Raw genomic sequence first — 55,133 nt, 5'->3', positions numbered from 1 at the left:
TGTTTCAAACTCTCAAAATTTTAAAGAGGTAAATGAAGCGGGAACTCGAATTGTAAATGCATACAATAGTTTAATGCTTATCGATAACTATTGAATATAATGAAACTACAGATCATTATTCTGTCGTAAAAACAATACACAGCACGAACTTTTTAAAGGCATACATATATACGGTATGTCTTAATTTTATAGTAAGAGGAAGATTCATATATGGCTAAATCAAAAACAAAATTCATCTGCCACTCATGCGGTTATGAATCCGCAAAGTGGATGGGAAAGTGCCCGGGCTGCGGGGCTTGGAATACAATGGTGGAAGAAACCATAAAAAAAGCGCCGGCGAATCGGCGGGCGGCTTTCTCCCACTCCGTTCAAACCGTCCAGAAACCATCACCCATTACATCAATTGAAACATCGGAAGAACCCCGCGTTCACACAAAGCTCGAAGAATTCAACAGAGTGCTTGGCGGCGGCGTTGTGAAGGGCTCGTTAGTATTAATCGGCGGCGATCCCGGGATCGGAAAATCAACGCTCCTTCTCCAAGTATCCGCACAATTAGCAGATACGGCCGGCAGCGTGCTTTACATTTCAGGGGAAGAATCCGTGAAGCAAACGAAGCTGCGTGCCGACAGACTTGGAATCAACAGCCAAATGTTACATGTTTTATCTGAAACCGATATGGAGTATATTTCGTCTGCTATACAAGAGATGAAACCCGCATTTGTTGTCGTAGACTCCATTCAGACCGTGTACCAAAGTGATATCACCTCAGCTCCCGGCAGTGTATCACAAGTAAGAGAGTGTACGGCCGAATTGATGAAAATCGCGAAAACAAACGGCATACCTATTTTTATCGTCGGACACGTCACAAAAGAAGGATCGATCGCAGGGCCGAGATTGCTTGAGCACATGGTCGATACCGTTCTATACTTTGAAGGAGAGCGGCACCATACATTCCGTATTTTGCGGGCCGTAAAAAACCGTTTCGGCTCCACAAATGAAATGGGCATCTTTGAAATGCGGGAAGAGGGGCTTACGGAGGTGCTGAACCCTTCTGAAATATTCTTGGAAGAGCGTTCTGCCGGGGCATCAGGTTCGAGTATCGTTGCGTCAATGGAAGGAACGAGACCGATCCTGGTTGAAATTCAGGCGCTCATATCACCGACCAGTTTTGGAAACCCGCGCCGCATGGCTACAGGCATTGACCACAACAGAGTGTCGTTAATTATGGCTGTGCTTGAGAAGCGGGTGGGTCTTTTGCTTCAAAATCAAGATGCGTATTTAAAGGTCGCCGGCGGGGTCAAACTGGATGAACCGGCGATTGATTTGGCTGTAGCCGTCAGCATTGCCTCAAGCTTCAGAGATACACCGCCGAATCCCGCAGATTGCTTTATCGGTGAAGTGGGTCTGACAGGAGAAGTCCGCAGGGTGTCAAGAATCGAACAGCGCGTAAAAGAAGCGGCGAAACTCGGCTTCAAGCGCATGATCATACCTGAGGCGAATGCAGACGGGTGGACAATACCAAAAGGGATTGAGGTTGTCGGAGTAGCAAATGTTGCAGAAGCGCTTCGTACTTCATTAGGAGGATCATAATAGATGGAAAAAGAGAAAAAAGGGGCGAAACAAGAGCTTGACCTGTCTGCAATTCTGCAGTTCGTTGCACCGGGCACCCCGCTCAGAGCCGGGATAGAGAATGTACTTCGGGCAAATACAGGCGGCCTGATTGTTGTCGGATACAATGATAAGGTAAAGCAAGTCGTCGATGGCGGTTTTCATATTAATACATCATTTGCGCCCGCTCACTTATACGAGCTGGCCAAAATGGACGGTGCCATTATTTTAAGTGATTCCGGCCAGAAAATTCTTTATGCGAATACGCAGCTTATGCCGGAGGCGACCATTTCTTCTTCAGAAACGGGAATGAGGCACCGTACGGCGGAACGGGTGGCGAAGCAGACCGGCTGTCTCGTCATTGCCATTTCTGAGCGCAGAAATGTCATTACGTTATATCAGGACAGCATGAAGTACACACTAAAGGACATAGGATTTATTTTAACAAAGGCAAATCAGGCCATTCAAACGCTTGAGAAGTATAAAACCATTTTAGACAAAACGATTACGGCTTTAAACGCATTAGAGTTTGAGGAGCTTGTGACATTCAGTGACGTGCTGTCCGTCATGCATCGGTATGAAATGGTGCTCCGAATAAAAAATGAAATCAATATGTATATTAAAGAACTCGGAACGGAAGGCCACTTAATCCGTCTGCAGGTGATTGAACTGATTACGGACATGGAAGAAGAGGCGGCACTTTTCATCAAAGACTATGTCAAAGAAAAAATCAAAGATCCGTTCGTGCTGTTAAAAGAGCTTCAGGATATGTCCAGCTATGATCTGCTTGATGATTCCATTCTGTTTAAGCTGCTTGGATATCCGGCTTCTACGAATCTTGATGATTATGTGCTCCCGAGAGGATACAGGCTGCTGAACAAAATTCCGCGTCTGCCGATGCCGATTGTTGAAAATGTGGTTGAGGCGTTCGGATTTTTGCCAAGCATAACGGAAGCCACTGTGGAAGAGCTTGATGATGTCGAGGGTATCGGAGAAGTGCGCGCCCAAAAAATCAAAAAAGGCTTAAAACGCCTTCAGGAAAAACACTATATAGATAGACAGCTTTAAGAATCGCTTAAACCTGTCGGAATCCGGGTATATTATTGTTAGTTTTTGTTTATTCTGAATTTGTAGGCTCTGACAGTCTGCTGAAAAAATGCTACTTAAAAGGAGGTGGAGGTATGTTAAAACGAATAGTTCAGGCGTTCTTCATTATTGTGGGCGGCGTTGTCGGTATCTTTTTAATACCTGAATTGTTTGTGCTGTCAAATATACAGGACATACCTTTAATAACAAACGCATATACGTCTGCTGCAATTGGTGCTATTATCTTTTTTCTCATCAGTATATGGACGACAGAATATGTGATTAATTGGGTAAAATGGATTGAAGATTCTTTGCTGAGAGCTCCGGTGCCGGATCTGTTATTCGGGAGTCTCGGATTGGTTTTTGGACTTATCATCGCATATCTCATTGTAAACGTGATTCCGCTGGACAATATTCCGTACCGTATATTCAGCACCATCATTCCGGTCTTTCTGGCTTTCTTTCTCGGTTACCTGGGCTTCCAAGTCGGATTTAAGAAAAAGGATGAACTGATCAGTCTTTTCTCCATTTCTGCAAGAATGCAGAAGAAAAAGGGAAGTGCTGATGAGGAGCAGGAGGAACAGGATAAAAGGCTGAAAATCTTGGATACAAGTGTTATTATTGATGGGAGAATTGCAGATATTTGTCAGACGGGCTTTTTAGAAGGCGTCATTGTCATTCCTCAATTTGTGCTGGAGGAATTACAGCATATCGCTGATTCTTCAGATGTTTTAAAACGTAACAGAGGACGCCGCGGACTGGATATCTTGAATCGCATTCAAAAGGAACTGGATATTACGGTTGAAATTTATGAAGGCGACTTCGAAGACATTCAGGAGGTTGACAGCAAGCTTGTCAAACTTGCGAAGCTGACATCCGGCGTCGTTGTGACGAATGATTTTAATTTAAATAAAGTATGTGAGCTTCAGAAGGTTGCGGTACTGAATATTAATGACCTTGCAAACGCGGTGAAGCCGGTTGTGCTTCCGGGCGAAGAGATGAATGTGCAGGTGATTAAGGACGGGAAAGAGCATAATCAAGGTGTGGCTTACTTGGATGACGGGACGATGATTGTTGTGGAAGAAGGCCGCAATTATATAGGGAAACATATTGATGTGCTCGTAACCAGCGTACTGCAGACAGCGGCGGGACGAATGATTTTTGCCAAGCCCAAGCTGCTTGAGAAAGCTCTTTAAGAGGGAGTTAATATGGAGTATGTTGTCGTTATTCCGGCTGCCGGACAAGGAAAACGGATGAAGGCCGGGAAAAATAAGCTGTTCATCAGCTTAAAAGGTGCGCCTGTAATTATACACACACTGCGGGTTTTTGAAAGCCACGCACCCTGTCAGAAAATAATCCTGGTGATAAACGAGAGTGAACGGGAAGATTTTCGCCAGCTGCTGGCCCAATTTCCGATTCAGACGGAAATTGAGCTTGTTACCGGAGGTGCGGAGCGTCAGCACAGTGTATACGAAGGACTGAAAGTGATTGATAAGGAATCGGTCGTCCTTGTTCATGACGGAGCGCGCCCGTTTGTCACACATCAGCATATCGATAAGCTCGTTGAAACAGCAGAGGAGGCGGGAGCGGCTGTCCTGGCTGTTCCTGTGAAAGACACGATAAAACGGGCGGAAGGCTCCCGGGTTGCGGAGACCTTTGATCGTTCAAGCTTGTGGGCCGTTCAAACGCCGCAGGCTTTTCGTCTTTCTTTATTGAAGACGGCGCATATGGAAGCGGAAAACAAAGGCTTCTTAGGGACGGATGACGCCAGCCTCGTCGAGCGTCTTGATGGATATCAGGTGAGTATCGTTGAAGGCAGCTATACCAATATTAAGCTGACAACGCCGGATGATCTGATATCCGCGGAAGCAATCATGAAAGCGGAAAGTGGGAATCATAATGTTTAGAATCGGACAAGGATTTGATGTGCATCAATTAACGGAAGGCCGTCCTCTCATCATCGGCGGAATTGAAATTCCTTATGAAAAAGGGCTGCTCGGACATTCAGATGCTGATGTATTGCTGCATACAGTCGCAGACGCGTGTCTCGGAGCGGCAGGTGAAGGAGATATCGGCAAGCATTTCCCGGATACTGATCCGGAATTCAAAGATGCGGATTCTTTTAAGCTGCTTCAGCATGTTTGGAACATTGTTAAAGAAAAAGGATACGTACTCGGAAATATAGACTGCACGATTATTGCGCAAAAGCCGAAAATGGCGCCGCATATTGATGCTATGAGAAAACGGATAGCAGAAGGCCTTGAGGCGGACGTTTCTCAAGTAAACGTAAAAGCGACGACGACAGAAAAGCTCGGGTTTACCGGAAGAGCCGAAGGAATTGCCGCTCAGGCAACCGTTCTGATCCAAAAAGCCTGATCATTGTTTTGATGCCCGGTCTATTTGGTGGTAGAATAGATACATATATTCGGCTAGAGGCTACAGACGAGATGAAAGGAAGTATTTGAACATGGGAAATGAAGTACGCGTTCGTTATGCACCGAGTCCGACCGGACATTTGCATATCGGTAACGCCAGAACGGCGCTTTTTAACTATTTATTTGCCCGCAGCCAAGGCGGAAAGTTTATTATCCGGATTGAGGATACGGACAAAAAGCGAAATATTGAAGGCGGAGAGCAAAGCCAGCTCAACTATTTGAAATGGCTCGGCATGGACTGGGATGAAAGTGTGGATGTCGGTGGAGAATACGGCCCGTACCGCCAGTCTGAGCGTAACGACATTTACAAAGAGTACTATGAAGAGCTTCTTGAAAAAGGGCTAGCTTATAAATGTTTCTGTACGGAAGAAGAACTTGAGAAAGAACGTGAAGAGCAAATCGCCCGCGGGGAAATGCCGCGCTATTCCGGCAAACACAGAAACCTGACTCAGGAAGAGCAGGAGCAGTTTTTAGCCGAAGGCAGACAGCCGAGCATCCGTTTCCGCGTGCCGGAAGGGAAAATCATCGCATTTAACGATATCGTAAAAGGCGAGATTTCTTTTGAATCAGACGGCATCGGCGACTTTGTCATCGTCAAAAAAGACGGAACACCGACGTATAACTTTGCCGTCGCGATTGACGATTACTTAATGAAAATGACGCACGTGCTCCGCGGTGAGGATCACATTTCAAATACACCGAAACAGATCATGATTTTCCAGGCATTCGGCTGGGATGTTCCTGTCTTCGGACATATGACGCTTATCGTGAACGAAAGCCGCAAAAAATTAAGTAAACGTGATGAATCAATTATCCAGTTTATTGAGCAGTATGATGAGCTGGGTTACCTGCCTGAAGCGCTGTTTAACTTTATCGGACTTCTCGGCTGGTCTCCCGTCGGTGAAGAAGAGCTTTTCACAAGAGAACAATTCATTGACATTTTTGATGTAAATCGTTTGTCTAAGTCACCGGCTCTGTTTGATATGCATAAACTGAAATGGGTCAACAACCAATACGTCAAAGCGCTGGATCTTGATCAAGTTGTTGAGCTGACCCTGCCGCACCTGCAAAAAGCAGGAAAAGTCGGCACTGAGCTTTCTGCCGAAGAGCAGGAATGGGTTCGTAAATTAATCTCTCTTTACCATGAGCAATTGAGCTACGGCGCTGAAATTGTCGAGCTGACTGATTTGTTCTTTAAAGATGAGATCGAGTATAATCAAGAGGCAAAAGCCGTTCTGGAAGAAGAACAGGTGACTGAAGTGCTCAGCGTATTTGCTGCGAAGCTTGAAGAGCTTGAAGAATTTACGCCTGAGCTGATCAAAGCCTCAATCAAAGCTGTTCAGAAAGAAACAGGCCATAAAGGCAAAAAGCTGTTCATGCCGATTCGTGTAGCGGTTACCGGTCAGACACACGGTCCGGAGCTTCCGCAGGCCATTGAGCTGATCGGCAGAGAAACAGCCGTAAGACGCCTGAAAAGCATTTAAATATACGATTGTTGACAGGGAAGAGTATAAAACAATGACCATTACAGAAAGAATCTTCATCGGCTGAGAGAGATTCATGCGTCATGTTTTAGAAGTGCGCCCTTAAGACCTTTGAAGAACATTTCTGCGGAAATCAGTATTTAAAGGCGGCCGCCGCCGTTACCGGCTTTTAAGTTGGGAAAACAGTGACTTGTTTTTCAAACAGAGTGGAACCGCGCGGTAAAAGCGTCTCTGTCATGTTTACATGCAGAGGCGCTTTTTTTATAGGCGGAAAAACAGACTGGAGCGGGGAGAGAATGGGGGGAAGCATGTGTTTTTTAAAATGCTAAAAGAAGACATAGATACAGTGTTCGATCAAGATCCGGCAGCAAGAAGCTATTTCGAAGTTGTTTTAACTTATTCTGGTTTACATGCTATATGGGCGCATCGGATTGCACATGCTTTATATAAACGGAGATTTTTCTTCCTGGCGCGCCTGATATCACAGATTGCCCGTTTCTTTACCGGAATTGAAATCCATCCCGGCGCGACCATCGGGAGAAGGTTTTTCATTGACCACGGTATGGGGGTCGTCATAGGGGAAACATGTGAAATCGGCAATAACGTGACGGTATTCCAAGGCGTCACTCTCGGGGGAACGGGAAAAGAAAAGGGGAAGCGGCATCCGACCATAAAAGATGATGCTTTAATTGCAACCGGAGCGAAGGTGCTCGGCTCTATTACGGTCGGGCAGGGTTCTAAAGTAGGGGCCGGCTCCGTTGTGCTTCGTGATGTTCCCGACTTTTCGACCGTTGTCGGCATACCGGGGAAAGTCGTCATTCAGAACGGAAGAAAAATCAAACGCGATCTCAATCACCAAGACTTGCCCGATCCGGTTGCTGACCGGTTTAGAGCATTGGAGCAGCAGATTTTTGAACTGCAGGCTGAACTGGAAGATAAAAAAGAAAGGATCAACCAAAAATGACCATTACACTTTATAATACATTGACACGGAAAAAGGAAACATTCGTTCCTCTTGAGGAAGGCAAAGTAAAAATGTACGTATGCGGACCGACTGTATACAACTATATTCATATCGGAAACGCCCGTCCGGCGATTGTGTATGATACCGTACGCAACTATTTGGAGTATAAAGGATACGATGTTCAATACGTATCGAATTTCACCGATGTTGACGACAAACTGATTAAGGCGGCCAACGAGCTCGGCGAGGACGTCCCGAGCGTTTCTGAACGGTTCATTAAAGCGTATTTTGAAGACGTGGGCGCCCTCGGATGCCGGAAAGCGGATCTTCACCCCCGGGTCATGGAAAACATGGACGCCATTATTGAATTTGTCAGCGAGCTGATTAAAAAAGGCTACGCTTATGAATCAGAAGGCGACGTCTATTTCAAAACAAGGGCCTTCGAAGGCTACGGCAAGCTATCTCAGCAATCAATTGATGAACTCAGATCAGGCGCGCGTATCCGTGTCGGCGAGAAGAAAGATGATGCGCTGGACTTTGCTCTTTGGAAAGCTGCTAAGGACGGAGAAATTTCATGGGATAGCCCTTGGGGAAAAGGCCGTCCGGGCTGGCATATTGAATGCTCCGCAATGGTGAAAAAGTATTTGGGTGACGAAATCGATATTCATGCCGGCGGTCAGGACCTGACATTCCCGCACCATGAAAACGAAATTGCCCAATCTGAAGCATTAACAGGCAAGACATTCGCAAAATACTGGCTTCACAACGGATATATCAATATCGATAATGAGAAAATGTCAAAATCTCTCGGCAACTTTGTTTTGGTGCACGATATCATTAAGCAATATGACCCGCAGCTTTTGAGATTTTTCATGCTGTCCGTTCATTACCGCCACCCGATCAACTATTCGGAAGAGCTGCTTGAGAAAACAAAAAACGCGTTTAACCGCCTGAAGACGGCCTACAGTAATTTAAACCATCGTTTGATTAGCAGCACGAATCTGACTGACAATGATGAGGAATGGCTCGCTAAAATCGAAGAGCACCGCACTGCGTTTGAAGAAGCAATGGATGATGATTTTAATACGGCGAATGCGATTTCCGTTTGGTTTGATCTGGCGAAGCTCGCCAATTACTACATGCAGGAAGACAATACGGCGGATCACGTCATTAAAGCCTTTATCAGCATGTTTGACAGAATCGGATCTGTTCTCGGACTTACGCTCGGCGAAGAAGAGCTTGTCGACGAAGAGATTGAAGAGTTGATTGAGAAGAGAAATGAAGCCCGCCGCAATCGCGATTTTGCTTTGTCAGACCAGATTCGCGATCAGCTGAAAAGCATGAATATCATTCTTGAAGATACGGCCCAGGGAACTCGCTGGAAGCGGGGAGAGTAAGCGGATGCTTCAATTTGAACAAATCAAAGATTCAAAGCAGTTAAACGGTCTTGCGCTTGCTTATATGGGTGATGCCATTTTTGAAATATACGTCCGGCATCACCTGCTTAAGCAGGGCTTTACGAAACCGAATGACCTTCATAAGAAGGCGAGCCGGATTGTATCGGCAAAATCACAGGCAGACATATTGTTCCGCCTTCAGGACGAATCCTTTTTCACGGAGGAAGAGGAAGCCGTGCTGAGAAGAGGCAGAAACGCGAAATCAGGGACGACGCCTAAAAACACAGATGTACAGACGTACCGCCATAGTACAGCTTTTGAGGCTTTACTCGGATACCTTTTTCTTGAGAAAAGAGAAGAAAGACTGAATCAGCTGATTGCTGAGGCTATACAAGTCGGGACGTCAGGGAGGAAAACAAATGAGTCAGCAACATGATTACGTCATAGGAAAAAACGCTGTGATTGAGACGTTAAAGTCAGATCGCAAGCTGTATAAGTTATGGATGGCGGAAAACACAGTAAAAGGACAGGCGCAGCAAGTTATGGAGCTTGCTAAAAAGCGCGGCGTCACCATTCAATTTGTACCGAGGAAAAAACTCGATCAGATGGTGGAGGGGCAGCATCAGGGTGTTGTCGCCCAGGTGGCGGCATATGAATATGCACAATTAGACGAATTATATAAAAGAGCGGAAGAGAGAAACGAACAGCCTTTCTTTCTCATACTGGACGAGCTGGAAGACCCTCATAATCTCGGTTCCATCATGAGAACGGCTGACGCTGTCGGTGCACACGGCATCGTGATTCCGAAACGCAGAGCGGTCGGACTGACTTCGACGGTCGCAAAAGCTTCGACCGGTGCGATTGAACACATTCCCGTCGTGAAGGTGACCAATCTTGCCCGGACACTTGATGAAATGAAGGAGCGGGGGATTTGGGTCGTCGGAACGGATGCATCCGCCCGGGAAGACTACCGCTCTATGGACGGCAAGATGCCTTTGGCGCTCGTTATCGGAAGCGAAGGCAGAGGAATGGGCCGGCTTGTGAAAGAGAAATGTGATTTTCTCATTAAGCTTCCGATGGCCGGAAAAGTCACGTCTCTGAATGCGTCGGTAGCGGCCGGCCTTCTCATGTATGAAGTCTACCGGAAGCGCAATCCTTTAGGGGAATGAAGACAGATGGACATCCTGTTAGTAGACGGATACAACATGATTGGAGCTTGGCCGCAGCTAAAGGATTTAAAAGCGAACAGTTTTGAAGAAGCGAGAGATGTACTGATCCAGAAGATGGCGGAATATCAGTCCTACACGGGAATCAGAGTCATTGTGGTGTTTGACGCACACCTGGTAAAAGGCATAGAGAAAAAACAAACGAATCACAGAGTCGAAGTGATTTTCACACGGGAGAATGAGACGGCGGATGAGCGGATCGAGAAGCTTGCCCAGGCGCTGAATAATATTGCGACACAGATTCATGTCGCAACCTCCGATTATACGGAGCAGTGGGCGATTTTCGGACAAGGGGCTCTCCGCAAATCCGCCCGGGAGCTCCTGAGGGAAGTGGATACGATAGAACGCCGGATTCAAAGGCGGGTTTCAAAGATCACTTCTGAAAAACCACCGGGTAAAATCGAGCTGTCCGAAGAGGTTTTGAAAACGTTTGAAAAGTGGCGCCGAGGCGGTCTGGATTAGGTTGACGCTTTTTCGCCCATTAATGTATAATATTTCTATCTACGTGCGCCGGGGGGATCGCAGTGAATCTACAGAACAGCAAGGGAAAGTTCAACAAAGTGCAATTTTGCCAGTTGGAGGACGAGCAGGTCATTGAAAAGGTTCATGTTGGGGATAGTGATGCGTTAGATTACTTGATTACGAAGTACCGTAATTTTGTACGGGCGAAAGCAAGGTCTTATTTTTTAATAGGGGCCGACAGAGAAGATATTGTACAGGAAGGGATGATAGGCTTATATAAGTCTATCCGAGACTTTAGAGAGGACAAGCTCACTTCATTTAAAGCTTTTGCAGAATTATGCATTACCCGCCAGATTATTACCGCAATAAAGACAGCTACCCGTCAGAAACACATTCCTTTAAATTCCTATGTTTCTTTAGACAAACCTATTTTTGATGAAGAATCTGACAGAACACTGCTTGATGTCATTTCAGGCGCTAAAACGTTAAATCCTGAAGAGATGATTATTAATCAGGAAGAATTTGATGATATCGAAATGAAAATGGGAGAACTGCTGAGCGATCTGGAGAGAAAGGTGCTTGTTCTGTACTTGGACGGAAGAAGTTACCAAGAGATTTCAGATGACTTAAACCGACACGTAAAATCAATCGATAATGCCCTGCAGCGCGTGAAGCGCAAGCTTGAAAAGTATTTAGAAATAAGAGAGATCAGCCTGTAGCAGGTTTCTGTGTCATATTGACAGAATTTTTCTGACTGTGCTATTTTATTAAGATAAATGAATGTTTAGGAAAAGGTGTAACGACATGAGAAAAAAGATTACGCTGGCATGCAAAACATGCGGAAATCGTAATTATACGACAATGAAAAGCTCTGCATCAGCGGCTGAGCGGTTAGAAGTTAAGAAGTACTGCAGCACTTGCAATTCACATACAGCTCATTTAGAAACAAAATAGTGTTCGCTTTTTAAATTGTGGAGGTCTTTTACATGCGCATGATGAGTTTCTTTAAAGATGTTGGGAAAGAAATGAAAAAGGTTAGCTGGCCTAAAGGCAAAGAGTTAACGCGCTATACGATCACGGTGATTTCAACGGTTATCTTTTTTGTTATCTTTTTTGCCCTCCTTGATACAGGAATTTCTCAATTAATTCGTTTAATAGTTGAATAATGATCAGCAATACGTGCTATAATAGATCATAATATCGTTTGCCAAAACCCGTTCAGCGGGTTTTTTATTGTGTTGTTGAAAAAAGGATTCATAGGCCCTGAGCCTATTTTTTGTTTTACACTTCATTTTTAAATGCGGGGAGGGAAGGACTGCAGAGTCCTGATAGAATGGAAAAGAATTGGTATGTTGTTCATACGTATTCCGGTTATGAAAACAAAGTAAAAGCGAACCTTGAAAAACGTGTGGAATCAATGGGAATGCAGGATAAAATTTTCCGCGTTGTCGTCCCTGAAGAAGAAGAGACTGATATTAAGAACGGCAAGAAAAAAGTAGTCAAAAAGAAAGTGTTCCCGGGTTATGTGCTTGTTGAAATCGTCATGACTGATGATTCCTGGTATGTGGTCCGCAACACGCCGGGCGTTACCGGATTCGTCGGATCAGCCGGTTCAGGCTCAAAGCCGACTCCGCTTCTTCCTGGCGAAGCGGAAACCATCTTAAAACGCATGGGCATGGATGAGCGGAAAACCGACATTGATTTTGAATTGAATGAGACAGTCAAAGTCATAGACGGACCTTTCGCCAACTTTACAGGATCAATTGAAGAGATTGATTATGATAAGAGCAAAGTGAAAGTATTCGTTAACATGTTCGGCCGTGAAACGCCGGTTGAACTGGAATTTACCCAGATCGACAAATTGTAATGTGAAAAAACTTGAAATTGCTATATATTAATGATAATATAGCAAAGGTACGTCTTGGACTAATCCAAGGCAGCTAGCTTGATATTTCGTCATTCATATAAAGAATGAAACCTTGAGTGGGAGGGTTTACCCTATTACCACATCACGGACTTAAGGAGGTGTGTCTCGTGGCTAAAAAAGTAGTAAAAGTTGTAAAATTGCAAATTCCTGCTGGAAAAGCTAACCCAGCGCCGCCAGTTGGACCTGCACTAGGTCAAGCCGGTGTAAATATCATGGGATTCTGTAAGGAGTTTAACGCTCGTACAGCTGACCAAGCTGGTTTAATCATTCCTGTTGAAATTTCGGTTTACGAAGACCGTTCATTTACATTTATTACAAAAACTCCGCCTGCTGCAGTATTGCTTAAAAAAGCAGCTGGAATTGAGTCTGGTTCTGGTGAACCAAACCGTAATAAAGTGGCAACCGTTAAGCGCGATAAGGTTCGCGAAATCGCTGAAACGAAAATGCCTGACTTAAACGCAGCAGACGTTGAAGCGGCAATGCGCATGGTTGAAGGTACTGCCCGCAGTATGGGTATCGTTATCGAGGATTAATTTGTTTCTTGTCGGGTTGCGAGTTTTCACAAGTTCGCAACCCTTATTCGTGGGAGGTTATTCCGCTATAACCACATAAGGAGGAAATTTTAAAATGGCTAAAAAAGGTAAAAAGTACGTTGAAGCTGCGAAGCTTGTAGACCGTGCGAAAGCTTACGACGTCGCTGAAGCAGTGGCGCTTACTAAAAAAACAAACACAGCTAAATTCGACGCTACAGTTGAAGTTGCTTTTCGTTTAGGGGTTGACCCTCGTAAAAACGATCAGCAAATCCGCGGTGCAGTTGTACTTCCTAACGGAACTGGTAAAACTCAGCGCGTGCTTGTATTCGCTAAAGGCGAAAAAGCAAAAGAAGCTGAAGCTGCCGGTGCAGACTACGTTGGCGATTCTGATTACATCGCGAAAATCCAGCAAGGCTGGTTCGAATTCGATGTAATCGTTGCGACTCCTGACATGATGGGTGAAGTCGGTAAAATCGGCCGTGTGCTTGGACCAAAAGGTCTTATGCCAAACCCTAAAACAGGAACTGTTACATTCGAAGTAGAAAAAGCAATCGGCGAAATCAAAGCTGGTAAAGTAGAATACCGCGTTGACAAAGCTGGTAACATCCATGTTCCGATCGGAAAAGTTTCTTTCGAGGATGAAAAACTTGTTGAGAACTTCACAACAATGTATGATACAATCCTGAAAGCAAAACCGGCTGCGGCTAAAGGTGTTTACGTGAAAAACGTTGCCGTTACTTCTACTATGGGCCCTGGTGTCAAAGTAGACGCTTCTACTTTCAACGTAAAATAATATTTGACTTTAGATCAGCATTCTGATATGATTCAAAATGTTGTAAAATATAATATGTCATTTATACCGTAGACAGCAGGGGCCGTTGAGGCTTAATATCCTGCCGAGGTGTATATATATCACAGCTATTACGTTACGTATGCTTGTATATACAGCCTCCATGTCCACATGGAGGCTTTTTATATGAAATCGTCGTCACAGTCGTGATCACCTAGCGGTATAAGTGTTACACAAAATCTACAGGAGGTGTAACCATGAGCAGCGCAATTGATACAAAAAAAGTTGTTGTTGAAGAGATTGCTTCTAAACTGAAAGAAAGCAAATCAACGATCATCGTTGACTACCGCGGACTTAACGTTTCTGAAGTAACTGAACTCCGTAAACAGCTTCGCGAAGCTAACGTAGAGTTCAAAGTGTACAAAAACACAATGACTCGCCGTGCGGTTGAACAAGCTGAACTTGATGGTTTGAATGATGTCTTAACTGGACCGAATGCGATCGCATTCAGTACTGAAGATGTTGTCGCTCCGGCAAAAGTTCTTAACGAGTTCGCGAAAAATCACGAAGCTCTGGAAATCAAAGCGGGCGTTATCGAAGGAAAAGTATCTTCTGTTGAAGAAGTGAAAGCTCTTGCTGAACTTCCTTCACGCGATGGCTTACTTTCTATGTTGCTTAGCGTACTTCAAGCTCCAGTTCGCAACCTTGCACTTGCAGCTAAAGCAGTTGCAGAACAAAAGGAAGAACAAGGCGCTTAATCTGATTTTACCCTAAAATAAAACAAATGGAGGAATTTCAAATGGCTTTAAATATCGAAGAAATCATTGCTTCCGTTAAAGAAGCAACTGTACTTGAATTGAACGACCTAGTAAAAGCAATCGAAGAAGAATTTGGCGTAACTGCTGCTGCTCCTGTAGCTGTAGCTGGCGGAGCTGCTGCTGGCGGCGCTGCTGAAGAGCAAAGCGAATTCGACCTTATCCTTGCTGGTGCAGGTTCTCAGAAAATCAAAGTTATCAAAGTTGTTCGTGAAATCACTGGTCTTGGCTTGAAAGAAGCTAAAGAACTTGTTGACAACACTCCAAAACCACTTAAAGAAGGTATTGCGAAAGAAGAAGCTGAAGAGCTTAAAGCTAAACTTGAAGAAGTTGGCGCTTCTGTAGAAGTTAAGTAATCTTCACTTGCCTGTAGGGGAAGCTCGCTTTTATGAGGCGGGCTTTTTCTTTGCTTTTCTTTAAGTGCCATTATAAAAGGAGGTTCTAATAATGAGTGAACACTATTATTCAGAAAAACCTTCAGTTAAAAGCGATAAACAGACATGGTCATTTACACTGCGGAACAGATCTTATACATTCACAAGTGACAGCGGCGTTTTCTCGAAAAAGGAAGTTGATTTCGGTTCGCGTGTCTTAATTGAAGCGTTTGAAGAGCCGGAGATCGATGGTGACTTCCTGGATGCAGGCTGCGGTTACGGCCCGATCGGTCTGTCACTCGCCGGTGCATTTACGGACCGGACCGTGCACATGATTGACGTGAATGAAAGAGCCGTAGAGCTGTCAAATGAAAATGCAGAAAAAAACGGAATAAAAAACGTTCGGATTTATCAGAGTGATTTATTTTCAAATATTGATTCTGCTCAAACATTTGCTTCTATTATTACAAACCCCCCAATCCGCGCCGGAAAAAAAGTTGTCCATGCCATTTTTGAAAAAAGCGCTGAGCATTTAAGGGCTTCAGGTGAATTGTGGATCGTTATACAGAAAAAACAGGGCGGGCCTTCTGCCATTGAAAAACTGAAGGAGCTTTTTGACGAAGTTTCTGTGGTTCAAAAAAAGAAAGGCTATTATATCATAAAAGCAAAAAAAGTTTGACTTGAATTTTCAGCTATGTTAATATTGTAAAATGCCAATGTATATATTTTGCATGATATGCTGAAATAATCATAGTGCATGTATAAATTATACAAACATGGAAATGCTAATAAAATCGGTATTTGTTTTTGGATGTGGTTTTCTTAATTAGAAACCCTTTTTTCTTTTGTCTTGTAAAAGTATTTCTTTATCGTAAGAGATGCTTATTACACATATAATACGCATGATTTGAGGGGTGAATCAGTTGACAGGTCAACTAGTTCAGTATGGACGACACCGCCAGCGCAGAAGCTATGCTCGCATTAGCGAAGTGTTAGAATTACCAAATCTCATTGAAATTCAAACCTCTTCTTATCAGTGGTTTCTTGATGAGGGTCTTAGAGAGATGTTTCAAGACATATCACCAATTGAGGATTTCACTGGTAACCTCTCTCTTGAGTTCATTGACTACAGTTTAGGAGATCCTAAGTATCCCGTTGAAGAGTCAAAAGAACGTGATGTGACTTACTCAGCTCCGCTGAGAGTGAAGGTTCGTTTAATTAACAAAGAAACTGGAGAGGTAAAAGACCAGGATGTCTTCATGGGTGATTTCCCTATTATGACAGATACCGGTACTTTTATCATCAACGGTGCAGAACGTGTTATCGTATCTCAGCTTGTTCGGTCTCCAAGTGTATATTTCAGTGGTAAAGTAGACAAAAACGGTAAAAAAGGTTTTACCGCGACTGTCATTCCAAACCGTGGCGCATGGTTAGAATACGAAACTGATGCGAAAGATGTTGTGTATGTCCGCATTGATCGCACACGTAAGTTGCCGGTTACGGTTCTTTTGCGTGCTCTCGGCTTCGGTTCCGACCAAGAGATTCTCGATCTCATTGGTGAGAACGAATATCTCCGCAATACACTGGATAAGGACAACACTGAAAACAGTGACAAAGCGCTTCTTGAAATCTATGAGCGCCTTCGTCCCGGAGAGCCGCCTACAGTAGAAAACGCAAAAAGCTTGCTGGATTCCCGTTTCTTCGATCCGAAGCGATACGACCTTGCGAATGTAGGACGCTATAAAATTAATAAAAAGCTTCATATCAAGAACCGCCTGTTTAACCAGCGACTTGCAGAAACACTGGTGGATCCGGAAACCGGTGAAATTCTCGCTGAAAAAGGGCAGATTCTTGACAGAAGAACACTTGATAAAGTACTGCCATACTTAGAAAATGGAATCGGCTTCAGAAAACTTTATCCTAACGGCGGCGTCGTCGAGGATGAAGTGATGCTTCAATCCATTAAAATCTATGCTCCTACCGATGCAGAAGGAGAGCAGACGATCAATGTGATCGGCAATGCTTACATCGAAGAGGCGATTAAAAACATTACGCCTGCTGATATTATTTCTTCTATCAGCTACTTCTTCAACCTCCTGCACGGAGTGGGCGACACTGATGATATCGACCATCTCGGAAACCGCCGTCTGCGTTCTGTAGGTGAGCTCCTGCAAAACCAATTCCGTATCGGTTTAAGCCGGATGGAACGTGTCGTACGTGAAAGAATGTCTATTCAAGACACAAATACAATCACGCCGCAGCAGCTGATTAACATCAGACCTGTTATTGCGTCTATTAAAGAGTTCTTCGGAAGCTCACAGCTTTCTCAATTCATGGATCAGACGAACCCGCTTGCTGAATTGACGCACAAACGCCGTCTGTCAGCTCTCGGACCGGGCGGTTTGACACGTGAGCGCGCAGGTATGGAAGTACGTGACGTTCACTACTCTCACTATGGCCGTATGTGTCCGATTGAAACGCCTGAGGGCCCGAACATCGGTTTGATCAACTCATTGTCATCATTTGCGAAAGTAAACCGCTTTGGTTTCATTGAGACGCCATACCGCCGCGTTGATCCTGAAACAGGAAAAGTAACGCCTAGAATCGACTACCTGACTGCTGATGAAGAGGATAACTATGTCGTAGCCCAAGCGAATGCTAAGCTGAGCGATGACGGTTCTTTCTTGGATGACAGCATCGTAGCGCGTTTCAGAGGGGAAAACACCGTTGTAGCCCGCAACCGCGTGGATTACATGGACGTATCTCCTAAACAGGTTGTTTCTGCTGCGACAGCATGTATTCCGTTCTTGGAAAACGATGACTCGAACCGCGCCCTCATGGGAGCGAACATGCAGCGTCAGGCTGTGCCTTTGATGCAGCCGGAAGCTCCGATCGTCGGAACGGGTATGGAATATGTATCCGGTAAAGACTCCGGTGCAGCCGTTATTTGTAAACACCCTGGTATCGTTGAACGGGTGGAAGCGAAAAACGTATGGGTGCGCCGCTATGAAGAAATTGACGGCCAAAAAGTAAAAGGCAACCTGGATAAGTACAGCTTGCTGAAATTTGTCCGCTCCAACCAAGGTACGTGCTACAACCAGCGTCCGATCGTCAGTGTCGGCGATGAAGTAGTCAAAGGAGAAATCCTTGCTGACGGACCTTCAATGGAGCTTGGTGAACTTGCTCTCGGCCGCAACGTAATGGTCGGCTTCATGACATGGGATGGTTACAACTATGAGGATGCCATCATCATGAGTGAACGCCTTGTGAAAGATGATGTATACACATCTATTCACATTGAAGAATATGAATCAGAAGCACGTGATACAAAGCTTGGGCCGGAAGAGATCACCCGCGATATTCCAAACGTAGGGGAAGACGCGCTCCGCAATCTTGATGACCGCGGAATTATCCGTATCGGTGCGGAAGTCAACGACGGAGACCTTCTCGTAGGTAAAGTAACGCCTAAAGGTGTAACTGAGCTTACGGCTGAAGAACGCCTTCTACATGCGATCTTTGGAGAAAAAGCGCGTGAAGTCCGTGATACTTCTCTCCGTGTGCCTCACGGCGGCGGCGGAATTATCCACGACGTAAAAGTCTTCAACCGTGAAGACGGCGACGAACTTCCTCCGGGAGTGAACCAGCTTGTACGCGTATATATCGTTCAGAAACGTAAGATTTCTGAAGGTGATAAAATGGCCGGACGTCACGGAAACAAAGGGGTTATCTCGAAGATTCTTCCTGAAGAAGATATGCCTTACCTTCCTGACGGCACGCCGATCGATATCATGCTTAACCCGCTGGGTGTACCATCACGTATGAATATCGGTCAGGTATTAGAACTTCACATGGGTATGGCTGCCCGCTACCTCGGCATTCACATCGCGTCACCTGTATTTGACGGCGCGCGTGAAGAAGATGTGTGGGAAACACTTGAAGAAGCAGGCATGTCAAGAGACGCTAAAACAGTTCTTTATGACGGCCGTACGGGAGAACCGTTCGACAACCGTGTATCAGTCGGAATCATGTACATGATCAAACTGGCGCACATGGTTGATGATAAACTTCATGCCCGTTCTACAGGTCCTTACTCACTTGTTACGCAGCAGCCTCTCGGCGGTAAAGCCCAATTCGGCGGACAGCGTTTCGGTGAGATGGAGGTTTGGGCGCTTGAAGCTTACGGCGCAGCTTACACGCTTCAAGAAATCCTGACTGTGAAGTCCGATGACGTGGTCGGACGTGTGAAAACATATGAAGCCATCGTCAAAGGCGACAATGTTCCAGAGCCTGGTGTTCCGGAATCATTCAAAGTATTGATCAAAGAGCTTCAAAGCTTAGGTATGGACGTGAAAATCCTTTCAGGCGATGAAGAAGAAATAGAAATGAGAGATCTAGAAGACGAGGAAGATGCGAAACAGGCTGACGGCCTTGCATTATCAGGTGATGAAGCGCCGGAAGAAACAGCATCTCCAGACGTTGAACGTGACGCAGTAACGAAAGAATAGTCTCTGATTGATAAAGGCAAGTGACATCGGTTAATCCGAAGATAAAAAGGGAGGTAGGCCCCTTGCTAGATGTGAACAATTTTGAGTATATGAACATCGGTCTTGCTTCACCGGATAAAATCCGTTCATGGTCTTTTGGTGAAGTGAAAAAGCCTGAAACGATAAACTATCGTACATTGAAACCTGAAAAGGACGGCCTGTTCTGCGAACGCATTTTCGGACCGACTAAGGACTGGGAATGTCATTGCGGCAAGTACAAGCGGGTTCGTTATAAAGGCGTAGTTTGTGACCGTTGCGGAGTTGAAGTAACGCGGGCTAAAGTCCGTCGTGAGAGAATGGGGCATATTGAACTGGCTGCCCCGGTTTCTCACATTTGGTATTTCAAAGGTATTCCGAGCCGTATGGGTCTTGTATTGGATATGTCACCGCGTGCGCTGGAAGAAGTTATTTACTTTGCTTCTTACGTCGTAACTGACCCGGCCAATACACCGCTCGAAAAGAAACAGCTTTTATCTGAAAAGGAATACCGTGCGTATCTGGATAAGTACGGAAACAAATTCCAAGCCTCTATGGGTGCGGAAGCCATTAATAAACTTCTGCAGGACATCGACCTTGTCAAAGAAGTTGATATGTTAAAAGAAGAGCTGAAGACTTCTCAAGGACAGCGCCGTACACGTGCGATCAAACGCCTTGAAGTGCTTGAAGCCTTCCGTAATTCAGGAAACAAGCCGTCTTGGATGATCCTCGACGTGCTTCCGGTTATTCCGCCTGAATTAAGACCGATGGTTCAGCTTGACGGCGGACGTTTCGCAACGTCTGACCTGAACGACCTTTACCGTCGTGTCATCAACCGTAATAACCGTTTAAAACGTCTGTTAGACCTCGGCGCGCCAAGCATCATCGTTCAGAACGAAAAACGTATGCTTCAGGAAGCAGTCGATGCTCTGATTGACAACGGACGCCGCGGCCGTCCGGTTACCGGACCGGGTAACCGTCCGCTTAAATCTCTTTCTCACATGCTGAAAGGGAAACAAGGGCGTTTCCGTCAGAACCTTCTCGGTAAACGTGTAGACTACTCAGGACGTTCCGTTATCGTCGTAGGTCCGCATCTGAAAATGTATCAGTGCGGTTTGCCGAAGGAAATGGCGCTTGAGCTCTTTAAGCCTTTCGTCATGAAAGAGCTTGTTGAAAAAGGCCTTGCTCACAATATCAAGAGCGCAAAACGCAAAATCGAACGCGTGCAGCCTGAAGTATGGGATGTACTTGAATCTGTCATTAAGGAGCATCCGGTCTTACTGAACCGTGCCCCTACTCTTCACAGATTAGGTATCCAGGCTTTCGAACCGACGCTTGTTGAAGGACGCGCCATCCGTCTTCACCCGTTAGTATGTACAGCTTATAACGCTGACTTTGACGGTGACCAAATGGCGGTTCACGTACCTTTATCAGCTGAGGCTCAAGCTGAAGCACGTATTCTGATGCTTGCAGCCCAAAACATCTTGAACCCTAAAGATGGTAAACCGGTTGTTACGCCGTCTCAGGATATGGTATTAGGAAACTACTACCTGACGCTTGAGCGCGCCGGAGCAGTCGGCGAGGGTATGGTCTTCAAGAATACAGACGAAGCGCTTCTTGCTTATCAAAACGGTTATGTTCACCTTCATACGAGAGTAGCTGTTGCAGCGAACTCCCTTAAGAATGTGACATTTACTGAAGAACAGCGTTCAAAATTGTTAATTACAACTGTCGGTAAGCTCGTCTTCAATGAAATTCTTCCGGAATCATTCCCTTACATGAATGAACCAACGAAGAGCAACATTGAAGAGAAGACACCTGACCGTTTCTTCTTAGATAAAGGTGCTGACGTAAAAGCTGTGATTGCTGAGCAGCCGATCAACGCACCGTTTAAAAAAGGTATTCTCGGTAAAATCATCGCGGAAATCTTTAAACGATTCCATATCACGGAAACGTCTAAAATGCTTGACCGCATGAAAAACCTCGGTTTCAGGTATTCAACGAAAGCCGGCATCACAGTAGGGGTTTCTGATATCGTCGTTCTCGATGACAAACAGGAAATCCTTGAAGAAGCACAAAGCAAAGTTGATAATGTCCTGAAACAGTTCAGACGCGGTTTAATCACCGAAGAAGAACGTTATGAAAGAGTCATTTCAATTTGGAGTTCAGCGAAAGATGTTATCCAAGGCAAACTGATGAAATCATTAGACGAAGTCAACCCGATCTACATGATGAGTGACTCAGGAGCCCGTGGTAATGCATCTAACTTTACACAGCTTGCGGGTATGCGCGGTCTGATGGCCAACCCGGCTGGACGAATCATTGAATTGCCGATTAAATCAAGTTTCCGTGAAGGTCTGACAGTATTGGAGTACTTTATCTCCACTCACGGTGCGCGTAAAGGTCTTGCCGATACCGCCCTGAAAACAGCTGACTCAGGTTACCTTACACGCCGTCTTGTTGATGTTGCGCAGGATGTTATCATTCGTGAAACAGATTGCGGAACAGACCGCGGTATTCTTGCAAAACCGCTCAAAGAAGGCACGGAAATCATCGAGCGTCTGGAAGAGCGTCTGATCGGACGTTTCGCCAGAAAACAGATCAAACATCCTGAAACGGGTGCTGTGCTCATTAACGAAAATGAATTGATCGATGAAGATAAAGCGCTGGAAATCGTTGAAGCCGGAATCGAAGAAGTGTGGATCCGTTCCGCGTTCACATGTAACACTCCTCATGGTGTATGTAAACGATGCTACGGACGTAACCTTGCAACCGGAACTGATGTTGAAGTCGGCGAAGCAGTAGGTATTATCGCCGCTCAATCTATCGGTGAGCCTGGAACACAGTTAACGATGCGTACGTTCCACACAGGCGGGGTTGCCGGAGACGATATCACACAAGGTCTTCCGCGTATCCAAGAGCTTTTCGAAGCGCGTAATCCGAAAGGTCAAGCGACGATTTCTGAAATTGACGGTACAATTGCCGAAATCAATGAAGTACGCGACAAACAGCAGGAGATTGTTGTTCAGGGCGCTGTTGAGACCCGTTCATACACGGCACCTTACAACTCACGCCTGAAAGTGGCTGAGGGTGATCAGATTACCCGCGGTCAAGTGCTGACAGAAGGTTCAATCGATCCGAAAGAACTTCTTAAAGTCACTGACCTGACAACGGTTCAGGAATATCTTCTGCATGAGGTTCAGAAGGTTTACCGTATGCAGGGTGTTGAAATCGGCGATAAACACGTAGAAGTAATGGTTCGCCAGATGCTTCGCAAAGTCCGTGTGATCGATGCCGGAGATACTGATGTTCTCCCTGGCACATTGCTTGATATTCACCAATTCACAGAAGCGAATAAAAAAGTGCTGCTTGAAGGCAATCGACCTGCTACAGGACGTCCTGTCCTTCTCGGTATCACGAAAGCTTCACTCGAGACGGATTCATTCTTGTCTGCCGCATCATTCCAAGAAACAACACGCGTTCTTACTGATGCTGCGATTAAAGGCAAGCGCGATGAACTTCTCGGCCTGAAAGAGAATGTTATCATCGGTAAACTGGTTCCGGCCGGTACCGGTATGATGAATTACAGAAAAGTAAAACCTGTTTCAAACGTTCAGCCTTCGGAAGATATGGTTCCGGCTGAATAACAGAAACTGCTGCAGGAAAGGCTGTTTCGACAGCTTTTCCTCAGTATTACAATTATTCTGGCGGGGGACTGCACTAAAAAATGTCATACGTTGTTGACATCCGTCCCGCAGAGTGATAATATAACCAAGGTGCTCGAAATAAAACCTGTTACTTTGGAGGATATGTTTATGTCTTATGATAAAGTATCACAGGCCAAATCAATTATTATTGGTACGAAGCAAACAGTGAAAGCTCTAAAACGAGGTTCAGTGAAGGAAGTCGTCGTGGCAAAAGACGCGGATTCAGTTCTTACGGCTGGCGTTATCCAGCTTGCAAAGAACCAAAATACCGCTGTCTGTATGGTGGATTCCATGAAAAAGCTCGGCAAAGCCTGCGGAATTGAAGTGGGAGCAGCAGCTGTTGCCATTATGTTATAGCGTACTTTTTGTTTTTATATAAGATATCAATCTTGTGTAAAGACATTGTTTTTTGCCTAATGATGAACCACCTGGGTATGTGGGTTATAAAACGTAATGAAGGGAGGAACACAACATGCCTACAATTAATCAGCTAATTCGCAAGGGACGCGTGAGCAAAGTTGAAAACTCTAAGTCACCTGCACTAAACAAAGGATACAACAGCTTTAAAAAAGAGCACACTAACGTATCTTCTCCACAAAAACGCGGGGTATGTACTCGTGTGGGTACAATGACACCGAAAAAACCGAACTCAGCACTTCGTAAATACGCTCGTGTTCGTTTGACTAACGGAATCGAGGTTACTGCCTACATTCCTGGTATCGGTCACAACCTGCAAGAGCACAGCGTTGTACTGATCCGCGGCGGACGTGTAAAAGACTTACCGGGGGTACGCTACCACATCGTTCGTGGCGCGCTTGATACTGCCGGAGTTGAAAACCGTGCGCAAGGCCGTTCTAAATACGGTACGAAACGTCCTAAAGCAAAGTAATCAAATAAATCATTAAAACTATGAAGGGAGGATATTCAGATGCCACGTAAAGGTCCTGTAGCAAAAAGAGATGTTTTACCTGATCCGCTTTACAACTCTAAGCTGGTATCCCGCCTGATCAACAAAATGATGATCGACGGTAAAAAAGGTAAATCTCAAACAATCCTATACAAGTCATTCGATATCATTAAAGAACGCACTGGCAATGATGCAATGGAGGTTTTCGAACAAGCATTGAAAAACATCATGCCTGTACTTGAAGTAAAAGCACGCCGTGTAGGTGGAGCTAACTACCAAGTGCCTGTAGAAGTTCGTCCTGAACGCCGTACAACTCTTGGTCTTCGCTGGTTGGTTAACTATGCGCGTCTTCGCGGAGAAAAAACAATGGAAGAGCGCCTGGCTAACGAAATTCTTGATGCAGCTAACAACACTGGTGCTGCCGTTAAGAAACGTGAAGACACTCACAAGATGGCAGAAGCGAACAAAGCATTTGCTCACTACCGCTGGTAGGATTCATATAATCAAAATAATAATTCCCTAATAAGGAAGGAGAAATTACCCAATGGCAAGAGAGTTCTCCTTAGAAAAAACTCGTAATATCGGGATCATGGCTCACATCGATGCCGGTAAAACGACTACTACAGAACGGATCTTGTTCTACACAGGCCGTATCCACAAAATTGGCGAAACTCACGAAGGTGCTTCGCAAATGGACTGGATGGAGCAGGAACAAGAACGCGGTATCACAATCACTTCTGCAGCAACGACTGCACAGTGGAAAGGTTACCGTGTAAACATCATCGATACACCGGGACACGTAGACTTCACAGTTGAAGTTGAACGTTCACTCCGTGTACTTGATGGTGCGGTTGCCGTACTTGATGCTCAATCAGGTGTTGAGCCTCAGACAGAAACAGTATGGCGCCAAGCAACAACTTACGGAGTACCGCGTGTTGTATTTGTCAACAAAATGGACAAAATCGGCGCAGACTTCCTTTACTCTGTAGGCACTTTAAGAGACCGTCTTCAAGCTAACGCTCACGCAATTCAATTGCCGATCGGTGCTGAAGACAACTTCGAAGGTATCATCGACTTAGTAGAAAACGTTGCGTATTTCTACGAAGATGACCTTGGAACTCGTTCAGATGCGAAAGAAATCCCTGAAGAGTACAAAGAGCAAGCTGAAGAGCTTCGCAGCAGCCTGATTGAAGCTGTAGCTGAGCTTGATGAAGAGCTTATGGAAAAGTACCTTGAAGGTGAAGAAATCACTATCCCTGAACTGAAAGCTGCTATCCGTAAAGGTACACTGAATGTTGAATTCTACCCTGTACTTGTTGGTTCTGCTTTCAAAAACAAAGGTGTTCAGCTTGTACTTGATGCTGTTCTTGACTACCTTCCTGCGCCAACTGATGTTGCTGCAATCAAAGGTGTACGTCCTGATACAGATGAAGAGATCGTTCGTCATTCTTCTGATGAAGAGCCGTTCTCTGCACTTGCATTTAAAGTTATGACTGACCCTTATGTCGGTAAGCTGACATTCTTCCGCGTATATTCCGGTACACTTGATTCCGGTTCATATGTAAAGAACTCTACAAAAGGCAAGCGTGAGCGCGTAGGACGTATCCTTCAAATGCACGCTAACAGCCGTGAAGAGATCTCTACTGTTTACGCTGGAGACATCGCAGCTGCTGTAGGTCTAAAAGATACTTCTACTGGAGATACTCTATGTGATGAGAAGGATCTTGTAATCCTTGAATCAATGGAATTCCCAGAGCCTGTTATCGACGTAGCGATTGAGCCTAAATCAAAAGCTGACCAAGATAAAATGGGTATCGCTTTAGCGAAACTTGCTGAAGAAGATCCTACATTCCGTACACAAACAAACCCTGAAACGGGTCAAACAATCATCTCTGGTATGGGTGAGCTTCACCTTGATATCATTGTTGATCGTATGAAGCGTGAGTTCAAAGTTGAAGCTAACGTTGGTGCTCCTCAAGTTGCGTACCGTGAGACATTCCGTACCGGTGCAAAAGTTGAAGGTAAATTCGTACGTCAATCAGGCGGACGCGGTCAGTTCGGTCACGTTTGGATCGAATTTGAACCGAACGAAGAAGGCGCTGGCTTTGAATTCGAAAACGCAATCGTCGGTGGTGTTGTTCCTCGTGAATACATCCCAGCCGTACAAGCAGGTCTTGAAGACTCTCTTGAAAATGGTGTCCTAGCCGGATTCCCGCTAATCGACATCAAGGCGAAACTTTTTGATGGATCTTACCATGATGTTGACTCAAACGAAATGGCGTTTAAAGTCGCTGCTTCTATGGCATTGAAAAATGCAGTCAGCAAATGTAACCCAGTTCTTCTTGAACCAATCATGAAAGTTGAAGTTGTTATTCCTGAAGAATACATGGGAGACATCATGGGTGATGTTACTTCTCGTCGCGGACGCGTAGAAGGTATGGAAGCTCGCGGTAACGCTCAAGTTGTGCGTGCGATGGTACCTCTTGCTGAAATGTTCGGTTACGCTACTGCCCTTCGTTCTAACACGCAAGGACGCGGTACGTTCACAATGTTCATGGATCACTACGAAGAAGTGCCGAAGAGCATCGCTGAAGAAATTATCAAAAAAAATAAAGGCGAATAATTGATTTTGCCACTTAACTCAAGTATAACTACTATTGTAAGATGAGGGAGTGAAAGCAAGCTTTCACTTTCTATCACTCTATACATTACTAATTAAAAGCTCTTAAGGAGGATTTTATAATGGCTAAAGAAAAATTCGACCGTTCCAAATCACATGCCAATATCGGTACAATTGGACACGTTGACCATGGTAAAACAACATTAACTGCTGCTATCTCAACAGTACTTCATAAGAAATCTGGTAAAGGTACAGCTATGGCGTACGATCAAATTGATGGTGCTCCAGAAGAACGTGAGCGCGGTATCACAATCTCTACTGCACACGTTGAGTACGAAACTGACACTCGTCACTATGCACACGTTGACTGCCCAGGACACGCTGACTATGTTAAAAACATGATCACTGGTGCTGCGCAAATGGACGGAGCTATCCTTGTAGTATCTGCTGCTGATGGCCCAATGCCACAAACTCGTGAGCACATCCTTCTTTCTAAAAACGTTGGTGTACCATACATCGTAGTATTCCTTAACAAATGCGACATGGTAGACGACGAAGAGCTTCTTGAGCTTGTTGAAATGGAAGTTCGCGATCTTCTTAGCGAATACGACTTCCCTGGTGATGATGTACCAGTTGTTAAAGGTTCTGCTCTTAAAGCTCTTGAAGGTGACGCTGAGTACGAAGAAAAAATTCTTGAACTTATGGCTGCAGTTGATGAGTACATCCCAACTCCAGAACGCGACACTGACAAACCATTCATGATGCCAGTTGAGGACGTATTCTCAATCACTGGTCGTGGTACAGTTGCTACTGGCCGTGTAGAACGCGGACAAGTTAAAGTCGGTGACGAAGTTGAAATCATCGGTCTTCAAGAAGAAAACAGCAAAACAACTGTTACAGGTGTTGAAATGTTCCGTAAGCTTCTTGACTATGCTGAAGCTGGAGACAACATCGGTGCACTTCTTCGCGGTGTAGCTCGTGAAGACATCCAACGTGGACAAGTACTTGCTAAACCAGGTACAATCACTCCACACAGCAAATTCAAAGCTGAAGTTTACGTTCTTTCTAAAGAAGAGGGTGGACGTCATACTCCATTCTTCTCTAACTACCGTCCTCAGTTCTACTTCCGTACAACTGACGTAACTGGTATCATCAATCTTCCAGAAGGCGTAGAAATGGTTATGCCTGGAGATAACACTGAAATGATCGTTGAACTTATCTCTACAATCGCTATCGAAGAAGGAACTCGTTTCTCTATTCGTGAAGGCGGACGTACAGTTGGTTCAGGCGTTGTTTCTACAATCACTGAGTAATCGACTCGTTCATTAATGCGGGGTCCCTTATGGGGCCTCGTTTTTTTGTTTCCCCGCTGATTCCATGTATAATAGAACGTATACAAATTTTAGGAGCAGAGCGATGATCGATAACTTCAAGAAAACCAATCGTATTTCAATGCTTCAGCAATTGCTGATTAATGGCAGTGAACAAACCATTATGATTAATGGTGATGACTGGAGTAATCCGCTGCTTTTATTTTTGCACGGCGGTCCCGGCACGCCTCAAATCGGCTATGCGAGAAAATACCAGAATAAGCTGGAAAAGCATTTCACCGTTGTGAACTGGGATCAGAGAGGGGCGGGTCTCTCTTATTCAAAGGAAATTCCGGGTTCATCTATGACTTTGGATCAGCTGACAGCCGATACCATTCATTTGACCGAACGCTTATGCAAGCAATTCAGCAGGCAAAAAATATATATCGCCGGCTATTCGTGGGGTTCAGTTCTGGCGCTTCATGTTCTTCAAGAAAGGCCTGATTTGTATTATGGGTATATCGGTATCAGTCAGGTGGTTAATATTCAAAAGGAAGAAACGGAAGCTTACCGGCTGATGATGGAATGGAGCAGGCAACGCAAACATTTCCTGCTGGAAAAGACGCTGAGTTTTATCGGAGCGCCTCCATGGGAGAAACAGCTGCAGCGATCGTTATTTCTGCTTTGTATCGAGATGAGGGGAGGGGGCTTTACCCATCATCCGATCGGCGCTCTTAAAGCAGGGGGGCGAATGCTGTTTGGTGAACCGTACGGTGTGAGAGGGAGCTTCTTAGCCGCGCGGGGTCAAATGTTCAGCCTGAAACACCTGTGGGAGGATCTCATTTTCTTTGATGCCGGGGAATCAGTTTCTTCTATTATAATACCGTGCTGTTTTATGTCAGGGAGATACGATTTGACGGTCCCGGGGACGACGTCTTATGAATATTATCAGAAGGTTGATGCGCCGTATAAAGAATGGCATTGGTTTGAGAACTCAGCTCATTCGCCTCACTTGGAGGAACCGGATCGCTTTGCCGAAGTTGTCAGCCGGTTCGCATCGTTCCATCTCTGAAAGAAAACAGGCATATCCTTGATTAATCATGGTATCACCTGTATAATAATCAAAGTGTGAAAACCACAAGGTTCTTTAAATAAACCTTGCAACATACGTCTATTTTCTGTATAATAGTGTATGTTGGTCTTTGACTGCGATGAAGTGAGAGGTTGCTGACACACCCGGCCGCTTTGCCATGGCAAGGTGATCAGGTTTTTCTCACGGAGAACTGTCTAACGTGATGTAGGCGAAAAGGAGGGAAAATAATGGCAAAACAAAAAATTCGTATTCGTTTAAAAGCATATGATCATAGAATCCTTGATCAATCTGCAGAGAAGATTGTTGAAACGGCAAAACGTTCTGGTGCCAGCGTATCTGGTCCGATTCCGTTGCCAACTGAAAAATCAGTTTACACAATCCTTCGTGCGGTGCACAAATACAAAGATTCTCGTGAGCAATTTGAAATGCGTACACATAAACGTTTAATCGACATTGTGAACCCAACACCACAAACTGTTGATGCTCTCATGCGATTAGACTTACCATCTGGTGTCGATATCGAAATCAAACTTTAATTCTAAAATATAGAATGATCTTAATAGGAGGTGTGACGAATGACCAAAGGAATCTTAGGAAGAAAAATTGGTATGACGCAAGTATTCGCAGAGAACGGTGATCTTATCCCGGTAACTGTTATTGAAGCAGCTCCAAACGTTGTTCTTCAAAAGAAAACAGCTGAAAATGATGGCTATGAAGCGATCCAGCTTGGTTTTGACGATAAGCGTGAAAAGCTTTCAAACAAACCGGAAAAAGGACACGTTGCAAAAGCGGAAACTGCTCCTAAGCGCTTCGTTAAAGAATTACGCGGCGTGGATATGGATGCGTATGAAATTGGTCAGGAAGTCAAGGTTGAAATTTTCTCTGCAGGAGAAATCGTAGATGTAACAGGAGTATCTAAAGGTAAAGGTTTCCAAGGTGCAATCAAGCGCCACGGACAATCTCGCGGACCTATGTCTCACGGTTCACGCTACCACCGTCGTCCTGGTTCAATGGGACCTGTAGATCCTAACCGTGTATTCAAAGGTAAACTATTACCTGGACGCATGGGCGGAGATCAAATCACTGTCCAAAACCTTGAAATCGTAAAAGTAGATGCTGAGCGCAATCTTCTTTTGATTAAAGGTAACGTACCTGGTGCGAGAAAAACTTTAATCACTGTTAAAAGTGCTGTTAAATCTAAATAAGTCTCTTAGGAAAGGAGGAAATTGATCATGCCAAAAGTAGCATTATACAACCAAAACGGTTCTACTGCTGGTGATATCGAATTAAACGCGTCTGTATTTGGAATTGAGCCAAATGAGAGCGTAGTATTCGACGCTATTCTTATGCAAAGAGCTTCCTTACGTCAAGGATCTCACAAAGTGAAAAATCGTTCTGAAGTACGCGGCGGAGGTCGCAAACCATGGCGTCAAAAAGGTACAGGTCGTGCCCGTCAAGGTTCAATCCGTTCACCGCAATGGCGCGGAGGTGGTGTCGTATTCGGCCCAACACCACGCAGCTATTCTTACAAATTACCTAAAAAAGTTCGCCGCTTGGCAATCAAATCAGTATTGTCTTCTAAAGTGAACGACAACAACATTATTGTTCTTGAAGATCTTACTCTTGATACGGTTAAAACAAAAGAAATGGCAGCTATCCTTAAAGGATTATCTGTTGAGAAAAAAGCTTTAATCGTAACTGCGGATGCAAACGAAGCAGTATCTCTTTCTGCACGCAACATCCCTGGAGTTACAGTTGTTCAAGCTAACGGAATCAACGTGTTAGACGTTGTCAACCACGAGAAGCTTCTGATTACAAAAGCTGCGGTTGAAAAAGTAGAGGAGGTGCTTGCATAATGAAAGATCCTCGTGATGTTCTTAAGCGCCCCGTCATTACTGAACGTTCTGCTGATTTAATGACTGAAAAAAAATATACTTTTGAAGTTGATGTAAGAGCTAATAAAACAGAAGTGAAAGATGCAGTTGAAAGTATCTTTGGAGTGAAAGTTGACAAAGTCAACATCATGAACTACAAAGGGAAATCAAAACGTGTCGGCCGCTACACTGGTATGACTAGCCGTCGCAGAAAAGCGATCGTAAAACTTACTGCAGACAGCAAAGAAATCGAAATTTTTGAAGCTTAATTATCTGTAAAAAGAAGGAGGGAAATTCAAAATGGCGATTAAAAAGTATAAACCGACCTCTAACGGACGTCGTGGCATGACAACTTCAGATTTTGCTGAAATCACGACTGACCAGCCGGAAAAATCCTTGCTTGCGCCCCTTCACAAAAAAGGCGGACGTAACAACCAAGGTAAATTGACTGTACGTCACCAAGGTGGCGGACACAAACGCCAATACCGTGTTATCGACTTCAAACGCGATAAAGATGGTATACCTGGACGCGTTGCTACAGTTGAGTACGATCCAAACCGTTCAGCTAACATTGCACTAATCAACTATGTAGACGGAGAAAAACGTTACATTCTTGCACCAAAAGGAATTCAAGTAGGTACTGAAATCATGTCCGGCCCTGAAGCTGACATCAAAGTAGGTAACGCACTTCCGCTTATCAACATCCCTGTTGGTACAGTTGTGCATAACATTGAATTAAAACCTGGTAAAGGCGGACAGCTTGTACGTTCAGCTGGTACATCTGCTCAGGTTCTTGGTAAAGAAGGCAAATACGTTCTTGTACGTCTTAACTCTGGTGAAGTTCGCATGATCCTTTCTGCTTGCCGCGCTTCTATCGGTCAAGTAGGTAACGAGCAGCACGAACTGATCAACGTTGGTAAAGCAGGACGCTCTCGCTGGAAAGGCATCCGCCCTACAGTCCGCGGTTCTGTAATGAACCCTAACGATCACCCGCACGGTGGTGGTGAAGGTCGCGCGCCAATCGGACGTAAATCACCAATGTCTCCTTGGGGCAAACCGACTCTTGGATTCAAGACACGTAAGAAAAAGAACAAATCTGATAAATTTATCGTACGTCGTCGTAAAAATAAATAACGGGGTTGTCTACGGTTCATTTCGGACCGTAGTGCAATCACGAAGGGAGGTTCCAAAATGGCTCGCAGCTTGAAAAAAGGACCATTTGTCGATGGACACTTGATGACAAAAATCGAGAAATTAAATGAAACGGACAAGAAACAAGTTGTAAAAACTTGGTCTCGCCGTTCAACTATTTTCCCACAATTTATCGGTCACACTATCGCAGTATATGACGGACGTAAACACGTGCCTGTATTCATTTCTGAAGACATGGTAGGCCACAAGTTGGGCGAATTCGCACCGACTCGTACTTACAAAGGCCACGCCAGTGACGATAAAAAAACAAGACGCTAAGAGAGGAGGCTTTTAAATGCAAGCTAAAGCTGTTGCAAGAACAGTCCGTATTGCTCCTCGTAAAGCACGTCTAGTAATGGACCTGATTCGAGGTAAGCAAGTAGGCGAAGCAGTATCTATCCTGAACTTAACTCCGAGAGCTGCTTCTCCGATCATCGAAAAAGTTTTAAAATCTGCTATCGCAAATGCTGAGCACAACTACGAGATGGACGCTAACAATCTGGTTATTTCTCAGGCATTTGTTGACGAAGGCCCAACGTTAAAAAGATTCCGCCCGCGTGCTATGGGACGTGCGAGCCAAATCAACAAACGTACGAGCCACATTACAATCGTTGTATCAGAAAAGAAGGAGGGATAAGTAGTGGGTCAAAAGGTAAATCCAGTCGGTCTTCGTATCGGAGTCATTCGTGATTGGGAATCTAAGTGGTACGCTGGTAAAGATTACGCTGACTTCCTGCACGAAGATTTAAAAATTCGTGAATTCATTAGCAAACGCCTTTCTGACGCTTCTGTTTCTAAAGTAGAAATCGAGCGCGCAGCAAACCGCGTTAACATTACGATCCACACTGCTAAGCCTGGTATGGTAATCGGTAAAGGCGGATCTGAAGTTGAAGCACTTCGTAAAGCCCTTAACAGCCTTACTGGCAAGCGTGTACACATTAACATTCTTGAAATCAAAAGAGCAGATCTTGATGCTCAGCTTGTAGCTGACAACATCGCTCGTCAACTAGAAAACCGTATTTCTTTCCGCCGTGCGCAAAAACAACAAATCCAACGCACTATGCGTGCTGGAGCACAAGGTGTGAAAACAATGGTTTCCGGCCGTCTTGGCGGAGCTGATATCGCTCGTTCTGAATACTACAGTGAAGGAACTGTTCCATTGCACACTTTACGTGCTGACATCGACTATGCAACATCTGAAGCTGACACAACTTACGGTAAGCTTGGTGTAAAAGTCTGGATCTATCGTGGAGAGGTTCTTCCTACTAAGAAGAAAACTGAGGAAGGAGGAAAATAATATGTTATTACCAAAACGCGTTAAATATCGCAGAGAGCATCGCGGAAAAATGCGCGGTCGCGCTAAAGGCGGTACTGAAGTACATTTTGGTGAGTACGGTATCCAGGCTCTTGAAGCTTCTTGGATCACGAACCGCCAAATCGAAGCTGCACGTATTGCGATGACTCGTTACATGAAACGTGGCGGTAAAGTTTGGATTAAAATTTTCCCTTCAAAACCTTACACTGCTAAACCGCTTGAGGTACGGATGGGTTCCGGTAAAGGGGCTCCTGAAGGCTGGGTAGCTGTTGTAAAACCGGGCAAAGTTTTATTTGAAATTTCTGGTGTGTCTGAAGAGGTAGCTCGTGAAGCTCTTCGTCTTGCATCTCACAAATTGCCAATTAAAACGAAGTTCGTAAAACGTGAAGAAATTGGTGGTGAATCAAATGAAAGCTAATGAAATTCGTGACCTTACCACTGCTGAAATTGAACAAAAAGTAAAGTCTCTTAAAGAAGAACTTTTCAATCTTCGCTTTCAATTAGCGACAGGACAACTTGAAAATACTGCTCGCATTCGTGAAGTGCGCAAAGCTATCGCGCGCATGAAAACTGTGATTCGTGAAAGAGAAATTGCTGCCAACAAATAATCACTGAGGGGAGGTCGTGAGCATGAGCGAACGTAACCAACGCAAAGTTTACCAAGGCCGTGTTGTTTCTGACAAAATGGATAAAACCATCACTGTTGTTGTTGAAACATACAAAAAGGATCCTATTTACGGTAAACGCGTAAAATACTCAAAGAAATTCAAAGCACATGATGAAAATAACCAAGCTAAAATCGGAGACATCGTAAAGATCATGGAAACTCGTCCATTATCTGCAACTAAGCGTTTTCGTCTAGTAGAAGTTGTCGAAGAAGCTGTTATTATCTAATAAAGTTCGGAATTCTTTTTCCGAAGGGAGGTAACAAATAATGATTCAACAAGAGACTCGTTTAAAAGTTGCTGACAACTCCGGTGCGCGTGAGGTACTTACTATTAAAGTTCTTGGCGGTTCTGGACGTAAAACGGCTAACATTGGTGATGTAATTGTTTGCACGGTTAAACAAGCAACACCAGGAGGCGTTGTCAAAAAAGGTGAAGTCGTAAGAGCTGTTATCGTTCGCACAAAAAGCGGAGCACGCAGAACTGACGGATCATACATCAGCTTCGATGAGAATGCATGTGTTATCATCCGTGACGACAAGAGCCCGCGTGGAACTCGTATCTTCGGACCGGTTGCCCGTGAATTACGTGAAAACAACTTCATGAAAATTGTTTCTCTGGCTCCAGAAGTTATCTAATGAAATAAATGCCTTACTCAAGGAGGTGCGATCAGGATGCATGTGAAAAAAGGCGATAAAGTAATGGTTATCTCTGGTAAAGATAAAGGCAAACAAGGTACGATCCTTGCTGCTTTCCCTAAAAAGGACCGCGTTCTAGTTGAGGGCGTAAACATGGTGAAGAAGCACTCTAAACCAACTCAAGCAAACCCTCAAGGCGGTATTTCTAATCAAGAGGCGCCAATTCATGTATCAAACGTTATGCCGCTCGATCCTAAAACAGGTGAAGTGACTCGCGTAGGATACAAAGTGGAAGATGGCAAAAAAGTTCGTGTTGCAAAAAAATCTGGGCAAGTCTTAGATAAATAGTATTTAAAGGAAGGGAGGTCTATCTCATGAACCGCCTTAAAGAAAAGTACAATAAAGAAATTTCACCTGCTTTAATGACGAAGTTCAACTACGACTCTGTTATGCAGGTGCCAAAAATCGAAAAAATCGTAATCAACATGGGTGTTGGTGATGCTGTTCAAAACGCGAAAGCAATCGACAGTGCTGTTGAAGAATTAACGTTTATCGCAGGTCAAAAACCTGTCGTTACTCGTGCGAAGAAATCAATTGCTGGATTCCGTCTTCGTGAGGGAATGCCTATCGGTGCGAAAGTAACTCTTCGCGGAGAGCGCATGTATGATTTCCTTGATAAACTTATTTCTGTATCTTTACCGCGTGTACGTGACTTCCGCGGGATTTCTAAGAAATCTTTCGACGGTCGCGGAAACTACACTCTTGGTATTAAAGAACAGTTAATCTTCCCTGAAATTGACTACGATAAAGTAACAAAGGTTCGCGGAATGGACATCGTTATCGTAACGACTGCTAACTCTGACGAAGAGGCTCGTGAGCTATTAACTCAAGTAGGTATGCCGTTCCAGAAATAATCAATGAAAGGGAGGCGAAATCGTGGCTAAAAAGTCAATGATTGCGAAACAACAACGTACACCAAAGTTTAAAGTGCAAGAGTACACTCGCTGTGAACGCTGCGGACGTCCGCACTCAGTCATTCGTAAATTTAAACTTTGCCGTATTTGTTTCCGTGAGCTTGCATATAAAGGACAAATTCCTGGCGTGAAAAAAGCCAGCTGGTAATCCCCAAGAATGGGAAGGAGGTAATTATATAATGGTTATGACAGATCCAATTGCAGATATGCTGACTCGTATTCGCAATGCAAACATGGTACGTCATGAGAAGCTTGAAATTCCTGCTTCTAAATTGAAAAGAGAAATTGCTGACATTTTAAAGCGTGAAGGTTTCATTCGTGACGTTGAGTTCGTAGAAGACAGCAAACAAGGTATCATCCGCGTTTTCTTGAAATACGGACAAAACAACGAGCGCGTTATCACTGGTCTTAAAAGAATCAGCAAACCAGGTTTGCGTGTATACGCTAAATCAAATGAAGTACCTCGCGTACTTAACGGTCTTGGAATCGCGATTATTTCTACATCACAAGGTGTTTTAACGGACAAAGAAGCCCGTGCAAAACAAGCTGGTGGAGAAGTTCTAGCATACGTTTGGTAAGAAGTTTAACAAGAATGGAGGTGTTTTAGTATGTCTCGTGTAGGTAAAAAACTGCTTGAGATCCCTTCTGGAGTTACAGTAACGCTGAACGAAGGCAACACTGTGGCTGTAAAAGGACCAAAAGGAGAATTAACTCGTACTTTCCATCCTGATATGGAAATCAAAATTGAGGACAACGTGCTTACAGTTACTCGTCCTTCTGATCACAAAGAGCACCGTGCCCTGCATGGTACGACTCGTAGTCTGCTTGGCAACATGGTTGAAGGTGTATCTAAAGGATTTGAAAGAGGTTTGGAATTAGTCGGTGTCGGTTACCGTGCTTCTAAATCCGGAAATAAACTTGTTTTAAACGTTGGATACTCTCATCCTGTTGAGATCGTTCCTGAAGAAGGCATCGAAATCGAAGTTCCTTCTCAAACAAAAGTAGTTGTAAAAGGTACAGACAAAGAACGCGTAGGAGCTATTGCTGCTAACATCCGCGCTGTACGTTCTCCAGAGCCTTACAAAGGTAAAGGAATCCGCTACGAAGGTGAAGTTGTTCGCCGTAAAGAAGGTAAATCTGCTAAGTAAGATCGCTTAAAGTGAAGAAAGGAGTGACCTAGATGATTACGAAAACTAGCAAAAATGCTGCTCGTCTTAAAAGACACGCTCGTGTTCGCGCTAAACTTTCCGGTACTGCTGAAAGACCGCGCCTGAACGTTTTCCGTTCTAACAAGCACATTTACGCTCAAATCATCGATGATGTAAATGGTGTAACACTTGCTAGTGCATCTACTCTCGATAAAGATTTGAACGTGGAAAGCACTGGTGACAGCGCTGCTGCTGCTAAAGTCGGTGAACTCGTTGCGAAACGCGCTTCTGAGAAAGGTGTTTCTGACGTAGTATTTGACCGCGGCGGATACTTATACCATGGACGTGTAAAAGCTCTGGCCGATGCAGCTCGTGAAGCCGGACTGAAATTTTAATAAAAAAAGGAGGGACACATGATTATGCGTCGTATTGACCCAAGCAAATTAGAGTTAGAAGAACGCTTAGTTACGGTTAACCGCGTAGCGAAAGTTGTTAAAGGTGGTCGTCGTTTCCGTTTCGCAGCTCTAGTCGTTGTCGGTGACAAAAACGGTCACGTAGGTTTCGGTACTGGTAAAGCACAAGAAGTACCTGAAGCAATCCGCAAAGCTGTTGAAGATGCGAAAAAGAATTTGATTGAAGTACCAATGGTTGGAACTACGATTCCACACGAAATCATCGGACGTTTCGGTGCAGGCAATATCTTGTTGAAACCTGCTTCTGAAGGTACTGGAGTTATCGCTGGAGGCCCTGTACGTGCGGTACTTGAGCTTGCTGGCGTTGCTGATATCCTTTCTAAGTCTTTAGGTTCTAACACACCGATCAACATGATCCGTGCAACACTTCAAGGTTTAAGTGAGCTTAAACGTGCCGAAGAGGTTGCGAAGCTTCGTGGAAAATCTGTAGAAGAACTGTTAGGATAAGGAGGGAACATTAATGGCTAAATTAGAAATTACCCTCAAACGCAGTGTAATCGGTCGCCCGGAAGATCAGCGCGTTACTGTAAGAACACTTGGTTTAAAGAAAACAAACCAAACTGTCGTTCATGAAGATAACGCTGCGATCCGCGGTATGATTAATAAAGTATCTCATCTAGTTTCTGTTAAAGAACAATAAAAATAAATTATAGGCTAAGGAGGTGTCCTAATGAAACTTCATGAATTAAAGCCTTCAGAAGGTTCACGTAAAGTACGCAATCGCGTAGGTCGTGGTATTGGTTCTGGTAACGGTAAAACAGCTGGTAAAGGTCACAAAGGTCAAAACGCTCGTTCTGGCGGCGGTGTACGCCCTGGATTCGAGGGGGGACAAATGCCTTTATTCCAACGTCTTCCTAAACGCGGTTTTACAAACATCAACCGTAAGGAATACGCTATTGTGAACGTAGACAAATTGAACGGTTTTGCGGAAGGAACGGAAGTCACTCCTGAACTTCTTCTTGAGACTGGTGTTATTAGCAAACTTAATGCAGGAGTAAAGATTCTTGGCAACGGTAAATTAGAGAAAAAATTAACTGTAAAAGCCAATAAATTCTCTGCTTCTGCGAAAGAAGCTGTTGAAGCTGCTGGCGGTACAGCTGAGGTGATCTAACTTGTTTAAGACAATCTCCAACTTTATGCGTGTGAGTGATATTCGGAATAAAATCATTTTTACATTACTCATGCTAATCGTCTTTCGCATAGGTGCGTTTATCCCTGTGCCATATGTAAATGCTCAGGCGTTGCAGACACAAAGTTCGATGGGGGTTTTTGATCTCCTTAATACATTTGGCGGCGGTGCGCTTTATCAGTTCTCCATTTTTGCGATGGGAATTACGCCTTACATCACTGCTTCAATCATCATTCAGCTGCTTCAGATGGATGTTGTGCCGAAGTTTACCGAGTGGTCTAAGCAAGGTGAAGTCGGCCGCCGTAAATTAGCTCAGTTCACGAGATATTTTACGATTGTGCTTGGTTTTATCCAGGCATTAGGTATGTCTTACGGGTTTAATAACCTGGCAAACGGTATGCTGATTGAAAAATCCGGCATATCGACATATCTGATTATTGCTTTAGTACTCACTGGAGGAACTGCTTTTTTAATGTGGCTGGGAGAACAAATTACTTCCAATGGAGTAGGTAACGGAATTTCGATCATCATCTTCGCGGGGATTGTGGCTAGTATTCCGAAAACTGTTGGGCAGATTTATGAGACTCAATTTGTCGGCAGCAGCGATCAGCTGTTTATTCATATTGTAAAAATCGCCTTACTGGTGATTGCGATTTTGGCCGTTATTGTTGGTGTTATTTTCATTCAGCAGGCCGTACGCAAAATCGCGATTCAATATGCAAAAGGGCAAGGTCGTTCACCTGTTGGCGGAGGCCAGTCAACTCACCTTCCGCTTAAAGTGAATCCGGCAGGGGTTATTCCGGTAATCTTTGCGGTTGCGTTTCTTATTACGCCGCGTACTATCGCGTCATTTTTCGGAGAAAACAATGTGACAAAGTGGATTCAAGCCAACTTTGACAATACACATCCGGTGGGCATGGCGGTTTATGTCGCATTAATTATCGCCTTTACGTACTTCTATGCTTTTGTGCAGGTAAACCCTGAACAAATGGCTGATAACCTAAAAAAACAGGGTGGCTATATCCCGGGGGTTCGTCCAGGGAAAATGACTCAAGATAGAATTACGAGCATTTTGTATCGACTTACGTTTGTGGGTTCTATATTCTTAGCCGTGATTTCCATTCTTCCTATCTTTTTCATTCAATTCGCTGGATTGCCTCAAAGTGCACAGATTGGCGGAACATCATTGTTAATTGTCGTCGGGGTAGCCTTGGAGACAATGAAGCAGCTGGAGAGCCAGTTAGTGAAACGTAATTACCGAGGATTTATGAAAAATTAGAGGACTGGTTTTAACCATTCCTCTAAATAAGAGAGGACGGGGGAAATCCGAATGAACTTAGTCTTAATGGGACTTCCTGGAGCCGGTAAAGGCACACAGGGAGAACGAATTGTTGAGGATTATGGGATACCTCATATCTCAACGGGAGATATGTTCCGTGCTGCTATGAAAGAAGAAACACCACTCGGACTCGAAGCAAAGTCTTATATTGATAAAGGCGAGCTCGTACCGGACGAAGTCACAATCGGCATTGTCAAAGAAAGACTCGGCAAAGATGATTGTGAAAGAGGTTTTCTTCTGGACGGATTTCCGCGAACAGTCGCTCAGGCTGAAGCTCTTGAAAACATTCTTGAGGAATACGGCAAGCCGATTGATTATGTCATTAACATTAAAGTAGACAAAGACTCTTTAATGGAACGTTTGACTGGACGCAGAATTTGCAGTGTTTGCGGCACAACCTATCATTTGGTTTTCAATCCGCCGAAAACGCCGGGTGTTTGTGATAAAGACGGAGGAGACCTTTATCAACGGGCAGATGATAATGAGGAAACCGTCTCAAAACGGCTTGAGGTCAACATGAAGCAGACTCAGCCTTTACTCGATTTTTATTCTGAGAAAGGGTATCTTGTCAACGTCAATGGCCAGCAGGACATTAACGACGTGTACAAAGATGTGAAAGAGCTTCTTGGAGGATTGAGCAAATGATTATCTGTAAGACCCCTCGTGAGCTTGGCATCATGCGGGAAGCAGGGCGAATCGTGGCTTTGACTCATGAAGAGATGAAAAAGCACATTAAACCAGGAATCTCGACAAAAGAATTGGATCAAATTGCCGAACGTTTTATTGAGAAGCAGGGTGCAATCCCATCTTTTAAGGGGTATAATGGGTTTCGCGGGAGCATTTGTGTATCAGTTAATGAAGAACTCGTTCACGGAATTCCCGGTAAAAGGGTTTTGCGTGACGGTGACATTATCAGCATTGATATCGGTGCTAAATTAAATGGTTATCATGGTGACTCTGCTTGGACATATCCGGTAGGAAACATCAGTGATGATGATAAACGACTGCTGGAAGTGACAGAGGAGTCTTTATATAAAGGCTTGAAGGAAGCAAAACCAGGTGAACGTTTGTCGAATATTTCCCACGCAATACAAACGTATGTCGAAAATGAGCAGTTTTCAGTTGTTAGGGAGTATGTCGGACATGGTGTTGGTCAAGACTTGCATGAGGATCCGCAAATTCCTCATTACGGTCCGCCAAACAAAGGACCTAGGCTGAAGCCTGGTATGGTTCTCGCTATAGAACCGATGGTTAACGCTGGCAGCCGATATGTGAAAACATTGGCTGATAACTGGACGGTTGTAACGGTAGATGGGAAAAAGTGTGCTCATTTTGAACATACGATTGCGATTACGGAAACGGGTTTTGATATACTGACAAAAGTCTAGATGATGAAATGAATTCCATGACACATGTTTTTCATTCCGCACCTGGGCAGATTGTAGGTTTACAATTGGTCGGAAGAAAAAACGGCTAGCTGCTGTCATCGGAATGAAGATTCATCATCGTGTACTAAAGCAGACGGAGAAAAGCGTACATTTCATTCTCCTTAGAAAAAGAATATCAATCATTCACCCTTTATGATTGCGTATCTCCGGAAGTTCAGAACAGTATAAACGAAACAGGGCGTGTGACAAACGGATAACTGAGATTTTCTCTTTTGAAATTTGTCAGAGAGCAAGTTACTGATTTGAAGAAGGGAGAACACTTGAATGGCGAAAGACGATGTAATTGAAGTGGAAGGTACGATTGTCGAAACACTGCCAAACGCGATGTTCAAAGTTGAACTCGAAAATGGCCATACGGTTTTGGCTCACGTATCTGGTAAAATCCGCATGCACTTCATTCGCATTTTACCTGGAGACAAAGTTACGGTAGAATTATCTCCATATGACTTAACTCGTGGCAGGATTACGTACCGTTACAAATAAAGCACTCCGGAAACTGAAGGAGGTTGGAAACACATGAAAGTGAGACCATCAGTTAAACCAATCTGCGAGAAATGTAAAGTTATTCGCAGAAAAGGAAAAGTAATGGTGATCTGTGAAAATCCAAAGCATAAACAAAAACAAGGATAATTAATAAGGAGGTGCCCAGAGAATGGCTCGTATTGCTGGTGTAGATATCCCACGTGACAAACGTGTTGTTATTTCTTTAACATATGTCTTCGGAATTGGCCGCACAACGGCTCAGCAAGTCTTGAAAGAGGCTGGTGTTTCTGAAGATACTCGTGTGCGTGATCTTACTGAAGAAGAACTTGGTAAAATCCGTGATGTTATTGACAAACTGAAAGTAGAAGGTGACCTTCGCCGTGAAGTTTCTCTTAACATCAAGCGTCTGATCGAAATCGGAAGCTACCGCGGAATCCGCCATCGCAGAGGTTTGCCTGTTCGCGGACAAAACTCTAAAAACAATGCGCGTACTCGTAAAGGTCCGCGTCGTACTGTAGCTAACAAGAAAAAATAAGTAAGGGAGGTACCTAAACAATGGCTGCTGCTCGTAAACAAAACACGCGTAAACGTCGCGTGAAAAAGAATATTGAGTCAGGAATCGCTCATATTCGTTCAACTTTCAACAACACGATCGTTACGATCACTGATACTCATGGTAATGCTCTTTCTTGGTCTAGTGCCGGAGCTCTAGGATTCAGAGGTTCTCGTAAATCTACTCCTTTTGCTGCGCAAATGGCTGCTGAAACAGCTGCTAAAGGTTCAATCGAACACGGACTTAAAACTCTTGAAGTAACTGTTAAAGGACCAGGTTCTGGCCGTGAAGCTGCAATCCGTGCTTTACAAGCTGCCGGACTTGAAGTTACAGCTATCAGAGACGTAACTCCTGTTCCTCATAATGGATGCCGTCCACCAAAACGTCGCCGCGTGTAATTTGTTTGTATAGATTTTGTGTCCCTGTCAATAATGGGTTATGATACAGTTATTTATGAAACGAATGCACCGACTCGTTGCCTGAGCACATACGGGACTAAACAATGGGGAATTTCGGATGGAATCTCATATGATTCTATTCGAGGTTTCGACGTTTTGAAGGAGGGTTTTAAGTAATGATCGAGATTGAAAAACCAAAAATCGAAACGGTTGAAATCAGCGACGATGCCAAATTTGGTAAGTTTGTCGTAGAGCCGCTTGAGCGTGGATATGGTACAACTCTGGGTAACTCCTTACGTCGTATCCTCTTATCCTCACTCCCTGGTGCCGCTGTAACATCGATCCAGATAGATGGTGTACTGCACGAATTCTCGACAATCGAAGGCGTTGTGGAAGATGTTACAACGATAATCTTGCACATTAAAAAGCTTGCATTGAAAATCTACTCTGATGAAGAGAAGACGCTTGAAATTGATGTACAGGGCGAAGGAACTGTCACAGCAGCTGATATTACACACGACAGCGATGTTGAAATCCTTAATCCGGATCTTCATATCGCGACTCTTGGTGAGAATGCGAGTTTCCGAGTTCGCCTTACTGCACAAAGAGGACGTGGGTATACACCTGCTGATTCGAACAAAAGAGACGATCAGCCTATCGGCGTGATTCCGATCGATTCAATCTTTACGCCAGTTTCTCGTTTATCTTATCAGGTAGAAAACACTCGTGTAGGCCAGGTTGCAAACTATGACAAACTTACACTTGATGTTTGGACTGACGGAAGCACTGGACCGAAGGAAGCAATTGCTCTCGGTTCAAAGATTTTAACTGAACACCTTAATATATTCGTCGGTTTAACTGACGAAGCTCAGCATGCTGAAATCATGGTTGAAAAAGAAGAGGACCAAAAAGAAAAAGTTCTTGAAATGACGATTGAGGAACTTGACCTTTCTGTCCGTTCTTACAACTGCTTGAAGCGTGCGGGCATTAACACGGTTCAAGAACTTGCGAACAAGACGGAAGAAGATATGATGAAAGTTCGCAACCTGGGACGCAAATCACTTGAAGAAGTGAAAGCGAAACTAGAAGAACTTGGACTCGGCCTTCGCAAAGACGATTGATCTAGTTTCCATGTGAACTAGGATTTTCGTGTGTTTTTTATTTAGAAACAGCATTCCATTAAAGGAGGGGACATCACATGTCATACAGAAAACTAGGACGTACGAGTTCACAGCGTAAAGCTATGCTTCGTGATCTTACAACAGATTTGATCATCAACGAAAGAATTGAAACAACTGAAACACGTGCGAAAGAACTTCGCTCTGTTGTTGAAAAGATGATCACTCTTGGTAAGCGCGGTGACTTGCATGCTCGTCGTCAAGCTGCTGCATACATTCGCAACGAGGTTGCTAATGAAGAAAATAACCAAGATGCACTTCAAAAATTATTCTCTGACATTGCAACTCGTTACGAGGAGCGCCAAGGCGGATACACACGTATTATGAAGCTTGGTCCTCGCCGTGGTGACGGTGCACCAATGGCAATCATCGAATTGGTTTAATCACATATTTTTGTGTATCTAAAGAAGGGCGGGACAGTTTCTAACTGGATCTATGCCCTTTTTTTAGATATCAGAACTTTTTATCATGAGACAGAAAAGCAGAGCTATAGCTGAGAGGAGGTCAGGCGCCCGTGGATCAAAAACAGCTTATATCCGTAAAAGACATTCTATTCCGTTACCGCAAAGATGCAGAAAGACCGGCGCTGGACGGTGTGAGTCTGGAGGTATACGAAGGAGAATGGCTTGCTATCGTAGGCCACAACGGTTCAGGGAAGTCGACTTTGGCCAGAGCGCTGAACGGGCTGATTTTGCCTGAGGCCGGAGAAATTGAAGTCGGCGGCATCAAGCTGACTGAGGATACCGTGTGGGATGTGCGAAAAAAAATAGGGATGGTCTTTCAGAATCCCGATAACCAATTTGTCGGAACGACTGTTCGCGATGATGTGGCTTTTGGTTTAGAAAACAATGGTGTTCCGCGCGAAGAAATGATTGAGAGAGTAGATTGGGCTGTCACACAAGTCAATATGCAGGATTTTCTTGATCAAGAGCCGCACCATCTCTCCGGAGGTCAAAAACAAAGAGTGGCGATCGCGGGAATTATTGCCGCGCGTCCTGATATTATGATTTTGGATGAAGCGACATCCATGCTTGACCCGATTGGGAGAGAAGAAGTCCTTGGTACTGTCAGACGCTTAAAAGATCAGGGCATGGCCACCGTCATTTCGATAACACATGACCTGGAAGAAGCCGCAAGGGCGGACAGGATCATTGTGATGAACGGCGGCAGGAAATATGCAGAGGGCACGCCTGAAGAGATTTTTAAATTAAACGAAGACTTGGTTCGCATCGGTCTTGATTTGCCTTTCTCATTCCAGCTCAGCCTGCTTTTGAAAGAAAGCGGACTGGCGTTAACGAAAAACCATCTGACTCAGGAAGGGCTGGTGAATGAGCTGTGGACATTAAAATCAAAGATGTAGAACACCGCTATCAAATGAAAACACCGTTTGAACGGTTGGCTCTGTATGATATCAATGCCGTGATAAAAGAGGGCAGTTACGTTGCCGTCATCGGGCATACAGGGTCGGGCAAATCGACGCTCCTGCAGCATTTAAACGGTTTGCTGAAACCGACTAAAGGACAGCTTGAACTCGGGAGCACGATTCTGGCAGCCGGTAAAAAGAATAAAGACCTTAAGACTTTGCGAAAAAAAGTCGGAATCGTTTTCCAATTTCCCGAACATCAGCTGTTTGAAGAGACTGTGCTGAAGGACATCGCATTCGGACCGATGAATTTCGGTGTAAAAAAAGAAGACGCTGAACGGAAAGCAAAAGAAATGCTGGGACTTGTGGGCCTTCCGGAAGACATTTTGGATCGTTCACCATTTGAGCTCAGCGGCGGCCAGATGCGCAGAGTGGCGATTGCCGGCGTTCTCGCGATGGAGCCGGAAGTGCTGGTTTTGGATGAACCGACGGCCGGTCTTGATCCGAGAGGGCGCCAGGACATTATGGACATGTTCTATGCGCTTCATCAGCGGGGAAACCTGACTACCATTCTCGTCACCCACAGCATGGAGGACGCCGCCCGCTATGCTGACGAAATGATCGTCATGCACAAAGGAACCATTAAAGCGACGGGGAGTCCGCGTGACTTGTTTGTAAAAGGTGAAGAGATGGCCGAAATGGGACTGGATCTTCCTGAATCGGTAAAGTTTCAGAGACGGCTTGAGAAGGCTCTCGGAGTCAAGTATGAGAAACCCATGCTGACCCTGCAGGATGCCGCCAGTGAAATTAAGGCTTTCTTTCAGGAGGAAAAGGACCAATGATGGACAGCATGATTATCGGAAAGTATGTTCCCGGATCATCGCTTATTCACCGATTGGACCCGCGAACAAAACTTGTCAGCATCTTTCTTTTTGTATGTATCGTTTTTTTAGCAAACAACGTACAGACGTACGCTTTGCTCGGTTTGTTTACATTCGGGGTGATTGCCTTAACACGCGTGCCGTTCAGCTTTTTGCTGAAGGGGCTTAAGCCGATTATCTGGATTGTGGCGTTTACCTTTTTATTACACATTTTCATGACACATGAAGGATCTGTCATTTTTCAGCTTGGCTGGTTTAAAGTGTATGAGGGCGGACTTATACAGGGGATTTTTATCTCCCTCCGTTTCGTTTACCTTATCTTTATGACGACGCTGCTGACGCTGACAACAACGCCGATTGAAATAACGGATGGAATGGAGCAGCTCCTGAATCCTTTTAAAAAGGTGAAGCTGCCCGTACACGAACTCGCATTGATGATGTCGATATCGTTGCGATTTATCCCGACATTGATGGAAGAGACAGATAAAATCATGAAGGCGCAAATGGCAAGGGGTGCGGACTTTACAAGCGGCCCGGTGAAAGACAGAATCAAAGCGGTTGTTCCGCTGCTTGTCCCGCTGTTTGTCAGCGCCTTTAAACGCGCGGAAGAGCTCGCGGTCGCCATGGAGGCGAGAGGCTACCAGGGCGGTGAGGGGAGAACGAAATACAGAAAGCTCGTCTGGACCGGAAAGGATACCGGAGCTATTCTGCTCATCATCGTATTAGCCGTGTTATTGTTTTTCTTAAGAAGTTAGAGGTGCTGCTGAATGAGAGTGAAATGTACCATTGCTTATGACGGGCATTTATTTAACGGATATCAGGTTCAGCCTGGAAAGCGGACCGTTCAAAGTGAATTGGAAAAAGCCCTGGCCGTCATCCATAAAACGGACGGCAGAGTGCCTGTTTACTCATCCGGCCGCACGGACAGCGATGTTCATGCTGCCGGGCAGGTCATTCATTTTGATACGCCGCTGTCCATTCCGGCTGAGAAATGGCCGTTTGCGCTCAATGCCCTGCTGCCTGATGATATTGCCGTCAAAACAGCAGAGATTGCGGATGATGGGTTCCATGCACGATTTAGCGCGGTCCAAAAGGAATATCGCTACTTTGTATATACGGAGAAACACCCGGACGTATTTAAACGACATTACGCTTACCATTTTGCATATCCGCTTAATGTGCAGAAAATGAGGGAAGCTTCAAGGCACCTCATCGGGACACATGATTTCACAAGCTTTTGCGCGGCTGATACCGCGGTTCAGGATAAAGTCAGAACGATTTACGAGCTGGATTGGACTGAGACCGGAGACGGCCTGCAGATGCGGATCACCGGAAACGGTTTTCTCTATAATATGGTCAGAATCATTGCCGGAACGTTATTGGATACAGGAGCTGGAAAATTTTCTCCCGATGATGTAAAAGCAATGCTCGAAGCGAAAGATCGCGAAGCCGCAGGGCGCACCGCACCGGGGCACGGGCTGTATTTATGGAGCGTTTGCTATGACAACTAAACCAGGTGTAACATTTTCTTGACAGAGTCTGCATAAAGTTATAAGATATCATATGGTATGTATTTCAACCCCACGATAAGCCCCGGAACTTATTGTGTTGTGAAATAGAACGTAATCGTAGATTATTGAAAATGACAGATCATTTAGGAGGGAAATTCAATGCGTACAACACCTATGGCTAACGCAAGTACTATTGAACGCAAGTGGTTAGTTGTTGATGCTGCTGGCAAGACTCTAGGACGTCTTTCTACAGAAGTTGCATCTATCCTTCGCGGGAAACACAAACCGACTTACACACCGCACGTTGATACTGGAGATCATGTGATCATCATCAACGCTGAAAAAATCGAGTTAACTGGTAAAAAGTTAACTGATAAAATCTACTACCGTCACACTCAACATCCAGGCGGATTAAAATCAAGAACAGCTCTTGAAATGCGTACAAACTACCCTGAGAAAATGCTTGAGCTTGCTATCAAAGGCATGCTTCCAAAAGGTTCTCTAGGTCGTCAAATGTTCAAAAAATTGAACGTATACCGTGGTTCTGAGCATCCACATGAAGCACAAAAACCTGAAGTTTACGAACTTCGCGGTTAATTAAAAAGGAGGTTACCAATTTGGCACAGGTTCAATATTACGGTACTGGCCGTCGTAAAAGTTCTGTAGCGCGTGTGCGCTTAGTTCCAGGAGAAGGTCGTATCGTCGTTAATAATCGTGAAATCAGCGAGCACATTCCATCTCCAGCTCTAATCGAAGATATCAAACAACCATTAACTTTAACTGAAACAGCTGGTACTTATGATGTTTTAGTAAACGTACATGGAGGCGGCTTATCTGGTCAAGCTGGAGCAATCCGTCATGGTATCGCTCGTGCTTTGCTTGAAGCAGATCCAGAATACCGTGCAACACTTAAACGTGCTGGTCTTCTGACTCGTGACGCTCGTATGAAAGAACGTAAAAAATACGGCCTTAAAGGCGCTCGTCGTGCACCTCAGTTCTCAAAACGTTAATCGTTTTGGATTGCAAAAACCACAACTTCTTGGTTGTGGTTTTTTTGTATTTTTTTCTCATATTCAAGAGGTTATCCGATGTTTTTCTAGAATTGTTTGTTATACTCTATTCATTACCAATAAGGAGCGCAGTTATAATGAATAAGTTAGTCATACATAACAGCAAGGCATGGGATAAAAAAGTCGAAACAGGCAATGAATGGACGGTTGCGGTTGATTCTCATACGATTGGTGAAGCGAAAAAAGGCAATTGGAGCATCAGGATGACCCCCGGAAAAGATGTGCCGGCGGATTGGTTTCCGCCCATAGACGGTCTGAAGGTTCTTTGTCTCGCTTCAGGAGGAGGACAGCAAGGGCCGGTCCTTGCTGCTGCAGGAGCGGACGTGACCATCTTTGACAATTCGGAAAAACAGCTTGCGCAAGACAGAATGGTTGCCGAGCGGGACGATCTTACGCTTCGGACTGTCAAAGGCAGCATGAATGATCTGAGCTGTTTTGATGATGAGTCATTTGATTTTATCGTGCACCCGGTATCGAATTGCTTTGTTGATACGGTTCTTCCGGTATGGAAAGAAGCTCATCGCGTATTGAAAAAAGGCGGATCTTTAGTCTCCGGTTTTGTAAATCCCGTCGTGTTCTTATTTGATATGGATTTAGAGCAGGAAGGCGTACTAAAAGTAAAGTATTCCATTCCGTTTTCGGATGAAAAAGACCTGAGTAAGAAAAAGGTAAAGGAACTTATTGATAATCATGAAGCGCTTGAATTCGGCCATACGCTGGAGGATCAAATTAAAGGTCAGATTGACGCAGGCTTCATGGTTGCCGGTTTTTACGAGGACAAAGGCGGCCTCGTGCTGGATGAATACATTAATACATACTCCGTAACAAGAAGCATTAAAATATAAAAACGGCATCCCGTCAGAGGTGCTGTTTTTTTGCGGCTTTTTCCTGCGGACGGCTGATCACATTAGCCGAAACCGGTTCTATTCCAATTTCTCTGGCCCAAACCGACAGTTGTCCCATATGGTGAATCTCATGCGCAAGGATGTGGCGGAGAATATCTTCTTTAGGAAAGGTTTGGTCCATCCAGTCCGGCTTAACAAGATCCGGTCCTTTGAGGGAGACCGCATGAATGACATCCTCCCGATGCTGTTCAGACAGCTTTCTGAGATCCTGAATGCTCGTATAGTCAGACTCAGCAGGTAAAACATCATCTTTACTTAAAATGGCACGAGCCCAGCTGATCTCGACATCAATGATATGAAATAAAGTCCGCAAGATGCTCTCCATTCCGCCCGTCCGGGTTTTCGTCAGTTCCTCCCGGCTCAGCTTTTCACATATCATAAACCACTCGTCACGCACCGTCCAATTGTATTGAAACAGCTTTTTCATCACGTCACCTCAGCTCTTTATTCTTCCAGTTAACATAAAACTCCTTCATTTGGGAGGATTTCCACTATCAACAAAGCATGCTTTTTCCCTTTTCCTTTCAAAATAACAGTAAAAAGGAGCGTGGCTGGCAATGGCAGAAGTATTATCTTTTTCAGACGTGAAACGGCAGAAGGATTTTGAGCTTGAGAAGAGTTTACTAAAGGAGCTGTCACTGACGCAGATCATTCAGTCCGTAAAAGCATGTCTTACCCCTTTGTTTCCCTTTCTTCAAGACGAAAACGGCATTCTGAGTGAAGGATGCATAGATTTTGCAATTGAAGCGTATTTATTAGGCGGCCGGTTCGGCGTCTTTGGCTATTATGGTGAGTCTTTGCAGAGGGCAAACGCCCGTTCGGCTGAAGAAGAGGAAGAACTGACGGTCGATTTTTTTGAATATCTTTGCAATTGGACGCATGAGCAATATTCTTCCGTTGAACAAAAAGAAATCTATGAAGCGTCCTGCCGGTTTATCAACAGCTGGTGGACGGAAGGATTTCTGCAAAGAGAAAAACAATGTAAGCTCCGTATGAGGTAATCATAATTTCTTCCCTTGTCCCATACTTATTAATAACGGGGACAAGCGGGAGGGAAAGGTATGACAAAAAAGGTGAAATGGCTCGGTTTTTTACTTGGCTTTATCATATTATTGTGTTTATTCCGGTTTCAATTCCATAATGATGATTCCTGGCGGCCGTGGAGTCTGCCGCTGAGCGGAAAAATCATCTATCTCGATCCGGGACACGGCGGGCCGGACGGAGGCGCCACGGGAGGCAGTCACCTTGAAAAGGACATTACTCTCGAAGTGGCCTCCAGGGTAAGAGACTATTTGCAGGAGCAGGGAGCTTTGGTCATTATGACGCGGGAGACGGATACTGATTTAGCTCCTGAAGGGACGAAAGGCTACAGCAGACGCAAAGCGGAAGATCTGAGAAAGCGCGTGGAAATCATCAACCGTTCAGAGGCGGAGCTTTATATCAGCATTCATCTGAACGCCATACCGTCACCGAGATGGAGCGGCGCCCAAAGCTTCTACTATGGAAAATACGAAGAAAATGAAAAAGTGGCAAAATATATACAGGACGAATTGAGAATCAATTTGGAGAATACAACGAGAAAGGCGAAACGGATACATGGCATTTACTTAATGCAGAATGTAACCAAACCGGGCGCGCTGGTGGAAATCGGATTTCTGTCCAATCCCGCGGAAGCGAAAAGGCTCGGACAGCCCAAATATCAGGACAAAATCGCTTCTTCCGTGTATAAGGGCGTATTGAGATACTTCACAGAGAAAGGAGACCCTCCCGAGTAAGGAGGGTTTTTCGCCGATTCTATGTTTAATATATGGTATAATACCATTTGTAAACGAATACACAAAGGGTGAGGGTTCGATGATAAGAGAAGATGAAGTAAGAAATATAGTCGGAAACATGCGCGAACCTTTTCTTCATAGACCGCTGGGAGAATTGGATGCCATTAAAGAAGTAAAGATCAAGCCGGAAAAACGGCATGTCAGTGTAAAAATTGCATTGGCAAAAACGGGGACGGCTGAACAGATGGGTATTCAGCAGGAAATCGTATCCGTTTTGAAAGAAGCGGGTGCGGAAACTGTCGGACTGCGGTTTGAAGAGCTGCCGGAAGAAACATTGGCGAAATTCAGCCGGCCGGCAGCTGAAAGCGAAACCCTGCTGAATAGGAAACACCCGCCGGTCTTTCTTGCGGTGGCAAGCGGAAAAGGCGGTGTCGGCAAATCAACGGTTTCCGTCAACCTGGCCATTTCTCTTGCGCGGCTCGGAAAAAAAGTCGGCTTGATCGACGCGGATATATACGGATTCAGCGTGCCCGACATGATGGGTATTACAGTTCGCCCGACAGTAGAAGGAGAAAAACTGCTTCCTGTCGAAAGATTTGGAGTAAAGGTTATGTCGATGGGCTTTTTCGTCGAAGAAAACGCTCCGGTTGTGTGGAGAGGGCCGATGCTGGGCAAGATGCTGAATAACTTCTTCCATGAAGTTGACTGGGGAGAGGTTGACTATATCGTTCTTGATCTGCCGCCCGGCACGGGTGATGTGGCGCTCGATGTACACACGATGCTTCCGAGCTGCAAAGAGATCATCGTATCAACGCCGCACCCTACAGCCGCATTTGTAGCGGCGAGAGCGGGATCTATGGCGATTAAGACCGATCATGAAGTTGTAGGGGTCATTGAAAATATGGCTTACTATCAAAGTGCAAAAACCGGCGAGAGAGAATATGTGTTCGGTCAAGGCGGGGGAGATAAGCTTGCAGAGGAATTGCAAGTGCCGCTGCTTGGCAGAATTCCTTTAAAACAGCCTGATTGGGACAAGGACCAGTTTGCGCCTTCTGTCTATGACAGAAGTCATCCGATCGGGGAAATTTATATGGGGATCGCCCAGAAAGTCATTGAAAAAACAGCTGAATAGAAAAGGGGCCGGGATCAACACGGCCCGGCCTTTTATTGGCTTTCTTTTTCAGAGCTTGAAGCCGCTTTTTTCAATTCATCCTCGAATTGCTTTTTGAAAAGCGGGCTGGAAAGTGTCTCTGTAATTACATCTTCTAAGTAACTGCGGAACTTTTGGCTTTTCACCAGTTCATAGTATTTTTTATCCATGCCGGGGTCCTGCATGATCTGCATAAAACTTTTCTGATAATCAGGGTCTTTCATCAGTTTTTTTATGATTTTTTCATGCTCGGGCTGAAGAGTTTTTGCAAAGCTCTCGGCGAACTTTGAGTCTTCAAAAATGGTTTTCCAGAACTCCGCCCCTTTTTTAGAGGTGAGGGTTTTCTCTATTGTGCCTTTAATGGCATTTTGATCAATCACCAATGCCTCATTCATCGCATCATCATTTAATATTTCCTTAATTGCTTTTTTTCCATCATCTGTCTTTAATATATCAACAACCATTTTTTTAGTCTGGTCATAATCCATATCCGCTGCTTGGTCTTTTGGAGCACAAGCTGTTACAGATAATACAACAAAACAGCTTATCAATAGCGTTTTGGCTTTTGACATGCATAAGCTCCTTCCTTACTTGTACTTATTTTTAATATGATTCATCGGAATGGATTTATACATAACAAAATATCGCTGAACGCGATTGTCAGGGGGATGAATAAGAGATGAAAAGCCGCGGGCTTGTTCGATTTTTCTTTTCGATTTTAGCTGTGGGCGCTCTTATTACAAGCGTCGTGGGATTTGCTCTGAAGTGGGGGGAGTATAAGGGGTTTTTCCTGAATTATGATGCCGGTCAGATTTTCTCCGTTCTGATCTGGTTTATCGGGGTAGGCATGATTTTCAGTGTGATCAGCCAGATGGGATTCTTCGTTTTTCTGACGGTGCACCGGTTTGCCCTTGAAATTCTCAGATCAAGCTCGCTTTGGAATCTGCTTCAGCTGTTTATCATTCTGTTTGTCGCTTTTGATTTAATGTACGTCAGATTTTTGTTTTTCGGAGAGCGGGATGACTCGATTGCGGGGTTTGTCTGGCTGCCGCTGGCTCTGCTTGCCGTCGGCCTGTTGACGGCATATATAAAACAAAAGCAGTCCTCAAAAAATACGTTCGTTTCATCATTATTTTTAATGGTCGTTATTACAGCGCTTGAATGGGTTCCTGCGCTACGAGTGAATAATGAGGACTGGCTTTATTTGATGCTGATTCCGCTGATGGGCTGCAATGCGTTTCAGCTGCTAATGCTGCCGAAGTTTGCCCAGAGGTAATTATTTCACTTCTGATGACTTGACGTCAGTATTTGCGATCAGGTCGCCGACGGTCACGTTTTTCAGTCCTTTTTGCTTTAAATTGTGAATGATGGCGGGGAGCGCTTCTTCAGTCTGTGTTGCTGAATCAGAGGCGTGCAGCAGGACAATGTCGCCACCTTTTATATGACTGTTTACATTTTCAATGATTTTATCAGGGCCGGGATTTGTCCAATCCTGCGAGTTAACGCTGTAATGAACCACTGAATAGTGGTACTGCTGTGCAATGGTAAGAACCTTTTTATTAAATTGTCCGGTCGGCGGGCGGAGTAAATGAACATTCTTTACACCCAGCTTTTTAAATGCGGTCTGGGCCCGGAGGATATCTTTTTTTATTTCATTGTCCTCTAGGTTCGTATAATTTTTATACGCATATCCCATGCTGCCGATTTGATGTCCGTCTTTTATCATACGTTCAACTGTGTCCGGGTGCCGTTCCGCCCAAGAAGCTGACAGAAAAAAAGTGGCGTTTTTAATACCGTTTGCTTTTAGCGCGTTCAGAATAGGAACCGCCTTTTCGTCGCCCCAGCTGATATCGAATGTTAATGCGACTTCGCCCGCTTTCGTCTCCCCTTTTGAAATAGCCTTCGGGCCGCTATCAGTTAAAAATACAGGAAGGGGGACGGCTCTCTGTATATAAAAAAAGCTGGCTGCTGCAAATGCGGCAATGATAATAATAAGCAGCTGTTTTATCCTTCTGATGTGCCACACGTAGAAGTGATTCACTGATGACGCCTCCTTATCTTGTCCATGCTTGATTACATCGTATGCCGCGGCGGAGATGAATATAACAAAATACGTTTTAAAAAAATGAAAAAAACACTTGCTAAACTCAACGAATGCATGGTATATTATTAAACGTCGCTGATGAACAGCAGACAACAACAAAAAGCTTCGGAAACAACTTAAAAAAAGTTGTTGACATAAAAGAAGCTGAGTGGTAAGATAATAAAGCTGCTTCAACAAGCGGTAATGATCTTTGAAAACTAAACAAGACAAAACGTACCTGTTAATTCAAAGTTTTAAATAAATCGCACAGCGATGTGCGTAGTCAGTCAAACTACTTTATCGGAGAGTTTGATCCTGGCTCAGGACGAAC

At 44.6% G+C, this 55,133-nt stretch carries 73 protein-coding genes, 1 pseudogene and 2 other annotated features (1 of these 76 running past the window's edge); of the genes and pseudogenes, 71 read left to right on the top strand and 3 right to left on the bottom strand.

What is annotated here, in order from left to right; translation table 11 throughout:
- The 67 genes and pseudogenes from RUW00_RS21135 to RUW00_RS20805 form a co-directional block, all read left to right on the top strand.
- A protein-coding gene (locus RUW00_RS21135) for a S8 family serine peptidase (RefSeq protein WP_095273391.1) crosses the window boundary here: on the top strand, positions 1-94 show its final stretch. The gene continues 944 nt to the left of window position 1, outside the view; the window shows 94 of its 1,038 coding nt (coding positions 945-1,038); its start codon lies beyond the left edge, outside the window; it ends in the stop codon at positions 92-94.
- Positions 95-210: 116 nt separating this feature from the next.
- Positions 211-1,590 carry a DNA repair protein RadA gene (gene radA, locus RUW00_RS21130; protein WP_014416742.1) on the top strand — a complete coding sequence of 460 codons (1,380 nt, stop codon included), beginning with the start codon at positions 211-213 and terminating at the stop codon, positions 1,588-1,590.
- Between the two features lie 3 nt (positions 1,591-1,593).
- Entirely contained in the window at positions 1,594-2,676 is a 1,083-nt protein-coding gene (gene disA, locus RUW00_RS21125) for a DNA integrity scanning diadenylate cyclase DisA (RefSeq protein ID WP_003156401.1), read from the top strand.
- A 113-nt stretch (positions 2,677-2,789) separates the two neighbouring features.
- Positions 2,790-3,890, top strand: a complete 1,101-nt coding sequence (locus RUW00_RS21120) for a PIN/TRAM domain-containing protein (protein ID WP_003156403.1) — start codon at positions 2,790-2,792, stop codon at positions 3,888-3,890.
- A gap of 12 nt (positions 3,891-3,902) precedes the next feature.
- On the top strand, positions 3,903-4,601 hold the full coding sequence (gene ispD / locus RUW00_RS21115; protein ID WP_017419469.1) for a 2-C-methyl-D-erythritol 4-phosphate cytidylyltransferase: 699 nt from the start codon (positions 3,903-3,905) through the stop codon (positions 4,599-4,601).
- Positions 4,594-5,070, top strand: a complete 477-nt coding sequence (ispF, locus tag RUW00_RS21110) for a 2-C-methyl-D-erythritol 2,4-cyclodiphosphate synthase (RefSeq protein ID WP_003156407.1) — start codon at positions 4,594-4,596, stop codon at positions 5,068-5,070. The genes ispD and ispF overlap by 8 nt, the downstream gene beginning before the upstream one ends.
- 91 nt (positions 5,071-5,161) lie before the next feature.
- The gene (gltX, locus tag RUW00_RS21105; protein WP_095273390.1) at positions 5,162-6,613 is read left to right on the top strand and encodes a glutamate--tRNA ligase; all 1,452 of its coding nucleotides are present in this window, start codon (positions 5,162-5,164) and stop codon (positions 6,611-6,613) included.
- A gap of 2 nt (positions 6,614-6,615) precedes the next feature.
- Positions 6,616-6,849: a binding site (T-box leader), on the top strand.
- 74 nt (positions 6,850-6,923) lie between these two features.
- The gene (cysE, locus tag RUW00_RS21100) at positions 6,924-7,577 is read left to right on the top strand and encodes a serine O-acetyltransferase (RefSeq protein WP_003156410.1); all 654 of its coding nucleotides are present in this window, start codon (positions 6,924-6,926) and stop codon (positions 7,575-7,577) included.
- Positions 7,574-8,974, top strand: a complete 1,401-nt coding sequence (gene cysS, locus RUW00_RS21095) for a cysteine--tRNA ligase (RefSeq protein ID WP_095273389.1) — start codon at positions 7,574-7,576, stop codon at positions 8,972-8,974. The genes cysE and cysS overlap by 4 nt, the downstream gene beginning before the upstream one ends.
- A gap of 4 nt (positions 8,975-8,978) precedes the next feature.
- Positions 8,979-9,410, top strand: a complete 432-nt coding sequence (locus tag RUW00_RS21090; RefSeq protein ID WP_003156412.1) for a Mini-ribonuclease 3 — start codon at positions 8,979-8,981, stop codon at positions 9,408-9,410.
- Positions 9,394-10,143 (top strand): 23S rRNA (guanosine(2251)-2'-O)-methyltransferase RlmB, encoded by a 750-nt coding sequence (rlmB, locus tag RUW00_RS21085; RefSeq protein ID WP_003156413.1) that lies wholly within the window; start codon positions 9,394-9,396, stop codon positions 10,141-10,143. The genes RUW00_RS21090 and rlmB overlap by 17 nt, the downstream gene beginning before the upstream one ends.
- 6 nt (positions 10,144-10,149) lie before the next feature.
- Positions 10,150-10,662, top strand: coding sequence for a ribosome-dependent mRNA decay endonuclease Rae1/YacP (gene rae1, locus RUW00_RS21080; protein WP_003156414.1), 513 nt, complete (start codon positions 10,150-10,152; stop codon positions 10,660-10,662).
- 62 nt (positions 10,663-10,724) lie between these two features.
- On the top strand, positions 10,725-11,381 hold the full coding sequence (gene sigH, locus RUW00_RS21075; protein WP_003156415.1) for an RNA polymerase sporulation sigma factor SigH: 657 nt from the start codon (positions 10,725-10,727) through the stop codon (positions 11,379-11,381).
- A gap of 85 nt (positions 11,382-11,466) precedes the next feature.
- Positions 11,467-11,616, top strand: coding sequence for a 50S ribosomal protein L33 (gene rpmG / locus RUW00_RS21070; protein ID WP_003156421.1), 150 nt, complete (start codon positions 11,467-11,469; stop codon positions 11,614-11,616).
- A 32-nt stretch (positions 11,617-11,648) separates the two neighbouring features.
- Positions 11,649-11,828: a preprotein translocase subunit SecE gene (secE, locus tag RUW00_RS21065; protein ID WP_003156422.1), complete on the top strand. Its 180-nt coding sequence runs from the start codon at positions 11,649-11,651 to the stop codon at positions 11,826-11,828.
- A gap of 167 nt (positions 11,829-11,995) precedes the next feature.
- Positions 11,996-12,529 carry a transcription termination/antitermination protein NusG gene (gene nusG / locus RUW00_RS21060; RefSeq protein WP_003156423.1) on the top strand — a complete coding sequence of 178 codons (534 nt, stop codon included), beginning with the start codon at positions 11,996-11,998 and terminating at the stop codon, positions 12,527-12,529.
- Positions 12,530-12,696: 167 nt separating this feature from the next.
- Complete coding sequence (gene rplK, locus RUW00_RS21055) at positions 12,697-13,122, top strand: 50S ribosomal protein L11 (RefSeq protein WP_003156430.1); 426 nt, start codon at positions 12,697-12,699, stop codon at positions 13,120-13,122.
- A gap of 94 nt (positions 13,123-13,216) precedes the next feature.
- A complete protein-coding gene (gene rplA / locus RUW00_RS21050) occupies positions 13,217-13,915 on the top strand; it encodes a 50S ribosomal protein L1 (RefSeq protein ID WP_003156431.1) in 699 nt (232 codons plus the stop codon).
- Positions 13,916-13,963: 48 nt separating this feature from the next.
- Positions 13,964-14,106: a sequence feature (ribosomal protein L10 leader region), on the top strand.
- Positions 14,107-14,169: 63 nt separating this feature from the next.
- Entirely contained in the window at positions 14,170-14,670 is a 501-nt protein-coding gene (gene rplJ, locus RUW00_RS21045) for a 50S ribosomal protein L10 (RefSeq protein WP_014416746.1), read from the top strand.
- Positions 14,671-14,711: 41 nt separating this feature from the next.
- Positions 14,712-15,083 carry a 50S ribosomal protein L7/L12 gene (gene rplL, locus RUW00_RS21040; RefSeq protein WP_003156436.1) on the top strand — a complete coding sequence of 124 codons (372 nt, stop codon included), beginning with the start codon at positions 14,712-14,714 and terminating at the stop codon, positions 15,081-15,083.
- A gap of 91 nt (positions 15,084-15,174) precedes the next feature.
- Positions 15,175-15,780: a class I SAM-dependent methyltransferase gene (locus RUW00_RS21035; protein ID WP_015388780.1), complete on the top strand. Its 606-nt coding sequence runs from the start codon at positions 15,175-15,177 to the stop codon at positions 15,778-15,780.
- 244 nt (positions 15,781-16,024) lie between these two features.
- On the top strand, positions 16,025-19,606 hold the full coding sequence (rpoB, locus tag RUW00_RS21030; RefSeq protein WP_003156440.1) for a DNA-directed RNA polymerase subunit beta: 3,582 nt from the start codon (positions 16,025-16,027) through the stop codon (positions 19,604-19,606).
- A gap of 62 nt (positions 19,607-19,668) precedes the next feature.
- The gene (gene rpoC / locus RUW00_RS21025) at positions 19,669-23,268 is read left to right on the top strand and encodes a DNA-directed RNA polymerase subunit beta' (RefSeq protein WP_007410398.1); all 3,600 of its coding nucleotides are present in this window, start codon (positions 19,669-19,671) and stop codon (positions 23,266-23,268) included.
- A 168-nt stretch (positions 23,269-23,436) separates the two neighbouring features.
- Entirely contained in the window at positions 23,437-23,685 is a 249-nt protein-coding gene (locus RUW00_RS21020) for a 50S ribosomal protein L7ae-like protein (RefSeq protein ID WP_003156443.1), read from the top strand.
- Positions 23,686-23,800: 115 nt separating this feature from the next.
- The gene (rpsL, locus tag RUW00_RS21015) at positions 23,801-24,217 is read left to right on the top strand and encodes a 30S ribosomal protein S12 (RefSeq protein WP_003156445.1); all 417 of its coding nucleotides are present in this window, start codon (positions 23,801-23,803) and stop codon (positions 24,215-24,217) included.
- 39 nt (positions 24,218-24,256) lie between these two features.
- Positions 24,257-24,727, top strand: a complete 471-nt coding sequence (gene rpsG / locus RUW00_RS21010; RefSeq protein WP_003156447.1) for a 30S ribosomal protein S7 — start codon at positions 24,257-24,259, stop codon at positions 24,725-24,727.
- A 52-nt stretch (positions 24,728-24,779) separates the two neighbouring features.
- Entirely contained in the window at positions 24,780-26,858 is a 2,079-nt protein-coding gene (gene fusA, locus RUW00_RS21005; protein ID WP_007410399.1) for an elongation factor G, read from the top strand.
- Positions 26,859-26,977: 119 nt separating this feature from the next.
- Positions 26,978-28,168 (top strand): elongation factor Tu, encoded by a 1,191-nt coding sequence (gene tuf / locus RUW00_RS21000; protein ID WP_007410400.1) that lies wholly within the window; start codon positions 26,978-26,980, stop codon positions 28,166-28,168.
- Positions 28,169-28,271: 103 nt separating this feature from the next.
- Positions 28,272-29,237, top strand: coding sequence for an alpha/beta fold hydrolase (locus tag RUW00_RS20995; protein ID WP_280144803.1), 966 nt, complete (start codon positions 28,272-28,274; stop codon positions 29,235-29,237).
- Between the two features lie 248 nt (positions 29,238-29,485).
- Positions 29,486-29,794, top strand: a complete 309-nt coding sequence (gene rpsJ, locus RUW00_RS20990; RefSeq protein ID WP_003156464.1) for a 30S ribosomal protein S10 — start codon at positions 29,486-29,488, stop codon at positions 29,792-29,794.
- A gap of 39 nt (positions 29,795-29,833) precedes the next feature.
- Positions 29,834-30,463 (top strand): 50S ribosomal protein L3, encoded by a 630-nt coding sequence (gene rplC, locus RUW00_RS20985; protein WP_007410402.1) that lies wholly within the window; start codon positions 29,834-29,836, stop codon positions 30,461-30,463.
- Positions 30,464-30,490: 27 nt separating this feature from the next.
- Positions 30,491-31,114 carry a 50S ribosomal protein L4 gene (rplD, locus tag RUW00_RS20980; protein ID WP_007615239.1) on the top strand — a complete coding sequence of 208 codons (624 nt, stop codon included), beginning with the start codon at positions 30,491-30,493 and terminating at the stop codon, positions 31,112-31,114.
- Positions 31,114-31,401 carry a 50S ribosomal protein L23 gene (gene rplW / locus RUW00_RS20975; protein WP_003156467.1) on the top strand — a complete coding sequence of 96 codons (288 nt, stop codon included), beginning with the start codon at positions 31,114-31,116 and terminating at the stop codon, positions 31,399-31,401. The genes rplD and rplW overlap by 1 nt, the downstream gene beginning before the upstream one ends.
- A 31-nt stretch (positions 31,402-31,432) precedes the next feature.
- A complete protein-coding gene (gene rplB, locus RUW00_RS20970; protein WP_003156470.1) occupies positions 31,433-32,266 on the top strand; it encodes a 50S ribosomal protein L2 in 834 nt (277 codons plus the stop codon).
- Between the two features lie 57 nt (positions 32,267-32,323).
- Positions 32,324-32,602 carry a 30S ribosomal protein S19 gene (gene rpsS / locus RUW00_RS20965; protein WP_003156472.1) on the top strand — a complete coding sequence of 93 codons (279 nt, stop codon included), beginning with the start codon at positions 32,324-32,326 and terminating at the stop codon, positions 32,600-32,602.
- A 16-nt stretch (positions 32,603-32,618) separates the two neighbouring features.
- Positions 32,619-32,960 carry a 50S ribosomal protein L22 gene (gene rplV, locus RUW00_RS20960; RefSeq protein ID WP_003156475.1) on the top strand — a complete coding sequence of 114 codons (342 nt, stop codon included), beginning with the start codon at positions 32,619-32,621 and terminating at the stop codon, positions 32,958-32,960.
- 3 nt (positions 32,961-32,963) lie between these two features.
- Complete coding sequence (rpsC, locus tag RUW00_RS20955; protein ID WP_003156476.1) at positions 32,964-33,620, top strand: 30S ribosomal protein S3; 657 nt, start codon at positions 32,964-32,966, stop codon at positions 33,618-33,620.
- Between the two features lies 1 nt (position 33,621).
- On the top strand, positions 33,622-34,056 hold the full coding sequence (gene rplP, locus RUW00_RS20950; protein WP_003156478.1) for a 50S ribosomal protein L16: 435 nt from the start codon (positions 33,622-33,624) through the stop codon (positions 34,054-34,056).
- Positions 34,046-34,246, top strand: coding sequence for a 50S ribosomal protein L29 (rpmC, locus tag RUW00_RS20945; RefSeq protein ID WP_003156482.1), 201 nt, complete (start codon positions 34,046-34,048; stop codon positions 34,244-34,246). The genes rplP and rpmC overlap by 11 nt, the downstream gene beginning before the upstream one ends.
- A 22-nt stretch (positions 34,247-34,268) precedes the next feature.
- Positions 34,269-34,532, top strand: a complete 264-nt coding sequence (rpsQ, locus tag RUW00_RS20940) for a 30S ribosomal protein S17 (protein WP_003156484.1) — start codon at positions 34,269-34,271, stop codon at positions 34,530-34,532.
- A 40-nt stretch (positions 34,533-34,572) separates the two neighbouring features.
- Positions 34,573-34,941: a 50S ribosomal protein L14 gene (rplN, locus tag RUW00_RS20935; RefSeq protein WP_007410404.1), complete on the top strand. Its 369-nt coding sequence runs from the start codon at positions 34,573-34,575 to the stop codon at positions 34,939-34,941.
- A 36-nt stretch (positions 34,942-34,977) separates the two neighbouring features.
- On the top strand, positions 34,978-35,289 hold the full coding sequence (gene rplX / locus RUW00_RS20930) for a 50S ribosomal protein L24 (protein ID WP_003156486.1): 312 nt from the start codon (positions 34,978-34,980) through the stop codon (positions 35,287-35,289).
- 26 nt (positions 35,290-35,315) lie between these two features.
- Complete coding sequence (gene rplE, locus RUW00_RS20925) at positions 35,316-35,855, top strand: 50S ribosomal protein L5 (RefSeq protein ID WP_003156487.1); 540 nt, start codon at positions 35,316-35,318, stop codon at positions 35,853-35,855.
- Between the two features lie 22 nt (positions 35,856-35,877).
- On the top strand, positions 35,878-36,063 hold the full coding sequence (gene rpsN / locus RUW00_RS20920) for a 30S ribosomal protein S14 (protein ID WP_003156488.1): 186 nt from the start codon (positions 35,878-35,880) through the stop codon (positions 36,061-36,063).
- A 31-nt stretch (positions 36,064-36,094) separates the two neighbouring features.
- Positions 36,095-36,493: a 30S ribosomal protein S8 gene (gene rpsH / locus RUW00_RS20915; RefSeq protein ID WP_003156489.1), complete on the top strand. Its 399-nt coding sequence runs from the start codon at positions 36,095-36,097 to the stop codon at positions 36,491-36,493.
- Positions 36,494-36,523: 30 nt separating this feature from the next.
- Positions 36,524-37,063 carry a 50S ribosomal protein L6 gene (rplF, locus tag RUW00_RS20910; RefSeq protein ID WP_280144804.1) on the top strand — a complete coding sequence of 180 codons (540 nt, stop codon included), beginning with the start codon at positions 36,524-36,526 and terminating at the stop codon, positions 37,061-37,063.
- A gap of 32 nt (positions 37,064-37,095) precedes the next feature.
- Positions 37,096-37,458 (top strand): 50S ribosomal protein L18, encoded by a 363-nt coding sequence (gene rplR / locus RUW00_RS20905; RefSeq protein ID WP_280144805.1) that lies wholly within the window; start codon positions 37,096-37,098, stop codon positions 37,456-37,458.
- Between the two features lie 24 nt (positions 37,459-37,482).
- A complete protein-coding gene (gene rpsE, locus RUW00_RS20900; RefSeq protein WP_003156493.1) occupies positions 37,483-37,983 on the top strand; it encodes a 30S ribosomal protein S5 in 501 nt (166 codons plus the stop codon).
- A 13-nt stretch (positions 37,984-37,996) separates the two neighbouring features.
- A complete protein-coding gene (gene rpmD, locus RUW00_RS20895) occupies positions 37,997-38,176 on the top strand; it encodes a 50S ribosomal protein L30 (RefSeq protein WP_003156497.1) in 180 nt (59 codons plus the stop codon).
- 30 nt (positions 38,177-38,206) lie between these two features.
- Positions 38,207-38,647, top strand: coding sequence for a 50S ribosomal protein L15 (gene rplO / locus RUW00_RS20890; RefSeq protein ID WP_003156499.1), 441 nt, complete (start codon positions 38,207-38,209; stop codon positions 38,645-38,647).
- A 1-nt stretch (position 38,648) separates the two neighbouring features.
- The gene (secY, locus tag RUW00_RS20885) at positions 38,649-39,944 is read left to right on the top strand and encodes a preprotein translocase subunit SecY (protein ID WP_007615246.1); all 1,296 of its coding nucleotides are present in this window, start codon (positions 38,649-38,651) and stop codon (positions 39,942-39,944) included.
- Between the two features lie 51 nt (positions 39,945-39,995).
- Positions 39,996-40,649 carry an adenylate kinase gene (locus RUW00_RS20880; RefSeq protein ID WP_007410407.1) on the top strand — a complete coding sequence of 218 codons (654 nt, stop codon included), beginning with the start codon at positions 39,996-39,998 and terminating at the stop codon, positions 40,647-40,649.
- Positions 40,646-41,392 carry a type I methionyl aminopeptidase gene (gene map, locus RUW00_RS20875; RefSeq protein ID WP_007410408.1) on the top strand — a complete coding sequence of 249 codons (747 nt, stop codon included), beginning with the start codon at positions 40,646-40,648 and terminating at the stop codon, positions 41,390-41,392. The genes RUW00_RS20880 and map overlap by 4 nt, the downstream gene beginning before the upstream one ends.
- 112 nt (positions 41,393-41,504) lie before the next feature.
- A pseudogene (locus RUW00_RS20870) lies at positions 41,505-41,739 on the top strand (KOW domain-containing RNA-binding protein); the annotation flags it as partial.
- On the top strand, positions 41,717-41,935 hold the full coding sequence (infA, locus tag RUW00_RS20865) for a translation initiation factor IF-1 (protein WP_003156508.1): 219 nt from the start codon (positions 41,717-41,719) through the stop codon (positions 41,933-41,935). The pseudogene RUW00_RS20870 and the gene infA, both read left to right, overlap by 23 nt.
- Positions 41,936-41,968: 33 nt before the next feature.
- Positions 41,969-42,082 (top strand): 50S ribosomal protein L36, encoded by a 114-nt coding sequence (rpmJ, locus tag RUW00_RS20860; RefSeq protein WP_003156543.1) that lies wholly within the window; start codon positions 41,969-41,971, stop codon positions 42,080-42,082.
- Between the two features lie 22 nt (positions 42,083-42,104).
- Entirely contained in the window at positions 42,105-42,470 is a 366-nt protein-coding gene (rpsM, locus tag RUW00_RS20855; RefSeq protein ID WP_003156545.1) for a 30S ribosomal protein S13, read from the top strand.
- Positions 42,471-42,490: 20 nt separating this feature from the next.
- Entirely contained in the window at positions 42,491-42,886 is a 396-nt protein-coding gene (gene rpsK, locus RUW00_RS20850) for a 30S ribosomal protein S11 (RefSeq protein WP_007410409.1), read from the top strand.
- A gap of 176 nt (positions 42,887-43,062) precedes the next feature.
- The gene (locus RUW00_RS20845) at positions 43,063-44,007 is read left to right on the top strand and encodes a DNA-directed RNA polymerase subunit alpha (protein WP_003156549.1); all 945 of its coding nucleotides are present in this window, start codon (positions 43,063-43,065) and stop codon (positions 44,005-44,007) included.
- A gap of 77 nt (positions 44,008-44,084) precedes the next feature.
- Complete coding sequence (gene rplQ / locus RUW00_RS20840) at positions 44,085-44,447, top strand: 50S ribosomal protein L17 (RefSeq protein ID WP_003156550.1); 363 nt, start codon at positions 44,085-44,087, stop codon at positions 44,445-44,447.
- Positions 44,448-44,578: 131 nt separating this feature from the next.
- Positions 44,579-45,424, top strand: a complete 846-nt coding sequence (locus tag RUW00_RS20835; RefSeq protein WP_280144806.1) for an energy-coupling factor ABC transporter ATP-binding protein — start codon at positions 44,579-44,581, stop codon at positions 45,422-45,424.
- Positions 45,400-46,269 (top strand): energy-coupling factor ABC transporter ATP-binding protein, encoded by an 870-nt coding sequence (locus RUW00_RS20830; RefSeq protein ID WP_029974329.1) that lies wholly within the window; start codon positions 45,400-45,402, stop codon positions 46,267-46,269. The genes RUW00_RS20835 and RUW00_RS20830 overlap by 25 nt, the downstream gene beginning before the upstream one ends.
- Entirely contained in the window at positions 46,266-47,063 is a 798-nt protein-coding gene (locus RUW00_RS20825; protein WP_014304219.1) for an energy-coupling factor transporter transmembrane component T family protein, read from the top strand. Before RUW00_RS20830 ends, RUW00_RS20825 begins: the two co-directional genes overlap by 4 nt.
- A 12-nt stretch (positions 47,064-47,075) precedes the next feature.
- Positions 47,076-47,819 (top strand): tRNA pseudouridine(38-40) synthase TruA, encoded by a 744-nt coding sequence (gene truA, locus RUW00_RS20820; protein WP_014416756.1) that lies wholly within the window; start codon positions 47,076-47,078, stop codon positions 47,817-47,819.
- A 159-nt stretch (positions 47,820-47,978) separates the two neighbouring features.
- Positions 47,979-48,416: a 50S ribosomal protein L13 gene (gene rplM, locus RUW00_RS20815; protein ID WP_003225844.1), complete on the top strand. Its 438-nt coding sequence runs from the start codon at positions 47,979-47,981 to the stop codon at positions 48,414-48,416.
- Between the two features lie 20 nt (positions 48,417-48,436).
- Positions 48,437-48,829, top strand: coding sequence for a 30S ribosomal protein S9 (rpsI, locus tag RUW00_RS20810; RefSeq protein ID WP_003225846.1), 393 nt, complete (start codon positions 48,437-48,439; stop codon positions 48,827-48,829).
- A 137-nt stretch (positions 48,830-48,966) separates the two neighbouring features.
- Entirely contained in the window at positions 48,967-49,734 is a 768-nt protein-coding gene (locus RUW00_RS20805; RefSeq protein ID WP_007410414.1) for a class I SAM-dependent methyltransferase, read from the top strand.
- A 13-nt stretch (positions 49,735-49,747) separates the two neighbouring features.
- Here the strand turns inward: RUW00_RS20805 and RUW00_RS20800 are convergent, their stop codons facing one another.
- The gene (locus tag RUW00_RS20800; protein ID WP_280144807.1) at positions 49,748-50,221 is read right to left on the bottom strand and encodes a DinB family protein; all 474 of its coding nucleotides are present in this window, start codon (positions 50,219-50,221) and stop codon (positions 49,748-49,750) included.
- A gap of 130 nt (positions 50,222-50,351) precedes the next feature.
- Between RUW00_RS20800 and RUW00_RS20795 the strand changes: the two genes are divergently transcribed.
- The 3 genes from RUW00_RS20795 (at position 50,352) to RUW00_RS20785 (ending at position 52,701) form a co-directional block, all read left to right on the top strand.
- Complete coding sequence (locus RUW00_RS20795; RefSeq protein ID WP_007410416.1) at positions 50,352-50,795, top strand: DUF2521 family protein; 444 nt, start codon at positions 50,352-50,354, stop codon at positions 50,793-50,795.
- Positions 50,796-50,855: 60 nt separating this feature from the next.
- Entirely contained in the window at positions 50,856-51,569 is a 714-nt protein-coding gene (cwlD, locus tag RUW00_RS20790; protein ID WP_280144808.1) for an N-acetylmuramoyl-L-alanine amidase CwlD, read from the top strand.
- 79 nt (positions 51,570-51,648) lie between these two features.
- Positions 51,649-52,701: an Mrp/NBP35 family ATP-binding protein gene (locus tag RUW00_RS20785; protein ID WP_209387824.1), complete on the top strand. Its 1,053-nt coding sequence runs from the start codon at positions 51,649-51,651 to the stop codon at positions 52,699-52,701.
- A gap of 32 nt (positions 52,702-52,733) precedes the next feature.
- Here the strand turns inward: RUW00_RS20785 and gerD are convergent, their stop codons facing one another.
- The gene (gene gerD / locus RUW00_RS20780) at positions 52,734-53,291 is read right to left on the bottom strand and encodes a spore germination lipoprotein GerD (protein WP_007615280.1); all 558 of its coding nucleotides are present in this window, start codon (positions 53,289-53,291) and stop codon (positions 52,734-52,736) included.
- 107 nt (positions 53,292-53,398) lie between these two features.
- On the opposite strand from gerD, the gene kbaA reads away from it, so the two are divergent.
- On the top strand, positions 53,399-53,995 hold the full coding sequence (kbaA, locus tag RUW00_RS20775; RefSeq protein ID WP_280144809.1) for a KinB-signaling pathway activation protein: 597 nt from the start codon (positions 53,399-53,401) through the stop codon (positions 53,993-53,995).
- Here kbaA and pdaB read toward each other — a convergent pair whose 3' ends face one another.
- Entirely contained in the window at positions 53,996-54,760 is a 765-nt protein-coding gene (pdaB, locus tag RUW00_RS20770; protein ID WP_015416681.1) for a polysaccharide deacetylase family sporulation protein PdaB, read from the bottom strand.
- Positions 54,761-55,133: the final 373 nt, after the last annotated feature.

This window comes from Bacillus sp. IS1 (assembly GCF_032461585.1).
Lineage (GTDB): Bacteria > Bacillota > Bacilli > Bacillales > Bacillaceae > Bacillus > Bacillus velezensis.
Note: the sequence above shows the minus strand (reverse complement) of the source record. Positions and strands in the feature narration are given on the sequence as shown.

Bases quoted from the DNA above. Each gene is read 5' to 3' on its own strand.
- rpsL (WP_003156445.1), top strand. From the start codon at position 23,801: ATGCCTACAATTAATCAGCTAATTCGCAAGGGACGCGTGAGCAAAGTT.
- rplC (WP_007410402.1), top strand. From the start codon at position 29,834: ATGACCAAAGGAATCTTAGGAAGAAAAATTGGTATGACGCAAGTATTC.
- cysS (WP_095273389.1), top strand. From the start codon at position 7,574: ATGACCATTACACTTTATAATACATTGACACGGAAAAAGGAAACATTC.
- rplR (WP_280144805.1), top strand. From the start codon at position 37,096: ATGATTACGAAAACTAGCAAAAATGCTGCTCGTCTTAAAAGACACGCT.
- rplN (WP_007410404.1), top strand. From the start codon at position 34,573: ATGATTCAACAAGAGACTCGTTTAAAAGTTGCTGACAACTCCGGTGCG.
- truA (WP_014416756.1), top strand. From the start codon at position 47,076: ATGAGAGTGAAATGTACCATTGCTTATGACGGGCATTTATTTAACGGA.
- rpsM (WP_003156545.1), top strand. From the start codon at position 42,105: ATGGCTCGTATTGCTGGTGTAGATATCCCACGTGACAAACGTGTTGTT.
- rae1 (WP_003156414.1), top strand. From the start codon at position 10,150: ATGGACATCCTGTTAGTAGACGGATACAACATGATTGGAGCTTGGCCG.
- RUW00_RS20800 (WP_280144807.1), bottom strand. From the start codon at position 50,221: ATGAAAAAGCTGTTTCAATACAATTGGACGGTGCGTGACGAGTGGTTT.
- RUW00_RS20785 (WP_209387824.1), top strand. From the start codon at position 51,649: ATGATAAGAGAAGATGAAGTAAGAAATATAGTCGGAAACATGCGCGAA.
- RUW00_RS20825 (WP_014304219.1), top strand. From the start codon at position 46,266: ATGATGGACAGCATGATTATCGGAAAGTATGTTCCCGGATCATCGCTT.
- rpmC (WP_003156482.1), top strand. From the start codon at position 34,046: ATGAAAGCTAATGAAATTCGTGACCTTACCACTGCTGAAATTGAACAA.
- rpmD (WP_003156497.1), top strand. From the start codon at position 37,997: ATGGCTAAATTAGAAATTACCCTCAAACGCAGTGTAATCGGTCGCCCG.
- cwlD (WP_280144808.1), top strand. From the start codon at position 50,856: ATGACAAAAAAGGTGAAATGGCTCGGTTTTTTACTTGGCTTTATCATA.
- rplX (WP_003156486.1), top strand. From the start codon at position 34,978: ATGCATGTGAAAAAAGGCGATAAAGTAATGGTTATCTCTGGTAAAGAT.
- rplJ (WP_014416746.1), top strand. From the start codon at position 14,170: ATGAGCAGCGCAATTGATACAAAAAAAGTTGTTGTTGAAGAGATTGCT.
- rplE (WP_003156487.1), top strand. From the start codon at position 35,316: ATGAACCGCCTTAAAGAAAAGTACAATAAAGAAATTTCACCTGCTTTA.
- RUW00_RS20795 (WP_007410416.1), top strand. From the start codon at position 50,352: ATGGCAGAAGTATTATCTTTTTCAGACGTGAAACGGCAGAAGGATTTT.
- RUW00_RS20995 (WP_280144803.1), top strand. From the start codon at position 28,272: ATGATCGATAACTTCAAGAAAACCAATCGTATTTCAATGCTTCAGCAA.
- rplL (WP_003156436.1), top strand. From the start codon at position 14,712: ATGGCTTTAAATATCGAAGAAATCATTGCTTCCGTTAAAGAAGCAACT.
- rplO (WP_003156499.1), top strand. From the start codon at position 38,207: ATGAAACTTCATGAATTAAAGCCTTCAGAAGGTTCACGTAAAGTACGC.
- RUW00_RS20805 (WP_007410414.1), top strand. From the start codon at position 48,967: ATGAATAAGTTAGTCATACATAACAGCAAGGCATGGGATAAAAAAGTC.
- rplQ (WP_003156550.1), top strand. From the start codon at position 44,085: ATGTCATACAGAAAACTAGGACGTACGAGTTCACAGCGTAAAGCTATG.
- rpsE (WP_003156493.1), top strand. From the start codon at position 37,483: ATGCGTCGTATTGACCCAAGCAAATTAGAGTTAGAAGAACGCTTAGTT.
- rplD (WP_007615239.1), top strand. From the start codon at position 30,491: ATGCCAAAAGTAGCATTATACAACCAAAACGGTTCTACTGCTGGTGAT.
- rplF (WP_280144804.1), top strand. From the start codon at position 36,524: ATGTCTCGTGTAGGTAAAAAACTGCTTGAGATCCCTTCTGGAGTTACA.
- nusG (WP_003156423.1), top strand. From the start codon at position 11,996: ATGGAAAAGAATTGGTATGTTGTTCATACGTATTCCGGTTATGAAAAC.
- rplA (WP_003156431.1), top strand. From the start codon at position 13,217: ATGGCTAAAAAAGGTAAAAAGTACGTTGAAGCTGCGAAGCTTGTAGAC.
- rplV (WP_003156475.1), top strand. From the start codon at position 32,619: ATGCAAGCTAAAGCTGTTGCAAGAACAGTCCGTATTGCTCCTCGTAAA.
- rpsG (WP_003156447.1), top strand. From the start codon at position 24,257: ATGCCACGTAAAGGTCCTGTAGCAAAAAGAGATGTTTTACCTGATCCG.
- rpsQ (WP_003156484.1), top strand. From the start codon at position 34,269: ATGAGCGAACGTAACCAACGCAAAGTTTACCAAGGCCGTGTTGTTTCT.
- ispD (WP_017419469.1), top strand. From the start codon at position 3,903: ATGGAGTATGTTGTCGTTATTCCGGCTGCCGGACAAGGAAAACGGATG.
- RUW00_RS21120 (WP_003156403.1), top strand. From the start codon at position 2,790: ATGTTAAAACGAATAGTTCAGGCGTTCTTCATTATTGTGGGCGGCGTT.
- map (WP_007410408.1), top strand. From the start codon at position 40,646: ATGATTATCTGTAAGACCCCTCGTGAGCTTGGCATCATGCGGGAAGCA.
- secE (WP_003156422.1), top strand. From the start codon at position 11,649: ATGCGCATGATGAGTTTCTTTAAAGATGTTGGGAAAGAAATGAAAAAG.
- radA (WP_014416742.1), top strand. From the start codon at position 211: ATGGCTAAATCAAAAACAAAATTCATCTGCCACTCATGCGGTTATGAA.
- RUW00_RS21020 (WP_003156443.1), top strand. From the start codon at position 23,437: ATGTCTTATGATAAAGTATCACAGGCCAAATCAATTATTATTGGTACG.
- disA (WP_003156401.1), top strand. From the start codon at position 1,594: ATGGAAAAAGAGAAAAAAGGGGCGAAACAAGAGCTTGACCTGTCTGCA.
- rpmG (WP_003156421.1), top strand. From the start codon at position 11,467: ATGAGAAAAAAGATTACGCTGGCATGCAAAACATGCGGAAATCGTAAT.
- rplP (WP_003156478.1), top strand. From the start codon at position 33,622: ATGTTATTACCAAAACGCGTTAAATATCGCAGAGAGCATCGCGGAAAA.
- fusA (WP_007410399.1), top strand. From the start codon at position 24,780: ATGGCAAGAGAGTTCTCCTTAGAAAAAACTCGTAATATCGGGATCATG.
- infA (WP_003156508.1), top strand. From the start codon at position 41,717: ATGGCGAAAGACGATGTAATTGAAGTGGAAGGTACGATTGTCGAAACA.
- rlmB (WP_003156413.1), top strand. From the start codon at position 9,394: ATGAGTCAGCAACATGATTACGTCATAGGAAAAAACGCTGTGATTGAG.
- gltX (WP_095273390.1), top strand. From the start codon at position 5,162: ATGGGAAATGAAGTACGCGTTCGTTATGCACCGAGTCCGACCGGACAT.
- rpsJ (WP_003156464.1), top strand. From the start codon at position 29,486: ATGGCAAAACAAAAAATTCGTATTCGTTTAAAAGCATATGATCATAGA.
- tuf (WP_007410400.1), top strand. From the start codon at position 26,978: ATGGCTAAAGAAAAATTCGACCGTTCCAAATCACATGCCAATATCGGT.
- kbaA (WP_280144809.1), top strand. From the start codon at position 53,399: ATGAAAAGCCGCGGGCTTGTTCGATTTTTCTTTTCGATTTTAGCTGTG.
- RUW00_RS21090 (WP_003156412.1), top strand. From the start codon at position 8,979: ATGCTTCAATTTGAACAAATCAAAGATTCAAAGCAGTTAAACGGTCTT.
- RUW00_RS20845 (WP_003156549.1), top strand. From the start codon at position 43,063: ATGATCGAGATTGAAAAACCAAAAATCGAAACGGTTGAAATCAGCGAC.
- RUW00_RS20880 (WP_007410407.1), top strand. From the start codon at position 39,996: ATGAACTTAGTCTTAATGGGACTTCCTGGAGCCGGTAAAGGCACACAG.
- rplW (WP_003156467.1), top strand. From the start codon at position 31,114: ATGAAAGATCCTCGTGATGTTCTTAAGCGCCCCGTCATTACTGAACGT.
- rplB (WP_003156470.1), top strand. From the start codon at position 31,433: ATGGCGATTAAAAAGTATAAACCGACCTCTAACGGACGTCGTGGCATG.
- rpmJ (WP_003156543.1), top strand. From the start codon at position 41,969: ATGAAAGTGAGACCATCAGTTAAACCAATCTGCGAGAAATGTAAAGTT.
- rplM (WP_003225844.1), top strand. From the start codon at position 47,979: ATGCGTACAACACCTATGGCTAACGCAAGTACTATTGAACGCAAGTGG.
- rpsK (WP_007410409.1), top strand. From the start codon at position 42,491: ATGGCTGCTGCTCGTAAACAAAACACGCGTAAACGTCGCGTGAAAAAG.
- rpsS (WP_003156472.1), top strand. From the start codon at position 32,324: ATGGCTCGCAGCTTGAAAAAAGGACCATTTGTCGATGGACACTTGATG.
- ispF (WP_003156407.1), top strand. From the start codon at position 4,594: ATGTTTAGAATCGGACAAGGATTTGATGTGCATCAATTAACGGAAGGC.
- gerD (WP_007615280.1), bottom strand. From the start codon at position 53,291: ATGTCAAAAGCCAAAACGCTATTGATAAGCTGTTTTGTTGTATTATCT.
- rpsH (WP_003156489.1), top strand. From the start codon at position 36,095: ATGGTTATGACAGATCCAATTGCAGATATGCTGACTCGTATTCGCAAT.
- RUW00_RS21035 (WP_015388780.1), top strand. From the start codon at position 15,175: ATGAGTGAACACTATTATTCAGAAAAACCTTCAGTTAAAAGCGATAAA.